This window comes from Paraburkholderia sediminicola (genome assembly GCF_046027825.1).
Classification (GTDB): domain Bacteria; phylum Pseudomonadota; class Gammaproteobacteria; order Burkholderiales; family Burkholderiaceae; genus Paraburkholderia; species Paraburkholderia sediminicola_D.
This window is the reverse complement of the sequence record NZ_JAQQDU010000008.1, coordinates 1-57671: the sequence shown is the minus strand read 5'-3', so window position 1 is coordinate 57671 and position 57671 is coordinate 1. Positions and strand designations below refer to the sequence as shown.

50 protein-coding genes and 1 pseudogene (1 of these 51 running past the window's edge) are annotated in these 57671 nt (G+C 61.8%); 34 read left to right on the top strand and 17 right to left on the bottom strand.

What is annotated here, in order from left to right:
- From PQQ96_RS06405 to PQQ96_RS06385, 5 genes are all read left to right on the top strand, one after another.
- A protein-coding gene (locus tag PQQ96_RS06405) for an NfrA family protein (protein WP_408290113.1) crosses the window boundary here: on the top strand, positions 1-2585 show its 3' portion. The gene continues 208 nt to the left of window position 1, outside the view; the window shows 2585 of its 2793 coding nt (coding positions 209-2793); its start codon lies off the left edge, out of view; it ends in the stop codon at positions 2583-2585.
- A gap of 222 nt (positions 2586-2807) precedes the next feature.
- A complete protein-coding gene (locus PQQ96_RS06400; protein WP_408290112.1) occupies positions 2808-3314 on the top strand; it encodes a DUF2844 domain-containing protein in 507 nt (168 codons plus the stop codon).
- A gap of 29 nt (positions 3315-3343) precedes the next feature.
- Complete coding sequence (locus PQQ96_RS06395; RefSeq protein ID WP_408290110.1) at positions 3344-4651, top strand: DUF3443 domain-containing protein; 1308 nt, start codon at positions 3344-3346, stop codon at positions 4649-4651.
- A gap of 228 nt (positions 4652-4879) precedes the next feature.
- A complete protein-coding gene (locus tag PQQ96_RS06390) occupies positions 4880-5437 on the top strand; it encodes a nucleotidyltransferase domain-containing protein (RefSeq protein WP_408290108.1) in 558 nt (185 codons plus the stop codon).
- A complete protein-coding gene (locus PQQ96_RS06385) occupies positions 5437-5874 on the top strand; it encodes a hypothetical protein (RefSeq protein ID WP_408290107.1) in 438 nt (145 codons plus the stop codon). Before PQQ96_RS06390 ends, PQQ96_RS06385 begins: the two co-directional genes overlap by 1 nt.
- 27 nt (positions 5875-5901) lie before the next feature.
- Here PQQ96_RS06385 and PQQ96_RS06380 read toward each other — a convergent pair whose 3' ends face one another.
- Positions 5902-6750 (bottom strand): IclR family transcriptional regulator, encoded by an 849-nt coding sequence (locus tag PQQ96_RS06380; RefSeq protein ID WP_408290105.1) that lies wholly within the window; start codon positions 6748-6750, stop codon positions 5902-5904.
- A 143-nt stretch (positions 6751-6893) separates the two neighbouring features.
- Between PQQ96_RS06380 and PQQ96_RS06375 the strand changes: the two genes are divergently transcribed.
- The 5 genes from PQQ96_RS06375 to PQQ96_RS06355 all read left to right on the top strand — a co-directional run bounded on the left by PQQ96_RS06375 (position 6894) and on the right by PQQ96_RS06355 (position 13618).
- Positions 6894-8102: an acyl-CoA dehydrogenase family protein gene (locus PQQ96_RS06375; RefSeq protein ID WP_408290103.1), complete on the top strand. Its 1209-nt coding sequence runs from the start codon at positions 6894-6896 to the stop codon at positions 8100-8102.
- 8 nt (positions 8103-8110) lie between these two features.
- Positions 8111-10360, top strand: a complete 2250-nt coding sequence (locus PQQ96_RS06370) for an acetate--CoA ligase family protein (protein WP_408290101.1) — start codon at positions 8111-8113, stop codon at positions 10358-10360.
- Between the two features lie 156 nt (positions 10361-10516).
- Positions 10517-11911 (top strand): MFS transporter, encoded by a 1395-nt coding sequence (locus tag PQQ96_RS06365; RefSeq protein ID WP_408290100.1) that lies wholly within the window; start codon positions 10517-10519, stop codon positions 11909-11911.
- Positions 11912-12174: 263 nt separating this feature from the next.
- A complete protein-coding gene (locus PQQ96_RS06360) occupies positions 12175-12981 on the top strand; it encodes an alpha/beta fold hydrolase (RefSeq protein ID WP_408290098.1) in 807 nt (268 codons plus the stop codon).
- Positions 12982-13390: 409 nt separating this feature from the next.
- Complete coding sequence (locus PQQ96_RS06355) at positions 13391-13618, top strand: hypothetical protein (protein WP_408290096.1); 228 nt, start codon at positions 13391-13393, stop codon at positions 13616-13618.
- Positions 13619-13764: 146 nt separating this feature from the next.
- Here the strand turns inward: PQQ96_RS06355 and PQQ96_RS06350 are convergent, their stop codons facing one another.
- On the bottom strand, positions 13765-15993 hold the full coding sequence (locus PQQ96_RS06350; protein ID WP_408290094.1) for an NADP-dependent isocitrate dehydrogenase: 2229 nt from the start codon (positions 15991-15993) through the stop codon (positions 13765-13767).
- A gap of 406 nt (positions 15994-16399) precedes the next feature.
- Here PQQ96_RS06350 and PQQ96_RS06345 point away from each other — a divergent pair, with 406 nt between their 5' ends.
- Positions 16400-18589, top strand: coding sequence for a TonB-dependent siderophore receptor (locus PQQ96_RS06345; protein ID WP_408290092.1), 2190 nt, complete (start codon positions 16400-16402; stop codon positions 18587-18589).
- A gap of 56 nt (positions 18590-18645) precedes the next feature.
- Here the strand turns inward: PQQ96_RS06345 and PQQ96_RS06340 are convergent, their stop codons facing one another.
- A complete protein-coding gene (locus PQQ96_RS06340) occupies positions 18646-19563 on the bottom strand; it encodes a LysR family transcriptional regulator (protein WP_408290090.1) in 918 nt (305 codons plus the stop codon).
- A gap of 127 nt (positions 19564-19690) precedes the next feature.
- Here PQQ96_RS06340 and PQQ96_RS06335 point away from each other — a divergent pair, with 127 nt between their 5' ends.
- Positions 19691-21397, top strand: coding sequence for an MFS transporter (locus PQQ96_RS06335; RefSeq protein WP_408290088.1), 1707 nt, complete (start codon positions 19691-19693; stop codon positions 21395-21397).
- Between the two features lie 36 nt (positions 21398-21433).
- On the opposite strand, the gene PQQ96_RS06330 is transcribed toward PQQ96_RS06335, so the two are convergent.
- A complete protein-coding gene (locus PQQ96_RS06330) occupies positions 21434-22060 on the bottom strand; it encodes an RNA polymerase factor sigma-70 (protein WP_408290086.1) in 627 nt (208 codons plus the stop codon).
- 534 nt (positions 22061-22594) lie between these two features.
- On the opposite strand from PQQ96_RS06330, the gene PQQ96_RS06325 reads away from it, so the two are divergent.
- From PQQ96_RS06325 to PQQ96_RS06285, 9 genes are all read left to right on the top strand, one after another.
- On the top strand, positions 22595-24058 hold the full coding sequence (locus PQQ96_RS06325) for an MFS transporter (RefSeq protein WP_408290084.1): 1464 nt from the start codon (positions 22595-22597) through the stop codon (positions 24056-24058).
- A complete protein-coding gene (locus PQQ96_RS06320) occupies positions 24055-25590 on the top strand; it encodes an FGGY family carbohydrate kinase (RefSeq protein WP_408290082.1) in 1536 nt (511 codons plus the stop codon). The genes PQQ96_RS06325 and PQQ96_RS06320 overlap by 4 nt, the downstream gene beginning before the upstream one ends.
- A gap of 5 nt (positions 25591-25595) precedes the next feature.
- Positions 25596-27275 carry a glycerol-3-phosphate dehydrogenase/oxidase gene (locus PQQ96_RS06315; protein WP_408290080.1) on the top strand — a complete coding sequence of 560 codons (1680 nt, stop codon included), beginning with the start codon at positions 25596-25598 and terminating at the stop codon, positions 27273-27275.
- Positions 27272-28825: an FAD-binding oxidoreductase gene (locus tag PQQ96_RS06310; protein WP_408290078.1), complete on the top strand. Its 1554-nt coding sequence runs from the start codon at positions 27272-27274 to the stop codon at positions 28823-28825. The genes PQQ96_RS06315 and PQQ96_RS06310 overlap by 4 nt, the downstream gene beginning before the upstream one ends.
- Before the next feature lie 4 nt (positions 28826-28829).
- Positions 28830-29405 carry a glycerol-3-phosphate responsive antiterminator gene (locus tag PQQ96_RS06305; protein ID WP_408290076.1) on the top strand — a complete coding sequence of 192 codons (576 nt, stop codon included), beginning with the start codon at positions 28830-28832 and terminating at the stop codon, positions 29403-29405.
- Between the two features lie 25 nt (positions 29406-29430).
- Positions 29431-29739, top strand: coding sequence for a putative quinol monooxygenase (locus tag PQQ96_RS06300; protein WP_408290074.1), 309 nt, complete (start codon positions 29431-29433; stop codon positions 29737-29739).
- Entirely contained in the window at positions 29739-30899 is a 1161-nt protein-coding gene (locus tag PQQ96_RS06295) for an iron-containing alcohol dehydrogenase (RefSeq protein WP_408290246.1), read from the top strand. The genes PQQ96_RS06300 and PQQ96_RS06295 overlap by 1 nt, the downstream gene beginning before the upstream one ends.
- A gap of 269 nt (positions 30900-31168) precedes the next feature.
- Positions 31169-32839, top strand: a complete 1671-nt coding sequence (locus tag PQQ96_RS06290; protein ID WP_408290072.1) for a collagen-like triple helix repeat-containing protein — start codon at positions 31169-31171, stop codon at positions 32837-32839.
- 78 nt (positions 32840-32917) lie between these two features.
- Entirely contained in the window at positions 32918-34186 is a 1269-nt protein-coding gene (locus PQQ96_RS06285) for an isoprenylcysteine carboxylmethyltransferase family protein (protein WP_408290070.1), read from the top strand.
- A 230-nt stretch (positions 34187-34416) separates the two neighbouring features.
- On the opposite strand, the gene PQQ96_RS06280 is transcribed toward PQQ96_RS06285, so the two are convergent.
- On the bottom strand, positions 34417-35298 hold the full coding sequence (locus PQQ96_RS06280) for an EAL domain-containing protein (RefSeq protein WP_408290069.1): 882 nt from the start codon (positions 35296-35298) through the stop codon (positions 34417-34419).
- Between the two features lie 437 nt (positions 35299-35735).
- Here PQQ96_RS06280 and PQQ96_RS06275 point away from each other — a divergent pair, with 437 nt between their 5' ends.
- Positions 35736-36014, top strand: coding sequence for a transposase (locus tag PQQ96_RS06275; protein ID WP_408290067.1), 279 nt, complete (start codon positions 35736-35738; stop codon positions 36012-36014).
- A 156-nt stretch (positions 36015-36170) separates the two neighbouring features.
- On the opposite strand, the gene PQQ96_RS06270 is transcribed toward PQQ96_RS06275, so the two are convergent.
- Entirely contained in the window at positions 36171-37565 is a 1395-nt protein-coding gene (locus PQQ96_RS06270) for a sensor histidine kinase (RefSeq protein ID WP_408290066.1), read from the bottom strand.
- Positions 37555-38232, bottom strand: a complete 678-nt coding sequence (locus PQQ96_RS06265) for a response regulator (protein WP_074286369.1) — start codon at positions 38230-38232, stop codon at positions 37555-37557. The genes PQQ96_RS06270 and PQQ96_RS06265 overlap by 11 nt, the downstream gene beginning before the upstream one ends.
- Before the next feature lie 293 nt (positions 38233-38525).
- Here PQQ96_RS06265 and PQQ96_RS06260 point away from each other — a divergent pair, with 293 nt between their 5' ends.
- The 4 genes from PQQ96_RS06260 (at position 38526) to PQQ96_RS06245 (ending at position 41803) form a co-directional block, all read left to right on the top strand.
- On the top strand, positions 38526-39545 hold the full coding sequence (locus PQQ96_RS06260) for an ABC transporter substrate-binding protein (protein WP_408290064.1): 1020 nt from the start codon (positions 38526-38528) through the stop codon (positions 39543-39545).
- 81 nt (positions 39546-39626) lie between these two features.
- Complete coding sequence (locus PQQ96_RS06255) at positions 39627-40421, top strand: ABC transporter ATP-binding protein (RefSeq protein ID WP_325043752.1); 795 nt, start codon at positions 39627-39629, stop codon at positions 40419-40421.
- A 16-nt stretch (positions 40422-40437) separates the two neighbouring features.
- Complete coding sequence (locus tag PQQ96_RS06250; protein WP_408290062.1) at positions 40438-41301, top strand: ABC transporter permease; 864 nt, start codon at positions 40438-40440, stop codon at positions 41299-41301.
- 184 nt (positions 41302-41485) lie between these two features.
- On the top strand, positions 41486-41803 hold the full coding sequence (locus PQQ96_RS06245; protein ID WP_408290060.1) for a DUF4148 domain-containing protein: 318 nt from the start codon (positions 41486-41488) through the stop codon (positions 41801-41803).
- 323 nt (positions 41804-42126) lie between these two features.
- On the opposite strand, the gene PQQ96_RS06240 is transcribed toward PQQ96_RS06245, so the two are convergent.
- From PQQ96_RS06240 to PQQ96_RS06220, 5 genes are all read right to left on the bottom strand, one after another.
- Positions 42127-42375, bottom strand: coding sequence for a hypothetical protein (locus tag PQQ96_RS06240; RefSeq protein WP_408290059.1), 249 nt, complete (start codon positions 42373-42375; stop codon positions 42127-42129).
- A 116-nt stretch (positions 42376-42491) separates the two neighbouring features.
- Positions 42492-43643 carry an acyltransferase family protein gene (locus PQQ96_RS06235; protein ID WP_408290057.1) on the bottom strand — a complete coding sequence of 384 codons (1152 nt, stop codon included), beginning with the start codon at positions 43641-43643 and terminating at the stop codon, positions 42492-42494.
- A 104-nt stretch (positions 43644-43747) separates the two neighbouring features.
- On the bottom strand, positions 43748-44566 hold the full coding sequence (locus PQQ96_RS06230) for a hypothetical protein (RefSeq protein WP_408290056.1): 819 nt from the start codon (positions 44564-44566) through the stop codon (positions 43748-43750).
- Positions 44567-44602: 36 nt separating this feature from the next.
- A complete protein-coding gene (locus PQQ96_RS06225; RefSeq protein ID WP_408290054.1) occupies positions 44603-45421 on the bottom strand; it encodes a hypothetical protein in 819 nt (272 codons plus the stop codon).
- A 226-nt stretch (positions 45422-45647) separates the two neighbouring features.
- Positions 45648-46694: a phytoene/squalene synthase family protein gene (locus PQQ96_RS06220; protein WP_408290052.1), complete on the bottom strand. Its 1047-nt coding sequence runs from the start codon at positions 46692-46694 to the stop codon at positions 45648-45650.
- Between the two features lie 345 nt (positions 46695-47039).
- On the opposite strand from PQQ96_RS06220, the gene PQQ96_RS06215 reads away from it, so the two are divergent.
- The 4 genes from PQQ96_RS06215 (at position 47040) to PQQ96_RS06200 (ending at position 50991) form a co-directional block, all read left to right on the top strand.
- Complete coding sequence (locus tag PQQ96_RS06215) at positions 47040-47390, top strand: response regulator (protein ID WP_408290051.1); 351 nt, start codon at positions 47040-47042, stop codon at positions 47388-47390.
- Between the two features lie 124 nt (positions 47391-47514).
- Positions 47515-48948, top strand: coding sequence for an MFS transporter (locus PQQ96_RS06210; RefSeq protein ID WP_408290049.1), 1434 nt, complete (start codon positions 47515-47517; stop codon positions 48946-48948).
- Positions 48949-48964: 16 nt separating this feature from the next.
- Positions 48965-50164, top strand: coding sequence for a CaiB/BaiF CoA transferase family protein (locus tag PQQ96_RS06205; protein ID WP_408290048.1), 1200 nt, complete (start codon positions 48965-48967; stop codon positions 50162-50164).
- 2 nt (positions 50165-50166) lie between these two features.
- Positions 50167-50991: a citryl-CoA lyase gene (locus PQQ96_RS06200; RefSeq protein ID WP_408290046.1), complete on the top strand. Its 825-nt coding sequence runs from the start codon at positions 50167-50169 to the stop codon at positions 50989-50991.
- Here PQQ96_RS06200 and PQQ96_RS06195 read toward each other — a convergent pair.
- From PQQ96_RS06195 to bla, 3 genes are all read right to left on the bottom strand, one after another.
- Positions 50979-51749 carry an IclR family transcriptional regulator gene (locus PQQ96_RS06195; RefSeq protein ID WP_408290045.1) on the bottom strand — a complete coding sequence of 257 codons (771 nt, stop codon included), beginning with the start codon at positions 51747-51749 and terminating at the stop codon, positions 50979-50981. The genes PQQ96_RS06200 and PQQ96_RS06195 overlap by 13 nt on opposite strands.
- A gap of 299 nt (positions 51750-52048) precedes the next feature.
- Positions 52049-52513: a DUF4126 family protein gene (locus PQQ96_RS06190; RefSeq protein ID WP_408290043.1), complete on the bottom strand. Its 465-nt coding sequence runs from the start codon at positions 52511-52513 to the stop codon at positions 52049-52051.
- A gap of 307 nt (positions 52514-52820) precedes the next feature.
- Entirely contained in the window at positions 52821-53726 is a 906-nt protein-coding gene (bla, locus tag PQQ96_RS06185; RefSeq protein ID WP_408290244.1) for a class A beta-lactamase, read from the bottom strand.
- Positions 53727-53855: 129 nt separating this feature from the next.
- Here bla and PQQ96_RS06180 point away from each other — a divergent pair, with 129 nt between their 5' ends.
- Positions 53856-54734 carry a LysR family transcriptional regulator gene (locus PQQ96_RS06180; RefSeq protein ID WP_408290041.1) on the top strand — a complete coding sequence of 293 codons (879 nt, stop codon included), beginning with the start codon at positions 53856-53858 and terminating at the stop codon, positions 54732-54734.
- On the opposite strand, the gene PQQ96_RS06175 is transcribed toward PQQ96_RS06180, so the two are convergent.
- Positions 54731-54985 carry a hypothetical protein gene (locus tag PQQ96_RS06175; RefSeq protein ID WP_408290040.1) on the bottom strand — a complete coding sequence of 85 codons (255 nt, stop codon included), beginning with the start codon at positions 54983-54985 and terminating at the stop codon, positions 54731-54733. The two genes, PQQ96_RS06180 and PQQ96_RS06175, sit on opposite strands and share 4 nt — an antisense overlap.
- A gap of 38 nt (positions 54986-55023) precedes the next feature.
- Entirely contained in the window at positions 55024-55527 is a 504-nt protein-coding gene (locus PQQ96_RS06170; RefSeq protein WP_408290038.1) for a lecithin retinol acyltransferase family protein, read from the bottom strand.
- Between the two features lie 460 nt (positions 55528-55987).
- On the opposite strand from PQQ96_RS06170, the gene PQQ96_RS06165 reads away from it, so the two are divergent.
- From PQQ96_RS06165 to PQQ96_RS06155, 3 genes and pseudogenes are all read left to right on the top strand, one after another.
- Positions 55988-56275: a hypothetical protein gene (locus PQQ96_RS06165; protein ID WP_408290036.1), complete on the top strand. Its 288-nt coding sequence runs from the start codon at positions 55988-55990 to the stop codon at positions 56273-56275.
- A gap of 5 nt (positions 56276-56280) precedes the next feature.
- Positions 56281-57051 carry a PP2C family protein-serine/threonine phosphatase gene (locus PQQ96_RS06160; protein WP_408290034.1) on the top strand — a complete coding sequence of 257 codons (771 nt, stop codon included), beginning with the start codon at positions 56281-56283 and terminating at the stop codon, positions 57049-57051.
- A gap of 121 nt (positions 57052-57172) precedes the next feature.
- Positions 57173-57671 (top strand): annotated as a pseudogene (locus PQQ96_RS06155) (hypothetical protein); the annotation flags it as partial.

Below are 57671 nucleotides of genomic sequence, written 5' to 3'. Positions count from 1 at the left end.
GCGTCGCGCAGCAGGGCTACCACGCGTATCTGCGCCACAACTATGCAGCCGCCGAAGCTCACGCGCGTGAGGCGATCCGTCAGCGGCCCGATCTCGCTTCGCTGCGCCTGCTGCTGGCGAATGCGCAGGCCGCGCAGCATCGCCTCGGCGACGCAAGCCGTACCCTGGCCGACGCGATTCGCGAGCTGGGCCCGGATGCATCGCTCGTTGCGCGGCAACGTGAGTTCGATGCGCAGGCCAGGACCAAGGCGGCCGCTACGCGCTCCGCTACGGCGAGTGGGACGCGTCCTGGCATCGCGAGCACCGCCTCATGCAAAGTCGGTGGCGCACGCGCCGCCGCGGCCGGCTCAGGACCGCCGGACTACCTGACAGGCCGCGCGTACAGCGCCGCGCAACGCGCCTACCAGGCTTATGCAGACAAAGACTATGGCAGCGCGTTGCAGGCCGCGAACGAGGCGATCGCATTACGCCCCGATGTATTGCGTCTGAGGCTGCTGGCAATCGATTCGGCTAACGCCGCACGAGACGACGACGCGGCCTGGCAAACTACCGTTGACGCGATGCGCCGCTTCGGCGACAACGAGGCGTTACGCGCACGACGTCTGTTGATCGGCGCGCGGCTCGCGCCGAAACGGGGCAACGCGGCGCTTGCCGCTCAGCAGCGCGGTGACTACGCCCAGGCAGCGACACTGGCGCGCGAGGCCATCGCTTATGCGCCGGACAAGCCCGGCTACCGGCTGCAGTTATTCAGCGCCCTGCTCGCGCAGAACGAGATGACTGGACTCGAACAAGCCGCCACCGATGCGATCCAGTCCGGCATGCAACCCGCGTCGACGATGCTCACGATGCGCGGCTATGCACGCGCCGCCCAAGGGCGCGCAGCGGACGCCGATGCGGACTTCGCGCAGGCGCTTCAGCAATCCGGTGATAACGGTAGCAATGGGGGCGGCGGTGCTGGTGCTGGTGCTGGTGCTGGTGCTGGTGCTGGTGCTGGTGCTGGTGCTGGTGCTGGCGGTGGTGCTGGCGGTGGTGCTGGCGGTGCTGGCGCTGGAGGCAGCAAAGCCAACGCCGCAAACCAGCGTGAGCAGCGCATCACCCGCTCGATCATCGCCGACGTCTGGACAGCCGAGGGCGAGCCACAGCGAGCGCTCGACCTGCTTGCACCACTCAAGCCCGCGGGTAACGACACCGATGCGCTGATCGACGCCCGCCGTTTCAACGCCCGGCAGTCAATACCACGCCAGACACTCCAAACACCCCAAGCATCGCCAGGGCAACCGCCGGCAAGCAGCGTCGAGCGCGTCGCCAACACCGCGCGCCCCATCCTCGATTGCATCGCCGACGAATACGGCTCGTCCTGCTACCTCTATCCGGCCGACCCGGGCTTCGCGGCACGGCGCGCGTCGATTCTTGCCGCGCAGCGCGGCGACAAGGCTGCGGCGCTTGCCCACGTACGCGAGGCGGTCGCCGCCGACCCGCGCAATCCGCAGCACCGCATCGAGCTGATCAACGCGCTCGACGACGCCGGCGACCACACCGGCGCGCAACGCGAAGTGCGTACGACGCTGCAGGACGGCTTGCTCGACGCGATGCCGCCGCGGCAGGCCGCGTATCTCGCGCAGCGCGCGGGCTACGACCGCCGCGCGTTCGACTACTTCGCGCAAGCCGATGCCGATGGACAACTGCCCACGCGTTCCGCTAGCGACGCCGGCTACAGCGCGTATCGCGCGCGATTCAACGAAGCCACCGCGCGCTACATGGAACGCGCGATCGACTACGGCACGTCGCCGCCGGACGGCGCCGCGTCGGCATCCGTGCAGCAGTTACAGGACATGCGCAACGTCCACGCGGACGCGACCCGCACGTGGGGCTTCGTCACCTCGCTGAACTATCGCGGTGCGGGCTTGCAGCCAGGCGTTGCAACCGGCTCCGCGCCCGGCACCTACAACAACTGGCAGGCTGGACTCGAAGGCTACTGGCGGCCATTCGGCGCCCTCGGCGACCGCATGTTCGAGGTCTACGCGCGCGCCTACGAAAATTTCGCTGCCCAGGGCGATGTGCCAAGCGGCATATCCACCGCGCTTGCCGCGGTCGGCGTGCGTGGCAAGCCATTCGAATCGGTCAATGCCATCATCGCGTTCGAGCGGCTGATTCCGCTGGGCTCGCACGCGCCGGCAGACTGGCTGCTGCGGCTCGCCTATTCCGGCGGCTTAGGCACCGGGCGGCGCCTCGACGTACCGTCGTGGTGGACCGTCCAGGACTATGCGGAAGCCGGTCACTACGTGAGCAACGGCTGGAACTATGGCACCGGATATATCGAAGCCGGCCGGAGTTACCGCCTCGACCGGATCAGTCCGAAGCTCACCGTGTTTCCGTATGGCGTGATCGGCGCGGACTACGATTCGAGTATCAATCACGGCATCCCGGTCGGCATCGGGGTGGGCGTGTCGACGCGCTACTGGTTCCGCGATAGCTTCTACGACTCGCCGCGTTCGTTCGTCGACGTGTCCGTGCAGTACCGCTGGCGGATCACGGGCGACAATCGTGCGGGCGGCGTGTTCTTCGGCGCGGTGCTGTCCTATTGAGAAATCGTGTATTGATGGACCGTGTGGATTCCCACTCGCGGCCCTTACTCCATTCGCATACCCACCATTTAGTTTCCAGCGGATAAGCTTTCAATTTCAAACAGAACCCGAATAACCACGCTATTCCTCAGTTTTAATCGCGCAGACTCACGTTAGTATTAACTTCGCGCGAGCGCGAGGAAAGCTCGCGCGCATTTTCCGAAAAACTTCGAAAAGCAAAAAATGATAATCAGCAAATTTCGAATGCTCGTGGTGGCCGCGGCCGCGGTCGCCACGGTCGCTCCGGCGTACGCAGGATTGGGCGGCGCACCGACCTACCCGGTGACGGCCAGCAGTACCAGCGCAGGGGCGGCCATCCAGAGCAGCGCCGCGGTGGCACGCTACGCGGCAAGCGCCAATGCGGCGGGGCCGGCTTACACCGTGAGCCAGACCACGCTGCCGTCGGGCACGGTGGTGAACGAATACATCACGGCGGGCAACACGGTGTTCGCGTTGAGCTGGGAAGGCCCGACCATGCCGCCGCTCAAGACGCTGCTCGCCACGTACTTCCCGTCTTATGTGCAGGGCCTCACCGACGCGCACGCGACGCAAGGCGGCGGCTACGGGACCGCCGTCGTGCATCAGTCGGCGCTGGTCGTGGAGACCGGCGGCCATATGGGCGCCTTTGTGGGTCGCGCCTATCTACCGCAAGCGTTGCCGCAGGGCGTGAGCGCTGCCGACATCAATTAAGCCTTTAAAAATTAATCGAGAGAATAAAAGTGCGCAAAATCGCATGGATCATTGCCGCGGCGCTCGGGCTGAGTCTGGCTGGCTGCGGTGGGGGCGGGGGTGGCGGGACGGGAACCAACAGCCCCACAACGCTAAACGCACCGGCCGGCGCAAGTTCGCCCGCGGCCGCACCCGCGAGCGGAGCCAGTAGTCCGACGCCCAACGTACTCGCGGCCGACGCGTCGGCGGTGCCTACCGCTGTCGGCCCCGGCAATACGATCGCGGTGACGGTTACCGGAACGGGCATCCACAACCAACCCATGGTCAGCGTCAGGATCTGCACCCCTGGGTCTAACGCCACCACGAACTGCGCGACGATCCCGAACGTGATCGTCGATACCGAGTCGTTCGGGTTGCGTCTGGTTCGCTCAGCAATTCCGACCACCACCTTCGGCGCACTCACAAACGAAACCGCGAGCGGCCTCCCGCTCGCCGAATGCGCGTTGTTCGGTAGTGGTTATGCGTGGGGTACCGTCCATTACGCGGACGTTGCACTTTCGGGCGAGACCGCCCAGAACGTACCGATTCAGGTGATCGGCGATTCCACACTGACCGCGCCTGCGCCGACCGAGTGTCAGGTTGGCCGTCCGCTGGTCACCACGGCCGATCTCGGCGCAAACGGTATTCTCGGTATCGGCGTAGCCCCGACCGACTGCGGCTCGGCGTGCGCGAATGGACCCGTGTCGACGTTCTACTACACCAACGCCGGTGTAGGCACCGCGGTGCCCATCAACGGCCAGATCACCAACCCCGTCTCACTGTTCGGGCAGGACAGCAACGGCGTGATTCTGGAGATGGCCCAGGTGTCCGATAGCGGCAGCGCGAGCGCTCAGGGTACGCTGGTCTTCGGCATCGACACGCAGCCTAACAACGTATTGTCGGGCACGACCGCCACGCTGATGATGACGAACGGGAACGGCGACTTCACGTCGACCTACAACGGGACCACGCAGACAAAAACGTTCTTCGATTCGGGCTCGACGGTGATGTTCTTCCCGGACCTGTCGATCCCGATTGACAGCAGCTCCGGATACTACATACCGACGACGACGGTGGGGCGGTCATCGTCGCTGGTGAACGCCATCCCGACGAGCGTGTCGCTCGGCTTCAATATTGCGAACGGCGCGACGCTGAACGCTTCGGGGAATAGCGCGTTCAATAACCTCGGTATCTATATGAACCGTCAGTTCGACTTCGGCATGCCGTTCTTCTATGGCCGGCACGTGTACTACGGCATTGCCGGCAAGGCGTCCACGGGTGGTGGCACAGGACCGTATGTCGCGTACGTTTCGAGCTAAGTGACGCTGCGTCCTGCGCGATGGATATCGGCGGTGGGGACCGATATCCATTTGCGCGGGGCGAGCAGACCGCGCGTGCCAGCAAGACTTTCAAACACTTTGAAAGAGGAGTTGATGCCCGGTGACTGTCTTGCATAATCCTCAAAACAGGGATAGATATCCCCATGTTGAGGATTCTCATGAGAATCCCTATAATGAGGACGATCGTCCCCGTACCAAGGATTGGCCATGAGTGTTGCCGACTTTCTCTTCACACCAGGCTTGCAACGCGTCCTCGGTGCCACGCTGCTGCAGCCTGACCGCAGTTTTACGCTACAGCAACTGCTGCGTCTGGCAGACAGTGGGCGCGGAAGCGCTCAAAAGCAGGTGGACCGACTAGTCGAGGTCGGCGTACTTCAGGAAGACGCCCGACGAGGCCGGCAACGGAGCATCCGGGCGAATACCGAATTCGTCCTCTATCCAGAGTTGCTTAGTATCGCGCGCAAGTCATTTGCTGTTGTGGAGCCGCTGAAAGATGCCCTCGCGCCTTTCGCCGAACAAATCACCTCGGCCTTCGTATTTGGCTCCGTGGCCAAGGGCACGGACAGCGGCCGAAGTGACATCGACTTGATTGTCGTCGGGAGTGCCCCTCTCCTCGAGCTATCTGAGGCCATGCAGATGGCCGAGCAAGGTCTGCTGCGCCCCGTCAACTTCTCTCTGTACGAGCCTGCTGAATGGGCTGCCCTGATAAAATCAGACCCTATTATGGGCCAGATTGCCCAAGGCCCCACCCTGAAGATACTGTGATGCCGCGCCCATCTGAATACGAAAACCTCATTAAGACAAAAGCCTTCGAGGCGGTCGCCCCAACGCCCGGAGCTATCGCGGGCTTCCTGCGTAACGCAGCTGACTATAAGGCCACCGCCGATGGGCTAGCCCCCAGCCGACATCTGCAGGTCTTTACCTTGGCCTACGAAGGCTATTTCCAAGTGGTCCAGGCCGTCCTGGAGTTCTACGAGGTCCGCACCAAAGATGCCGGCCGTAACCTGGCCATCCAGCGTGTATCCACTTCGCTGGGCGTGAGCTCCCAAGAATTTGCCTTTATCACGAAGGCCCACGAACGTCGCAACGGTACCTCTTACGTTTCACCGTTTCCCCCGGTGTCGAAGGCTGAGGCCGCCACCATGCTGGCCATCCTGGCTAAGTACCTACTCGTTGCGCATACGCTGACTGACACGCCGTGAGCCCCTGTCTTGCAGAAGCGCCCTCCCCTAATAAATCCCCATCGCCCCTTCAATACTGCGCACCATCGAAACCAGCCGCGGTCCGATATCCCCTTCCAGCTGATTCTCCTTCAGCAGATAAGAAGGCACGCCGCAGTTGAACACCAGAATCTCGCCGTCGGCCGAAGGTTTCATCGGCACGGCGACGGCGTGCACTTCCTGTCGCAAGTCGCCGTACGAAACGCAGAACCCACGTTCGTAGAAATAGTCGATACCGCTCATCACGCGCTCGCGAAACGTATTCCATTCGCTCGGCGCCTTCACCGCAATCTCATTGCAAAGCGCCTCGCGCCGCTCGGCCGGCAGCGCCGCGAGCAGCGCGCGGCCCATTGCGGTTCGCACAATCGGATAGCTCAGGCCGATATCTGCCGGTAACCCCAAAGGCGTCGTACTGCGGCTGCTTTCCAGGTACACGACGTTAAGCCGGTCCCGCATGCCGAGCGAGACCGAACCGCGAATCTGATCCGCCAGTTCCTTCATCGAAGGCCGCGCGATCTGCCGAACGCTCAAGCTCGCGAGCAACGGATAGCTCAACGACAGCACGGCCGAACCGAGCTGAAACTTGTTGTTCATACGATTGACGCGCAAGTAGCCGAGGCGCGTGAGCGTGTAGGTGAAACGCGAGATGGTGGCCTTGGTCATGCCTGTGCGCGCCGCCAGCTCCGCGTTGCCGAGTTGTGATTCGCGCGGCGTGAAGCAATGCAGGATGTCGAGGCCGCGCGCCAACGTGGTGGCGAACTGCCGGTCGCCGTCGAATTCGTCGGGCACATAGCGCGCCTTCGAATCCAGATAGTCGCCTGCCAGCGCCGCCGCGGAAATCTTGTTGTTGGCTGCCATGATCGTCTCCCTTCAGGTAGCCAATTTTGCGCCTCATGTTCAGCATATCCAAACTCTGTTCTGCAGAGTCGAACAAATCATGCCGACTGCCTGTAAATCTTCGATAGTGAAGTCATAAATCGACTCACACGACGGAGACAAGCATGACCATGAACCCCTCGCATTTCGACTCGATGCTCGCCGACGTCGCGCGGTTCGTTCGCGAAGAAGCGATTCCGCGCGAAAACGAGATCGAGAAGGCGGATGCCGTGCCGACGGATCTCGTCGAACGCATGCGCGAACTCGGCTATTTCGGCTGGAGCATTCCGCGCGATTTCGGTGGCGCCGGACTGTCGACGGAGCAACTCGTGCGCGGCGCATTCGAGCTCTCGCAAGCCTCGGTGGCATTCCGCGCGCGGGTCGGCACCAATACCGGCATCGGCTCGGAAGCGCTCGTCGCCGACGGCACCGACGCGCAGAAACAGCACTATCTGCCGCGTCTCGCCTCAGGTGAACTGACCGGCGCTTTCGCGCTGACCGAAGCGGACGCCGGCTCGGACGCCACCGCGTTGCGCACCACCGCGCGGCGAGTCGGCGATCACTACATCCTTGACGGCAGCAAGTGCTTCATCACCAATGCGCCGATCGCGGACCTGTTCACCGTGATGGCCCGCACCGATCCTGCCACGCCCGGCGCCGGTGGCATTTCCGCATTTCTCGTCGAACGCGGCATGCCGGGTCTGTCCACCAGCGCGCCCTACGACAAGATGGGCCAGGCTGGTTCACCGGTTGGCGACGTGGTGTTCAATGCGTGCCGCGTGCCCGCGGCCAATCTGATCGGTGGCGTCGAAGGTCAAGGCTTCCGTACCGCGATGAAAGTGCTGAACAAGCAGCGCATTCACCTGGCCGCGCTGTGCACCGGCCCTGCCATGCGGATGCTCGAAGAAGCCGTGGCGTACACCTCGAAACGCGAGCAGTTCGGCAAGCCTGTGGCTGAGTTCCAGCTCGTGCAGGCCCTGATCGCCGAATGCCAGACCGAAATCTACGCCGCGCGCTCAATGATTCTCGAAACCGCGCGCAAACGCGATGCGTGTGAGGACGTCGCGCTGGAAGCGTCGATGTGCAAGATGTTCGCCTCGGAAATGTGTGGACGCGTCGCGGATCGGGCGGTCCAGATGCTCGGCGGACGCGGTTACCTCGCGGGCAATGCGGTCGAGCGGTTCTATCGGGATGTGCGCGCGTTCCGCATTTACGAAGGCACCACGCAGATTCATCAGTTGAACATCGCGAAGATCACACTGCGGCGCGCGGCTGAGCGGGATCAGGCGGGACAGAAGGACAGCGTTCAGACCGACGCTGCGCGTGCAGCATGAGCACGGTCATGAACACCTCCACAAACACCGCCACGGACTGCGCCACCACACTCGACGTCGAACGGCTCGTCAATCCGCGCTCGATCGCGATCATCGGTGCCTCAAACGATCCGAAGTCGATCAGCGGCCAGCCCATGCGCTTTCTCATACAGCACGGGTATCAGGGCACGCTGTATCCGGTGAATCCGAAGTACGCGGAGATCGACGGCGTAGCGTGCCACGCCAGCATCGCCGCATTGCCCACTACGCCCGATCTCGCGTTGATCCTCGTTGCGGCGCGTCGCGTGCCCGACATGCTGCGCCAATGCGGCGAAAAAGGTATCGGCTTCGCGATCATCTACAGCTCCGGATTCGCCGAGGCGGGCGAAGCCGGCGCCGCGTTGCAGCGCGAATGCGCGGACATCGCGAAGGCGTTCGGCATCCGCGTGATCGGTCCGAACTGCCAGGGCTTCGTCAGCACGGGCGCCAACGTCTATGCAGGATTCGGCGCGCCGTTCGGCGTCGACTACCGGCGCGGCGGCCTGTCGCTGATTTCGCAAAGCGGCGGCTTCGGCTGCGCGCTGCTGCTGATGGCCGACGAACTCGGCATCGGCTTGCGGCATTTCATCACTACCGGCAATGAGGCCGACGTCAGCCTGCTCGATCTCGTCGACGCCTGTATCGCGGACCCGCAAACGTCGCTGATCGCTGCCTATATCGAAGGTCTGAAGGATGCGCGGCGTCTCGTCGACGTCGCCAACCGCGCGCTCGACGCGGGCAAACCGCTGCTCGCGTGGAAAGTCGGCAACACCGCCGACGGCGCCAAAGCAGCCGCATCGCACACGGCGAATCTGGGCGGTGCATCGGCGCTCTATCGCACCGCTTTCCGCCAGACCGGCGTGATCGAGGTCACCGATGTCGCGGACCTCGGCGACTACGCCAAGGCGTTCGAAGCCCAACGCCTGCCGCGCGGCAACCGGATCGCGGTCGTCACGCTCTCGGGTGGCGCCGGCATTCTGATTACCGATGCCTGTGCTGAACGTGGCATGTCTGTGCCCGCGCTGTCGGCAGCGACGCTCGAGCAGCTCAAACCGATCGTGCCCGCGTTCGCCTCGTTGAACAATCCGATCGATCTCACCGCGGGCATTCTCGCCGAGCCGAAGATTTTTGCGGATGCCTTGCAGATCATCGCCGACGATCCGAACATCGACGCCATCGCGATCATGGCAGCCGCGGCGAGCGGCGACGTGGCGCGCGCAATGGCCGAGGCGATCGTGCGCGTCTACGCAGCCACGACCAAGCCGATGATGCTCGCCTGGAACGCGCGCCGCGACATGGCCGCCGATGCCTACGCGCTGATCGAAACGCATGGCGTGCCGCTGTATGCGACGCCCGTGCGTTGCGGACGCGCATTCGCGGTGTTATCGGACTATGCGCAGGCGCGACGGACGCGTGCAGCGGCGCGCTGTGCCGAACCGCTTGCACATGTGCCATACGATGTCGAGCAAGCTCGCGCGTTGCTGACTGTCAGTCAGGGCGACCTGACCGAACACGCCTCGCAGGCGCTGCTGCGCGACTACGGCATCGAAACGCCCAGGAGCGAGCTCGCGCACACCAGCGGCGAAGCATGCGCCATCGCGCGAAAGATCGGCTTTCCGCTCGTGATCAAGGTGCAATCGCCCGACATTCCGCATAAAACGGAAGCCGGAGCCGTGCGGGTCGGCATCCGCGATGAAGCGACGCTCGCCGGCGCCTTCGACGAAATCGTCGCGAACGCGCGCCGCCATGTACCCCATGCGCGAATCGAAGGTGTGCTGGTACAGGAAGAGATCCGCGACGCGATCGAACTGATCGTCGGCATCGAGAACGATGCATCGTTCGGACCGGCGGTGATGTGCGGTCTCGGCGGGATCTATGCCGAAGTGCTGAAGGATGTGGCGTTCCGGCTCGCACCGGTCTCGCACGCCGACGCCCACGCGATGATCCGCGAACTGCGCGCCTTCGCGATGCTCGACGGTGCGCGCGGCAAACCGCCTGGCGATATCGAGGCGCTCGTCGAAACGATCGTCGCGCTCTCCACGATGGCGCTCGACCAGCAGGCGAATCTGAAGGAACTGGATATCAATCCGCTTTTCGTGCTGCCTGCGGGCAAGGGCGTGCGGGCCGGCGACGCGTTGGCGCGCTGCATGCCGCGCGCGGCCAACGCCGCGAATGGTGCCGGTACCGCCGACGACATGCACGAAAGCGAGCATTGCGCTCCGGCCGTCGTGGATGGATAGTGAAGCGGTGCCAGGCCGCTTTAAGACCGGATGTCGCTGATTTTCCGCGCCACATGCAGCGCTAAACATCGCGCTAAAACCGCACCACGCGCGGCAAAACGCATCGCAACATGCGCAGCGACATCCACCGCAGTTGGCATTCTTCGCGAGACCATCATGCACGGCTATTCGCATTCAGACACCTCGACCCCAGGCGACCTCACGCCCACCGAAGTCGAACGCACTTACCGCAAGATCTTTTTCCGGCTGATTCCGTTGCTGTTTCTCTGCTACGTGATCAGCTATATCGACCGCGTCAACATTGCCTTCGCCAAGCTGCAGTTCATGCACGACCTCGGCTTCTCGGAGTCGACTTACGGCTTGGGCGCAGGCCTTTTCTTCATCGGCTACGTACTGTTCGAAGTCCCGAGCAATCTGTGGATGCAGCGCGTCGGCGCACGCCGCACGCTGTTGCGCATCATGTTCGCGTGGGGGCTGGTGTCGAGTCTGATGATGTTCGTGCGCACGCCGACGCAGTTCTACGCGATGCGCTTCCTGCTCGGCGTGACCGAAGCGGGTTTCTTCCCCGGCATCATCTACTATCTGAGCTGCTGGTTTCCCGGCGCGCGGCGCGCTCGCGTCACGGCATTTCTGATGATGGCGACCGCAGTGGCGGGGATCATCGGCGGACCGATGTCCGGGTTCATCATGACGCGACTCGCGGGCGTCGGCGGTTTGCCGGGCTGGCAATGGCTGTTCCTTCTGGAAGGCGTGCCGGCCGTGACGCTCGGGATCATCGCGTTCCTCACGCTCGGCGACAAACCGGAAGACGTGAGCTGGCTCGACGAGCGCGAGAAAGCGCTGGTGTCGCGTGAACTCGCCGCCGATGAGAAGACCAAGCAAACCGGTCATCTCGACGGACTGCGTGGTGCGCTCGCCAACCCACGCGTGTATTTCGCGGCGCTGGTCTATTTCGCGGTGATGATGCCATTCAACGCGATCGGTTTCTGGGCGCCGACCATTATTCGCGACATGGGTGTCGCCAACGTGCTGGACATTGGGCTCCTGTCCGCGCTCGTCTTCATTGCGGCTGCGCTAGGCACCTATGTGGTGGGCGCCAGTTCCGACCGGACCATGGAGCGGCGCTGGCACGTCGCCGCAAGCGCTTGCGTGACCGCGCTGGCGTTCGCGCTGCTGCCGGCCGCCGGCCATAACGTTGCACTCGGCGTTGGGTTGCTGGCGCTGGCGGCGGCTGCGTCGTACGGCTCGTTTGTCGTGTTCTGGACGATTCCGCAGACCTTCCTGCCGCGCTCGTCGGCGGCGGGCGGCATCGCGATGATCACGAGTCTTGGCGGCACCGGGGGCTTCGTGAGTCCGGCGTTCGTCGGCTGGGTCAAGACGCAGACCGGCAGCGCGCAATATGGGCTGATTGGTTTGGCCGTGGTGTTGCTGGCCGGCGTCGTGTTGATGCTGGTGGTGTTTCCGGCACCGGGGAAAAGCGTGTCGAATGCCGCGGCCGGTGGCAATTCGAATGTGCCGGCGCAGCATGGGCTCGGGCAGACGAATCATTGAGAGGCGGCACCGAGGCCGAAACGCGCGTCCGGCCTCGGTATCGCCTTATCGGCGCAGATTCTGGCGGGTGCGGATCTCACCGTGAGAAGCAAGCTCGTTCGCGTGCTGCAGGACGAGACGCCACTTGCCCGTCCTTTACATGCGTTGATGCTGCCCACCCGCCGTCCGAGGGCGAAATTTCGTAGCTTTGTTGATTTTCTGGTGGCGGCACCGGCAACCTGGTGGATCCTTGAGTTACCGAACTCACCAGGAAGGCACCCCTCATGGAATTCCACGACGACGACCTCACCCATTTCGAAGCCCATGGCGCGGTCGCGTTGCCGGTCTCGAACGACGAAGGCTACGTCGAGCACGAAGGGGCGCAAATCTGGTACGCGTCATATGGGACTGGCGCGCCCGTGATTCTGCTGCATGGTGGTCTGGGGCACAGCGGCAATTGGGGCTTTCAAATCCCCGCGCTGGTCGGCTCAGGGCATCGCGTGGTGGTGATCGACAGCCGTGGCCATGGCCGCAGCACCCGCGATGCGCGCCCCTATATGTATGAGTTGATGGCGTCGGGCGTTCTGGCCGTGATGGACACGCTGCAACTTGACCGGGCCGCGATGGTGGGATGGAGCGACGGCGCCTGCGTCGCCCTGGTGCTGGGCCGCCAGTTCCCGGAGCGCGTTGCGGGGGTGTTTTTCTTCGGCTGCAATATGGACCCGAGCGGTACCAAGGCATTCGTGCCGACGCCGGTGATCGATCGCTGCTTCGCGAGGCACGCCAAAGACTACGCGCAACTCTCGGCGACGCCCGATGACTTCGACGCGTTTGTCGGCGCGGTCAGCGAAATGATGCGGACCCAGCCCAACTATTCCGCGCACGATCTGGCCGGGATCCGTGTACCGGTTGCAATCGTCCAAAGCGAGCACGACGAGTTCATCAAGCCGGAACACGCCGACTATCTCGCCCGCAGCATTCCCGGCGCGGTGTTGATTCTTCTGCCTGGCGTGAGCCACTTCGCCCCGCTGCAAAGGCCGAAGGAATTCAACCGTGTGTTGCTCGACTTTCTGAAACGGGTTCTTCCCTGAACGAAGCGCTCACGCGTGACGTTTTCGCTGCACCACGAATCCATGACACCCCACTATCTGGCCAGAACGCCAAAATTTCACGATGTGGAATGAGCCCCTGCTTCGTAAAAAATCGTGTTGCGTGGCACAAATCCGCCATTTCGCAATGCCGCCCCGCGTTGCACATCGTAAAATGAAAGCTATAACCACTTATTTTTAAACGATATTTTTTGCTCGAGTGAACCGTCTAACAACCCCTTGCACCATGACTCGCTGACGTAGACTCTTTTACAAGAGCCGACGGTTCATAGGGTGCAGCGAAAAGGGTGCAGTGAAAGACGGGACGAAAACGCAGTCGTAGTGAGTCCCCCGCCCCTACCTGAAGCCACCACGGCATCGCAGTTTTTAATTGGCAACTGGGAGACTAAAAATGGAAGGCTTTCGCTTTGGCTCAACGGAAGGAGCGTTCTACATCATGCCGGGTCAGGATGGTTGGGAAGCAACCTACGGCAACGAAACGCTCGGCGCATTTTCCAGCCCGCAACAGGCGGCTGACGACCTCGCGCGCGGCTTGACCTGCCCGCAGTTGTCCGAGATCGACACGTCGATGCTCGAAATTCCAGAAAAACTCAGCGAGTGGGAAATCGTTCACGTGTGAGGGTCAGTATGGCCGCTCACGTATGCGTAAAAACGACGATGGCGCTCCTGAGGAGCGCCATCGTCTTGCTTACTGCTTACTTCAGTGCCTGCTTCGGTAGCTTGAGCAACAGCCTCAGTACTTCATTCAGCACCTCATTCAAACCATTAAGCGATTGCGTCCACGATCTTGTTCAGCGTGGCGCTCGGGCGCATGGCCTTGCTCGTCAGTTCGACATTCGGACGGTAGTAACCGCCGATATCCACCGGCTTGCCTTGCACTGCACCCAGCTCTTCGATGATCTTCGCTTCGTTGTCGGCCATCGCTTTCGCCACGCCGGCGAACTGCGCCTGCAATGCAGCGTCGTCGGTTTGCGCGGCGAGTGCCTCGGCCCAGTACATCGCCAGGTAGAAGTGGCTGCCGCGGTTGTCGATACCGCCAACCTTGCGCGCCGGCGACTTGTCGTTGTCGAGGAACTTGCCCGTTGCCTGATCCAGCGTCTTCGCCAGAACCTGCGCCTTCGGGTTGTGATACGCGCCGCTCAGGTGTTCGAGCGAAGCCGCCAACGCCAGGAATTCGCCAAGCGAATCCCAACGCAGGAACCCTTCTTCAACCAGTTGCTGAACGTGTTTCGGTGCCGAACCGCCCGCGCCGGTTTCGAACATGCCGCCACCTGCCATCAGCGGGACGATCGACAGCATCTTCGCGCTGGTGCCCAGTTCCATGATCGGGAACAGGTCGGTCAGGTAGTCGCGCAGCACGTTGCCGGTGACCGAGATCGTGTCCTTGCCGGCGCGGATGCGCTCGATCGAGAACTTCGTCGCTTCGACCGGCGTCATGACGCGGATATCCAGACCGGTGGTGTCGTGGTCCTTCAGGTACTGCTCGACCTTCCTGATGATCTGCGCGTCGTGCGCGCGTGCCGCGTCCAGCCAGAAAATAGCCGGCGTGTTGGTAGCGCGTGCGCGGTTGACCGCGAGCTTGACCCAATCCTGAACCGGCGCGTCCTTGGTCTGGCACATGCGCCAGATGTCGCCGGCTTCAACCGCCTGCTCGATCAGCACCGTACCGGCTGCGTCGGTCACGCGAACCACGCCGTTTGCCGGGATCTGGAACGTCTTGTCGTGTGAACCGTATTCTTCCGCAGCTTGTGCCATCAGGCCGACGTTCGGCACCGTGCCCATCGTGACCGGATCGAATGCGCCGTTCTTCTTGCAATCTTCGATCACAGCCTGGTAGACATCGGCGTAGCAACGGTCCGGAATTACGGCCTTGGCGTCGTGCAGTGCGCCGTCCGCGCCCCACATCTTGCCCGACTCGCGAATCATGGCCGGCATGGAAGCGTCGACGATCACGTCGCTCGGCACGTGCAGGCTGGTGATGCCCTTGTCCGAGTTGACCATGGCCAGTTGCGGGCGTTGTGCGTATTGCGCCTTGATGTCGGCTTCGATCGCTTCACGCGTTTCAACCGGCAGGTCCTTCAGGCGCGCATACAGATCGCCGATACCGTTGTTCGGGTTGAAGCCGGCTTGCGCCAGCACGTCAGCGTGCCTGGTCAGCACGTCTTTGTAGAACACCGACACCACGTGACCGAAGATGATCGGATCCGACACCTTCATCATGGTGGCTTTCAGGTGCACCGAGAACAGCACGCCCTTGCTCTTCGCATCCGCGATTTCTGCCTCGATGAAGCTGCGCAGCGCGTTTTTGGAGAGCACCGACGCGTCGATGATCTCGCCCGCTTGCACGGCCGTCTTTTCTTTCAGGACCTTCGTCGAGCCGTCCGCGGCCGTCAGTTCGATCTTCACGCTGCCCGCTGCGGCGATCAGCGCGGATTTTTCGCTGCCGTAGAAATCGCCGCCGCTCATGTGCGCCACGTGCGACTTCGAGTCCGCGCTCCACGCGCCCATCTTGTGCGGGTGCTTGCGTGCGTAGTTCTTGACCGACAACGGCGCGCGGCGATCCGAATTGCCTTCGCGCAGCACCGGGTTCACCGCGCTGCCCTTGATCTTGTCGTAGCGTGCCTTGACGTCTTTCTCTTCGTCGGTCTTCGCTTCATCCGGATAGGACGGCAGCTTGAAGCCCTGATCGCGCAGTTCGCCGATCGCAGCCTTCAGTTGCGGCACCGAAGCGCTGATGTTCGGCAGCTTGACGATGTTCGCTTCCGGACGCGTGGTAAGCCCACCCAGTTCCGCCAGATCGTCGGAACCCTTCTGTTCCGCGGTCAGGTAATCCGGAAATGCAGCAATGATCCGGCCAGCAAGCGAGATATCGCGCGTTTCAACGATCACGTCGGACGAGCGCGTGAACGCCTTGACGATCGGCAGCAGCGAGTAAGTCGCCAGAGCAGGCGCTTCGTCGGTCAGGGTGTAGATGATCTTAGGCGATGTGGACATGTTTGATGCTTTGCTAAGTGAAGTGGTAGACAGAGCGTTCGTGGCGCTGAGCCCGCGGTTGCGACGAAGCAGCAAAAACGCAGCGCGACCCGCGGCACTACTTTTTACGGCCCGGACGTGAGTATATGCGTGTTTTCCTCTACTCGCTGCGAAACAAACATATCCCCGCCACGCCCCGAACAGGGTCAAGCCCCGCCAGATAAGGCTTAGAGCCCGATACCCTATACCTTAAGACAGATGTCTTATAGATGACCTACGATCCAAAATAGATTGTGAATACGAATCAGATGCATTAACATTCATGCGCTATACAAGTTTGCACTATCCGTTTAACAACCACGCTCGAACGATGCCATGCCGCACGTTTTTGGTGCGCGGGGGCGTCGCGCTACCTCATTCAAACAACATGCAGAATTCATTTGTCGCGGGACGCCTGGTGCGCCCAGCGTTGATGCGCGGCCAACGCCGTACGCCGTCGTTGCTCAGCGCGGGGCTCCTCGTCAGCGTCGGTTTATCGTTGTCTACGCTGTCATCCTCGGGATGGGCGCAGGCCACCGCAGGCGATACCACCGCCACGCTGCCCGCCGTGAGCGTGTCGGCAACGAAAGACACTTCGGTGGCGCAGGCCGATACCGTCAGCGCAGGGGCGTTGGGTTCGCGCAAGGCGGTGGACACACCGTTTTCGACGCACGTGGTGACGAGCGACGAGGCGCAGGACCTGATGGCGGCAACCGCCAACGATCTGTTCAAGTACGACCCGGCCGTATCGGCCAGCAGCGAGAGTTCGATCAGCGAAAACTCCATGTTCACGGTGCGCGGCATGCCGATCGACACGCTGAACAGCATTAAGGTCGACGGCCAGACCTTCCCCTCCTGGGACACCGATCTCTCGCTCGAACCCTTCGAGCAGGTCGAATTGCTCAAGGGCTTGTCCGGCTTCATGTACGGCTTCGGCTCGCCGGGCGGGATCGTCAACTATGTGCTGAAGCGCCCGACCGACGATCCGTATCGCAGCATCTCGATCGGCTACAAGTCGGCCGGCGTGTTCAGCGAGGCGGTCGATCTGGGTGGCCGCTTCGGTAACGACAACCGGTTCGGCTACCGCCTGAACCTCGTCAACGAAGACGGCAACACCGCTGAAGACCACGGTCATATCCGCCGCCAGGTGGCCTCGCTTGCGTTCGACTTCCGCATCACGCCGGACCTGACCTTTAGCGCCGACACGTTCTATCAGAAGCGCAAAACCAACGGCACGCTATTCGGCCTGATGTTCGGCAGCGGTCTCGGCATTCCCGATGCAAGCACCGTCACCCATGCGCTGACGCAACCGCAGAATTACTACCAGACCGAGATGGCCTCGTTTGGTGCGGGGCTTGATTACCGCCTCTCCGAGAACTGGCACGCGAACCTGAAATACCGCTTTGCGAAGGAGAATCGCACCAATTCGGACAGCTTGCTGTTTGTCACTGACAACGCCGGCAACTACTCGAACACGCTCTATGCGGCAATGACGCGTTACTTCTACCAGAACGTCGACGCGATGGTGCAGGGCAAATTCAACACCGGCAGCATCAAGCACGACGTCGTAATCGGCGCGGGTTTTGAGACGCAAACCAGCGAGTACAGCGACAGCTACGGCTGGAACAACGGCTACTTCCTCGGCACCGGCAATCTGTACAACAGTACGCTGCTGACCAACGACGAAGTCAGCATCGGCTCGCAGCTGTATCGTCAGCAGCGCATCACGCAGGCCGCCGTGTACGCGAGCGATACGGTGCAGTTCACCTCACGTCTGTCCGCGCTGGTCGGCTTGCGTTACACGCAATACCAGCAGCACGTGTACGACCCGACGGCCACCGTCACGTCGCAATACAGCGCCAATCCGGTCACGCCGACCTTTGCGCTGGTGTTCAAGACCGATCCGTACTCGACGGTGTACGCGAGCTATGTCGAGTCGTTGGAGCAGGGTGGCGCGGCATCGAACACCAACCTCAACTACCCGGACACGTTCGGGCCGCTGAAGAGCAAGCAATACGAAATCGGCTTCAAGACGGACCACAGCAAGTGGGGCGCCAATCTTGCGCTGTTCCGCGTCGATCAGGGCTACAACTATACGAACTCCGCCAACATCTTCGTGCAGGACGGTACGAAGCGCTACACCGGCGTCGATGCAAGCGGCTGGCTGGCGCTGACGAACGAATGGCGCGTGATGGGTGGCGTGATGTGGCTCGACACGAAGGCGGTCGATGTGGACGACCCGACCGTCGAGGGCAAGCGCGTGTATGGGGCGCCGCGGTTTACCGTCACCGGCCGTGTCGAATACAACCCGTCGTACCTGCGTCCGCTGACGCTGGCGTTCGGCGGCAAATATGTGGGCAACCAGGCGGTCGATGCGGCTAATTCGCAGTTCGTGCCGGCCTATGTCACTTACGATTTGAGCGGCAGGTATGAGACGAAAATTGCCGGTAAGGACGTGACGTTCCGGGCGGGGATCAACAATCTCTTCAACCGCCGATACTGGACGACGGCATGGGGCTACTATGTCGCCCCCTCGCCGACACGCACGGCCGTAGCTAGCGCTACTCTGCAATTCTAAGCAATCCGTTTGAAGGAAGAAGCGCCCGCGGCAACAGCGGGCGCTTCTCCGCCCAGTCAGCTCGCCGACTGCATCCCGACCATAGTGGGAATCTCTGCGACAAGCGCATCAATCGCATAGCGCGTCTTCAACGCAAGATACCGGCTCTTCGGCCACACAACGTGGATCTCCTGAGAAGGGCGAAAGCAATTCTCCATCACGCTCACCAACTGACCGGTTGCCACATAGCGCGCCAGCAGCCAACTGGGCAGCCACGCCAGCCCGAAGCCTGCAATCGCGGCATCCACAATCCCCTGCATGTCGTCAAAACCAAGCTGCGGCTCGACCTCCGCGCGCCGCATTTGACCGTCGACATCGAGCACATTCCAGGGCTCGATAAGCCCGTTGCGTGAGTAAGCAATGATCGTATGCCCGTGGAATTCATCCACGCGGCGCGGCGTGCCGTGCCGAGCCAGATACGCCGGCGCCGCGCCGATGCTTGCATACTGCACACCGAGCCGCCGCGCCGCGAGACTCACGCTGTCGACCAGTGGACCGATCCGCACCACGAGATCGAAGCCCTCTTCCACGACATCCACAAAGCGATCCGTAATCGAAATGTCGATCTTCAATTGCGGATGCTTGCGCGCAAGCCCAAGCAGCACCGGCGCCACGCAGTGATGGCCGAAGGCTTGCGGCACGCTCACCCGCAGACGTCCTTTAGGTTCGCGACGCCCTGAATCCAGGTCCGCTTCAGCGGCCTCGAGTTCCGCGAGCGCGCGCACGCAACGGTCGTAATACGCTTGCCCGTCCTCGGTAAGACTCTGACTGCGCGTTGTGCGATTGAGCAGACGCACGCCCAGGCGCTTTTCGAGCCGCACGATGACCTTGCCGACGGCCGAACGCGTCAGGTTCATTCGCTCCGCAGCCAACGCAAAACTGCCGGTTTCAACCACGCGCACAAACGTCGTCACGCCGTCGAGAATGTCGCTCATATCTTCGCCTTATTGGTTCCTCACAGGACGCATTTCCGGGATTTTACAGCGTCAATGGGGATATTGATTCTCTCTATAGTACACAGTTCATGGTGGCCAAGCCCATCGACTATTGAGGTGAATTCCCATGTCTAGGTATAGAAGCGCACAGCCGAGGCACGACGAACGGCCCGAGGCTGTTGCCGCGACAGAACATCCATCGACCGTGCGGGACGTGCGGGCGGCGCACGTCAATTCGAGCGCCGCTGCGCAAGCGACGACTCGCTTCTCCATCCGCAGGAACACCCTGGCGTTAGGCGCGGTGTGCCTCGCTTCGCTGATGTTCGGCCTTGAAATTTCCAGCGTGCCGGTGATCCTGCCTACGCTCGAGCGACTGCTTCACGGCGACTTCAAGGGCATGCAGTGGATCATGAACGCGTACACGCTTGGCGTGACGACGGTGCTCATGGCGACCGGCGCGCTTGCGGACCGATTCGGCCGCCGACGTATTTTCGTCATTGGGATCGCGCTGTTCGGCATCACCTCGTTAATCTGCGGTTTCGCGCAGAGCGTGCCGACGCTGATCGTCGCGCGCCTGTTGCAAGGCGCGAGTGGCGGCGCGATGCTGATATGCCAGGTCGCCGTGCTCTCACACCAATTTAACGAGGGACCTGAGCGCATGCGGGCCTTCAGCGCGTGGGGCATTATTCTCGGCATTGGGCTTGGCTTTGGACCGATCATCGGCGGAATGATCGTTGCCGTATCGGGCTGGCAATGGGTCTTCTGGATCCACGCGCTGCTTGCCGCTGTCACGTTGGCGCTCGTGTTCGGCGGTGTCCAGGAGTCGCGCGATCCGCATGCGCACACGCTTGATGTTGCCGGCATCGTCACGCTTTCGCTGGCGGTATTCGGCCTCACGTACTACATCACGCAGGGCTCGGACCTTGGCTTCACGAGTCTTCGCGCAATCCTGATTCTCGTGGCAACGGCTGTGGCTTTCGTGGCTTTTCTGTGTGCTGAGCGACTCAGTGCGCGTCCGATGTTCGACTTCTCCGTATTCAGGATCCGGAAATTTTCGGGTGCGCTAATGGGCTCGGCTGGGATGAACTTCAGCTTCTGGCCGTTCATGATCTATTTGCCGATCTATTTCCAGATCGGCCTCGGCTATGACAGCGTGAACGCCGGATTGGCGCTACTCGCCTACACATTGCCGACGCTCATCTTTCCCCCGCTCGGCGAACGGCTTGCGTTGCGTTACGGCTCGGGAATCGCGATACCTGCCGGCCTGTTTACGATCGGACTCGGCTTCATGTTGATGCGACATGGCAGCAGCGTCGCGCATCCGGGCGCGCTGACCATGCTGCCCGGTTGCCTGCTTGCCGGCGCCGGACTCGGCCTCACCAACACGCCGGTCACCAACACGACAACCGGTGCGGTTCCCGCGGAGCGAGCGGGCATGGCATCCGGAATCGATATGAGTGCGCGGATGATTACGCTTGCGATCAACATCGCGTTGATGGGGGCGATCCTGGTCGGCGGGATCCTGTTCAATCTGAAGGCGAGACTTCCGGCGACGCTCGACACCGCGTCACTCGCGCGACTGGCGGAGAAGATTGCAGCGGGAGATGTCGAAGCGGTCAGACAGGGCATCCCCGCGCTCGCCACACTCGACCCATCCGGAACCGCGGTTCACACCGCGCTAATAGAAGGGTTTGGATGGGTGATGCTCTATGGGGGTGCCGGTGTTTGGGTACTCGCCGCGCTGAGCTTTGTGATTTCGGGAAGCGCGTCGAGAACCCTGAGAAAAATAGAAACGATCCCAACGCAGCAGTCCGTTCGATGCGACTCCTGCTAAACGCCAACGATCAATTGACGTTAGCTGCACGCTTCTTCACCGTCGGCGAGCGCGACCGCTACAAAACGCGGGACCGGTCGCGCCGCGATTGCCGGCGTCGAGGCAAGCCGCGCAATGCTTCTCGGCATCGCGCACCATGAAATGCACGAGTGTTTGCGAAACGTCGAGCGCGCGTGCCGTGTTTTGCAGCGTTTCCTCGCGCAAGCGCACCATCTCGAACGCCGCACGGCTGCGTGGCGGCAGTTGCTCAAGCGCGTGGTAGACGTGCCGCAGCGTATCGCGCGCGAGCAGCGCCGCTTCGGGTGAAGGGTCCGGCGAAGGCATGTGGAGGCCGTCGCCTTCGTCGACGTGATACTCGTCTTCGAGGCTCTGGCGGCGGGACACGTCGATCGACGCATTACGCACCATGCGGGTCACATAGGCCACGGGTTGTCGCACGGCATCCTGACCCGGAAAGTCAACCAGTTTGATAAAGATGTCATGCACCACATCTTCCGCGAGACTCGCGCAACCCACGACGCCGCGCGCCAGATCAACGAGCATCGGCCGGTTGGCAATCAGCACGTCGAGCAGCGCGCCCTTCTCCCAATCGACGGGACGGGCGTGGCGGCGCCCCCGCCTCGGAACCGGCGGACAGGTGACATCGGCGCCGAAAACAGACATGGGTATCGCTGTTGAAGGCTCCCGCCGGACGAGCACCTCAGCCATAGATTCGCTCCGCTTTTCTCAAGGACAAAACATCAATCTATCGTAAATGCGAATAATTCTCAATCACGATTTGGAATGGCCCTGCGCTTCCGATAGCTTTGCCAGATGACCCAAGGCTCGCGCGGGTTGGCTGCCATCGATAGAAACTTAAAAGTCGGTGCTTGATGCGATGTGGTCTCGGTCATCATCCAGTTCGGACGAACTGCAATTATGTTAGGAATCCATATCGCTTCCCTTGCCACTGAAAGCCGAGAGCAGCAGCACAATAGTGGAAATCCCTGCCTCGCCTCAATCCCTCCCGCTCAATTCTCTTCGTCACAACGCTTGACACTTTCCACGACGCATCATAAAGTTTGCCTGCAGATCTAGATAAGAGACTATCTGTAAGATGGTCTCTTGCGCGTGAGCGGAACGTAACCGCAAAACGCACTCGCGATTTGCACCGCGAACAGCACCGGCCTCTTACAGAAAAACTAAAGGAGACCGATTGTGCAAACGATCGCGATTAAGATTCGTGGTATCGACGATGTCATTTCATTCATCGACTCATGTTCTGGCATTCCCGGTCGAGCCGGCGTTATCTGGTGGCTTGCACTCGGTGGCCTGTTTCTAGACGCATTCTCCAATTCTGCTTTGAGCGCGGGCCTCGGGCCCATGACGCGAGATCTCCATCTCGGCGCACCTCAAATTGCGCTCATGACGTCGTTTGCGTCGTGGGTTGCCATTGCCTTTAACCCGATTGGTGGCTGGATGGCCGATCGCTGGGGGCGCATCCGTCCTTTGGTGCTGGCCAAGTTTCTCGCCGTGATCGGTGCGGTGCTGGTGGTATTCGCGCCGGGCTTCGAAGTCATTCTGGTGGGCCGTTTCTTCGTCGGCATGGCCTACGGCATCGACTTCGCGATTGCGATGGCGATGCTTGCCGAGTTCACGCCGGTCAAGCTGAAGAGCCGCCTTAACGCGTGGCAGGGCATGTGGTACACCGCCGTCTGCTCCAATCTTCTGCTCGCCCTGCTCTTTCAATCGTGGCACGTAGGCGATTCGATCTGGCGTTATTCGGTGGCGGCGACAGCCCTGTTCGGCATCGTGATCCTCGTGCTGCAATTGGTGCTTCTGGTCGAAAGCCCGATCTGGCTGGCGCGCAAGGAACGTCTCGTGGAAGCCGCCACGGCGATGAGCCGCATCTACGGGCGCACCTTCGCCGCCGCGCCGGTCGAAGAACGCGTGCCGGTGCTGAATCAGGCCACGCGCGGACTCGCGAACGTCGCCCTGATCTTTCGCGGCATCTATCTGCCGCGCACCCTGCTCGCCGCCACCGTTCAGGTCGGCCAATCCATTCAGTACTTCGCGATCGGCTGGTATCTGCCATTGATCAGCGCGGCGTTGTTCGGCAAGGACTTCGTCTATGCGACGCTCGGCGCGCTGTTGTTCAACGTGTTCGGCATCTTCGGCGGCTTCATGTCGCCCGTGATCGGCAAACGATTCGGCTTGCGGCGCGCATCCGCATTCGGCTTCGCCGCAGTCTTCGTGATGCTGGTGGTGCTCGGCCTGTTCGGCTCGCAAATGCCGCTGTGGCTCGCGGTCATTGTGCCGTCGCTATTCATTCTGTTCCACTCGTCGGGGCCTGGCGCGAACGGCAAGAGCCTGTCTTCGCTGTCGTTTCGCAGTGAGATTCGCGCCGGCGCCAATGGCGTTATCGGCGCGCTGGGTTCGATCGGCGCGGCGCTGGGCTTGCTGGTGTTCCCACTGTTCCGTGAACACTACGGCCTCGACAAGACCTTCCTGATCCTGGCGATCGTTCCGTTGGTGGCGAGCGTGATCTGCTTCGTCATCAAGTGGGACCCGACGCGTACCACCATCACCCCCGATAACGAACCCGACGCTCCGCAATTCAAAAGCGATGCAGAGGAGGCATCCGTATTCATGACCCCGGCAATCGAGAAATCCCAACGATGACCCGTAATCAAAACGTTATTCTCGCGATCGACGAGGGGACGTCCGGCACGCGCGCGGCAGTCGTCGGCGCTGACGGACAGGTCTCCTGTCTGGAGTACCTGCCGCTCAGTGTCGACAGCCCGCGGCCGGGCGTCGTCGAGCAGGACGCGAACAGCATCCTTGAGAAAACCATCGCCGTGTGCCGCGCAACGCTGGCGCGCGCGGCCAGCGAGAAGCTCAACGTCGTCGCGCTAGCCATCGCGACACAACGCGCCACCGCCGTGCTGTGGGATACGCACACCGGCCGCGCGCTGGTACCCGCGATGGTCTGGCAGGACACGCGCCACGCAAGCGAACTGGACCGGCTAGCCGCAACGTGGGACAGCACACTGATAGAACGCGTGGGACGCCCGGCCGGGGTTCGCTCGCCTTACCTGTGGGCAGCGCATCACCTGCAAACGACGCCCTCCGTCATCCTCGCGCGGCGCGAGCGTCGGCTCGCGTTCGGCACCATCGACACGTGGCTGCTCTGGCATCTGTCCAACGAGCGCGTTTGCATGACGACGCCGACCAACGCGACCTCGGCGAGCGCCTATCTGCTGGCCGACCACCAGTATTGCCTCGACTGGATCGATGCGCTCGGTTTCCCGCAGGCACTCTTGCCCGAGCTTCGTCAGGATGCCGATAAGTTCGGCCGCACTCGCCCTGAGGTGCTCGGCATCGATGTACCGATTCTCGCCTGTGCGGGCGATCAACTGGCAGGCGCGGTGGGACTAGGCTGCCTCGATCGCGGCCAGTCGATGTGCGTGCACGGCACGGGCAGCTTCGTCGATCTGCTGGTGGGCACGCGGGTCCCGCCCACCACGGAGACCTCGCACGACGGCACGCTGACCATGACCGCGCGCCGCCAACACAACGTCTCACACTACTCGCTCGAAACCTTCGTCGCGACCACCGGCTCGGCGCTGAACTGGATCTGCGAGAAATTGCACTGGTTCGACAATCCCGCGCAGATCAGCGCCCTCGCCGCGACGGTGAACTCGGCGCGCGGCGTGACGTTCCTGCCCGCCTTGACCGGTTTGCGCGTGCCGCAATTGCAACCGAACGCACGCGCTTCGCTCTGCGGCATTTCCATCGCCACGACGCAAGCCGAGATCGCCTACGCGATTCTTGAAGGCATCGCCCACTCGGTCGCGTTGTGCATCGACGCGAATCAGGCGATCGCGGACGTCGAAGCCTCCGAACTGGTGGTCGGCGGGGGCCTGTCGGGCAGCGACACCCTGTTGCAGATTCAGGCCGATCTAAGTGGCATGCCGGTGCGGCGCATGCATGAAAGCGATCGCGCGAGTCTGCGTGGCGCCGCGTTTCTCGCGGGTTCGTCGGGCTTGCTGTGGGATTCGTTGCAAGACGCGCGCACCACCACGGTCACCGACGCGGTCTTCGAACCGTCGGCGGGGTCCGCCGCGCGCACGAAGCGGCGCGCCGCGTGGCATGCAAGGGTCGACGCGGAGCTCGCTCACGCAAGTGCATTCGATAATGGTTGTGGGGACTGATACACATGTTGTTTATTCCATCCAGAAAGGCCTCGAAAGAACGCGCTGAGATGACCGGCACCGAGCCCTTGCGCATGGTGCGCAACGAGCAGATCGATCGCCTCGGCAGCGAAACATTCGACATCGTGATCGTGGGCGGCGGCGTAACCGGTGCATACGCGGCACTCGATGCGAGCTTGCGCGGCTATCGCGTGGCGCTGCTGGAAAAGAGCGATTTCGCCTCGGGCACCTCGTCGAAATCATCGAAGATGGTGCACGGCGGCTTGCGTTATATCGAGCAGGGCAATCTCGGGCTGGTGCGTCACTCGTTGCTCGAACGGCAACGTCTGCGCAGAAACGCACGGCACCTGGTGCAACGCTTGCCGTTTCTGTTTCCCGTCATGGAGAAGGACGGCGTGTTCGACAAGCGCCTCGCCAAAGCCTTCGAAAGTCTCCTGTGGACCTATGACATCGCCGGCGGCTGGCGCGAAGGCATCCTGCATCAGAAGCTGAGCAAGGCGGAAGTGCTGTCGCACTGCCCAACCTTCAACGAAGAGAACCTCACCGGCGGCTTCATGTATTTCGACGCCCGCGTCGACGATGCACGCCTCACGTTGAATCTCGCCCGCACGGCGGCGTTTCATGGCGCGGCCGTCGTCAATCACGCGGAGGTTGTCGAGATCACGCGCGACGGCCATGGCAGTGTCGACGGCGTGATCGTGCATGCCGACGAGCGCGAGATTCGCGTGCGCGGCGGCGTGGTGGTGATGGCCACCGGCGTCTGGTTGCGCGATTGGAACGGCCGCAAGAAAGACGATCCGGTGGCCTTGCAAATCCGCCCCGCGAAGGGCGTGCACGTCGCGATTCCGTGGCTCAAGATTCGCAACGACTGCACGGTGACGATTCCCGTGCCGGGCCGCAGCCGCCGCGCAACGATCACGCGCTGGGGCAACGTGTCCTATCTCGGCACCACCGACGAGGATTATCGCGGCAATCTCGACGACGTCTGCTGCACGCGCCAGGAACTCGACTTCCTGATCGAAGGCGCGCGCTCCGCATTGAAGACCGATCTGCAGGCAGAAGACGTGGTGGGCAGCATCGCCGGTTGCCGGCCACTGGTCGGGCCGCCTGGCGGACAGACGCTGGAAATGAAGCGCAATCATGAGATTCATACCGCGCCGGATGGACTCGTCACGATTGTTGGCGGAAAGCTCACGACCTCGCGGCACATGGCCGAACAGACCATCGACGCCGCGCAGAAGGTAATTGGCAAACGCGCGAAATGCCGGACGAAGTCCGCGTATCTGCTCGGCGCGGCGGGTTACGACTCGCAGGCGATCGTCGCGTCGGGCGGCTTGTCCGCGCAACTGGGCGAACGCTACGGCACCGAAGCGCGTTTCGTCACCGACATCCTCGACAGCGATTCAAGTCTGCTGAAGCCGATTGTCGAAGGCCTGCCCTACACCGAAGCGGAAGTGCTTTACGCCGTCAGACATGAACTCGCGGGCAGCGTGGATGACGTGCTGTCGCGCCGCATCCGCGCACGCCTGATGGCGCGCGACGCATCGGCACGCGCCGCCGCGCGGGTGGGCGAAATTTTACAGACGGAGCTCGGCTTGTCCGAAGCGGCCGTCGCACAGCAGGTGAGCGACTACGTCGCCGCCGTCGAACATGAAAAGTCTGTTCTTATGGGAGAAACCGAATGATCAGCAAGGAAGCACTCAAGCGTGGCTATAACCGCGGCAACTATATCGTCGGCGCGCATACTCCGCCGGCTTACGCGGCAACGATCAAGGACACGACGGGTGAAGCCGGTCTGCAACGCGATCCGGTCAAGGTCAGCACGCAGCACGTCGACGCACTGCGCGCGGTCGCCGATCAGGTACTCACGCTCGCACCCGACGTCGTCGCATGGACGCGCGACTGGTGGGCCGCCTCGATGGTGACGGAAACCGCCGGCAAGCCGGCGACGCCGCATGCCGTCATCGTGCGCGTCTCGAAGGTCGAGCAGATTCAGGTGGTCATGCGTATCGCCCACGCGGCGTCGATTCCGGTGACCGTCTCCGCAGGACGCAGCAACGTGACCGGCGCGGCGCTGCCCGTGCGCGGCGGCATCGTGCTGGACGTGTGTGAGCTCAATGGTCTGGTCGGCTTCGACCGCGAAAGCCAGATCGTCGAAGTCGAAGCCGGCATGTTCGGCGACGTCTTCGAAGAAACCATCCAGCGCGACTACGGCATGACGATGGGCCACTGGCCCTCTTCGTATGCGATCAGCACGGTCGGCGGATGGGTCGCATGCCGCGGCGCGGGTCAGCTCTCGACGCGCTACGGCAAGATCGAAGATATGGTGTTCGGCATGGACGTGGTGCTCGCCGACGGCAGCCTCATCAGCGTAGGCGGTTATTCGCGCGCAGCGGTTGGCCCGGATCTGCAGCAGCTTTTTATCGGTTCAGAAGGCACCCTCGGTGTGATCGTACGCGTGCGTCTGAAGCTCCACCGTCTGCCGGACTACGGCCGGGCGATTGCCTATGGCTTCAAGACCTTCGCGATCGGCCTCGAAGCCTGCCGCCAGATCATGCAGCAAGGCGCGAATCCGGCAGCTCTGCGTCTCTATGACGAACTCGAAAGCGGCGTGCAATTCGGCCTGCCGCAATCGAACGTGCTACTGATCGCCGACGAAGGTCCGCGCGAAATGGTCGAGGCCGTACTGACGATTAGCGAACGCGTCTGCAAGGAACTGGGCGAGCAACTGGACGACAAGGTCATCTTCGAGAAGTGGCTCGACACGCGTTACCTCACGGGCAAGAGCGCGGAGGGTTTCAAACGCAGCCCCGGGTTTGTCGCCGATACGCTGGAAATGGTCGGCCCATGGAAAGACCTGCCTGGGATCTATACCGACGTGGTGGCCGCCATCAATGCGGTGCCCGGCACGTTGGCCGGCTCTGCGCACCAGTCGCATGCGTACGTGGACGGCGCGTGCCTCTACTTCTCGTTGCGCGGCGAAGTCGAGGTCGAGCATCGCGCGACGTGGTATCGCGCGGCATGGGATGCCGCCAACGCCGTGCTCATCAAATACAATGCAGCGCTGAGCCACCATCACGGCGTCGGCTTATTGCGCGCGCCGTATATGAGCGAATCGCTCGGTAGTGCATTCCCGGTTCTGCAGGCCGTCAAGCACACGCTCGACCCGAAGAACATTCTCAATCCCGGCAAGCTTGGCCTGACTGACGAGCAAGCTCACGACGCGAAGCTGTAATCACATGGATAAGTCACTTGGGGCGCGCCTCACGCGCCACCCGGTCATTGCGACGCTCTACGGCATCGAGCAGATCGACATCTTTCTGAAAAGCGCCGCCGAAATCTCGATCGTCGCGAATGTCGATTTACGCAAACTGCACCCGGTGGTGGCGGCGCTGACGAAAGCCGGCAAGTATGTCATCGTCAATATCGACAGTTGCGACGGCCTTTCGCAGGACAAAGGCGGCGTCGAGTATCTGGTGGACATCGGCGTCACCAGTCTCGTCTCGACCCGGGTGGCGACGATCCAGCGCGGCAATCGGGCCGGTCTCGTCACGATGCAGAAAGTGTTCGTGACGGACCGCTCGACCTGGCCGCGCAGCGTGAAGGCACTGGAGCAAAGCGATCCGAATCTGGTACAACTGATGCCTGCGCCGATGCTCTCGCATCTGTCCGCGCAAGACCGCAAGGCTTTGCCGCCGATCGTCACTTCGGGCTTCGTCTGCAACGAGGGCGACGTGTTCGATGCGCTGAAGAACGGCGCCGTCGCGGTATCCACCAGCGACAGCGAATTGTGGAATCTGGATCCTGAACGTTGAAGGTCCCATCTTGTTGGAGTCATCGATGGCTAATGCTTACCTGCAGGTGATCGCGCATTATTTCGCCAAGCCCGGCAACGGCGACGCGATTGTGAAGCCGCTCACGGAACTCGCGGCGGCGACCCGCACGGAGCCCAAAAATCTCTACTACGAATTCTTCCGTTCGCCGGTCGATCCCGATCACTTCGTGATTCTGGAAAAGTACAGCGACGCCGATGGTCTTGCGGTGCACCGCGATACGCCGCACTTCCAAAGCCTCGGCTTCGGCACCATCATTCCGCTTCTGGACCGGCGTGAAGTCACGAGCCACATGGTGTCTGGGGACGCAGCATGATGAACGCATTCCGGTTTCAAACCGTGCCGACGATGGTCGTCGAATACGGTGCCGCGCGCCGCCTCGGCGCTTTGCTGCGCGCGCAATTTCCGTCGCTCACGCGCCTGTGCGTGGTGACGGATGGCTTTCTTCACAAGAGTGGGCTGCTGGATCCCGCGCTCGCCGATCTCGCGGCGCATGGCTGGAATGCCACCGTGATCGACGACGTGATTGCCGATCCGCCCGAACACATCGTCCTCGACGCCACGTCGCGCGCGCGTCAAGCCGGCGCGGAAATCGTGCTGGGACTCGGCGGCGGTTCGTCGATGGACGTGGCCAAGCTGATCGCCGTGCTGGCGCCGCAGGACCAGCAAGCGCTCAGCGAGATGTACGGTGTGAACAAGGTCACGGTGTCGCGTTTGCCGCTCGTGCAGATGCCGACCACCGCCGGCACGGGCTCCGAAGTCACTGCCGTGTCGATCGTGACGGTGGGCGAGGCGAAGAAGATGGGGGTGGTCGCGCCGCAACTGGTCGCCGATCTGGCTATTCTCGACGCTGAACTCACGCTCGGGCTGCCGACTGCCGCGACCGCGGCCACCGGCGTCGACGCGATGGTTCACGCGATCGAGGCGTACACCTCCGCGCATCTGAAGAACCCCGTGTCCGACATGCTGGCGGTGAAGGCGCTCGAACTCCTGTCGCGCAATCTGTTGCCCGCGTGCGAGAACGGCCAGAACCGCGAGGCGCGCGAAGCGATGCTGCTCGGCGCGGCATTCGCCGGTCAGGCGTTCGCCAATTCGCCGGTGGCCGCGGTGCATGCGCTCGCCTATCCGATCGGTGGCATTTATCACGTCCCGCACGGCCTTTCAAACGCGCTCGTGCTGCCGCACGTGTTGCGGTTCAACGCTGAGGCAGCGGCGCATCTGTACGCAGAACTCGCCGACGTGGTCGTGCCGGGTATAACGGGCAGTGCCGAAAGCAAGACGCTGGCGTTGATCGAACGGCTCGAGCAGATGATTGCCGCGACCGCGATTCCGGCCCGGTTGCGCGATGTCGGCATCGAACGTAGCGGGCTCGAGCGGATGGCGAGCGACGCGATGTTGCAGACGCGGCTGCTGGTGAACAACCCTCGGCCTGTTAACGAGGCCGATGCGTTGGCAATCTATACCGCGGCGTTTTAATCGGCGCGAGACGTAAGCGGGGCGCGGGAGTGGCTGTGATGTTTGGCAGCCGCTCCCGCGCCGTTACGACCCGCGAACGCGTTACGTAGCACGCAGATGGAACATAGCCTGGCTAGCGCAGGCGGAATCGCGTTTTTGACGCGATAAATTCCACACGCTCTAAATTTATCAATCAAATATATTATAAATTATTGATTTCAAGCTACAAATAGCACTTGGCGCATAACTTGCGGCGTAAACCCCGCCAATAGTCGTTCAACGGGGACATCATGCACAAATTCGCCGGTCGCACAGCCATAGCTGTTGCGACATCAGTTTTACTCGCACTCTACGGTTGTGGATCCACTATCACTCAGCCCGGCAGCGGACTTGGTGGGGGCGGACTAGGCGGGACTTCGGGTTCCGGCACGTCCGGTGCCGGGGGTACTTCGGGTAGTTCGGGTAGTTCGGGTAGTTCGGGTAGTTCGGGTAGTTCGGGTAGTTCGGGTACTTCGGGTACTTCGGGTACTTCGGGTAGTTCGGGTACTTCGGGTACTTCGGGTACTTCGGGTAGTTCGGGTAGCTCGGGTACCAGCAGCTCAGGCACTTCCAGCTCCAGCAGCTCAGGCACCTCCAGCTCCAGCAGCTCGGGTACCTCCAGTTCCAGCAGCTCCGGCACCTCCGGCGCCTCCTCCACGCCGCTCGGCAACGTCGTCACCCAAGGCGGCAACCTGCTCACGGCCGTGGGCACGACCGTCGCTGATACGGGCTCCAAGATTACCGGCACCTCGATCCCCGGCGTCAACAGCGCAACGACGTCGAATCTCGGCGCTGCAATCACCGATCTCGGCAACGGCGTCAGCGTACTCGGCAACGCCACCGCCGCGGGTCTGGGCACGCTGGGCAGTTCGACCAACCCGCTTGGCCCGACCCTGACCTCCACGTCGGGTCTCGTGACCAACGCCGGCGCGGCCGTTACTGCCGTCGGCGGTGTGGTGACAAGTCTCGGAACCGGGCCTCTTGCGCCGCTCGCCCCCGTCACCTCGACCTTGGGTACGGTTGTCGCCGGTGTGGGTGACGGCGTCGTCAAGCTTGGTTCGGGATTGAACTCGGCGCTGACCAGCGCGCCGGTTCAACAGGTCGAGACCCAACTGAGCACGGCCATCAACCCGATCACGCTCCTGGTCTCGAATACGACGCAGACCATCGGCAACACCACGGGCCTCGGCGCGCCGCTCAATGGCTTGCTGAGCACCATCGGCAACGGACTCGATTCGGCCGGCCAGAAAGTGTCGGGCGCGACCGGCGACCAGGTGGGTAAAGATGTCGGCGGCATTGTGAGCCAGTTGGGCAAGACGGTCACGAGCACGGGCGGACTGCTGACGGGCGCGACGACCAACCCGTTGGCGCCGATCGCCGGCCTGCTGGGCCCGCTTGGCGGACTGGGCGGACTGGGCGGATCGGGCAGCGGCCTCGGCATCCCGCCGCTGACCGGCCTGATCGGCAACCTCGGTTCGCTCGGTGGAACCGGTAGCACGGGTGGTAGCCCGCTCGCGCCGATCACCGGACTCCTCGGTAGCCTGGGTTCGCTCGGCGGCACCTCCGGCGCCAGCGGTCCGCTCGCACCGGTCACCGGACTTCTCGGCAGCCTGGGTTCGCTTGGCGGCACCTCCAGCGCCGGCGGTCCGCTCGCACCGGTCACGGGCCTCGTCACCACGCTGACCTCGACGCTGAGCGGCGCCGCGGGCCAAAGCTCACCGCTCGCACCCGTCACAAGCCTCGTCACCACGTTGACGTCGAGCGCCGGCGGCGCGACTGGCAAGACCTCGCCGCTCGCACCGGTCACCGGCCTCGTGACGGGCTTGACCGGCAGTACGGGTAGCGGCTCGACCAGCACGAACCCGCTTGCGCCGGTGACGAACCTTGTCACCGGATTGCTGGGTGGCGTCGCGGGTAAATAAGCGGTAATTCGGCACAGCGGCCGGGACTTAAAAAATCAAAAGCCCGGCCGCTATCTATGTCATGAATACGAGGATGACATGAACTCCACTCTGGATAACGTAGCGCACGTGCAGGAACAGCGGCCGCGTTCGGCGACGCCGTTTTCGGTAGGCCTGCTTGGCATCGTCGTCGGGCTTCTGACGCTCTGGCTGCTACGCGACAGTACCGCGGTGGACGGCGCGGGCCGCAGCACCGCTGCGTGTCTCGCGATCATCGCGACGATCGCCATCTACGAACTGTTTGTCGCGCGCGTATATCTACGCCCAAGCGCCGGACTGGCCGGCCAGACGGTTCGGCCGCTCAGTATTGCGCGTGTGGGTTTGCGCCTTGCCGCACTGGCTTCCGTGTATGTCGGCATCGGTCTGCTCTACTGGCTGTTGCCCGAGTATCACGGCACGTTCTACAAGCCGTTCTGGTCTCTGATCCGTACGCTCGCACCGTATCTGATGGTGGCCGCGCCGTTTTACTTTGCGTGGATGGACCGGCGTCAGCGTGAAACCGACGATGCCTATATCTTGTGGGGCCGCCTGGTGTTTGGCGGGCAGCGCCCAGCCAACTGGAAGCCGGTGCGTGAAATGCTGGCCGGATGGATGGTGAAAGCATTCTTCCTGCCGCTGATGATCACCTATCTTTCCACCGATGCGGACCATATCGGCGCATCGCTGGCGAGCGCCATGAACGCGCCATTCTCGCTTGCGACGTTCAGGTTCATGTACGACCTGTCCTTCACGATGGACCTGATGTTCGGCACAGTAGGTTATCTGTGCACACTGCGCATTCTCGATACCCACGTGCGCAGCGCGGAGCCGACCACGCTCGGCTGGCTGGTTGCGCTTGTCTGTTACCAGCCGTTCTGGTCACTGATCTCTAACCAGTACATCCACTACGAGGGTTCGCTCTTCTGGGACAACTGGCTGACATCCGTACCCATTATCCGAATCATCTGGGGCACCGTGATTATCACGCTGGTCTTCTGCTACGCGCTTTCCACCATCGCGTTCGGATTGCGGTTCTCGAACCTGACCAATCGCGGCATCATCACCTCGGGCCCGTATCGCTTCACGAAGCATCCCGCCTACATCACGAAGAATCTTTCGTTCTGGATGGTCTCGGTACCGTTCATCGAACCGCTGGGCTGGCAACACGCGCTCCCCCACTGCTTCGCGCTGGCAACCGTGAATCTGCTGTATTTCACGCGCGCCAAGACCGAGGAACGGCATCTGATGAACGATCCCGACTATCGTGCTTACGCTGATTGGATCGCGAAGAATGGCTTGTTCGCCAGGATCGCACGCGCGTTTCAATGAGGTGTTTATGCTACGAACGCGGCGGCATGCGTTTTATTGCACTGCACCATTTTCAATAACACGAGGATTGCGACCGGTATTTTTTACCACTAACAATCTCGATTATCGGTCGAGGTAGATGAGCGCGCCCGCTGGGTGAAAGGCACGACCACGCGCAATGCTTAGCGAGGAACGGGTGCTCGTCTCAACAGCATGGCACCCAGGACGTTACGTAACGTCCTGGGACGTGGTCACGATTCGCGACCCGGCGCCAACACATTGGCCAGCCCAACCTTCGGGCGTGAGAACAGGAAGCCTTGTACCAGCACTTCTGGCCATGATGCGCCCAACCATTGCAACTGTGCCTTGGTCTCGACGCCGTTCACCACGACCCGGACGTCAAGCGCATGAAGCAGGTTCAGTAACGCCGAGGTCACCACGCAAGCACGAGGATCACGCGGGACCGTGGCCATCAGCTCAGGTGCGATCGTGACGGTGTCCACGTCGAGTGCGCCGAGCAGTGCGAGCGAAGACGTACCGTTGCCCCACTTGCCGAGCGAGATGCCGACGCCCGCAGACCGAAGACCGGCAGTCAAGGTCCGCAAAGACAGGAGACGTGCGGCGTCAACGCTATCGGACACTTCGATTTCAAGCAGGTTAGCCGGCACGCCATACGAGCGCGCGATGCGCGTGAGGTCGCCGGCAAACGATTCGAGCATCGCCACTTGCGCCGGCAACGTGATCGCGACCGGCAGCAGCGTCATCTTCGAAGAGAGGCAGTCGCGCAGTTCGCGGCACACGCCGTCGACGACGAACAAGGCCATCTCCAGCGCGACCTGCGGGTGCTCGAGCGGCATCATGAAAATCCCGGGCAGGAGCAGTCCATAGTCTGGGTGAGTCCATCGGACCTGTGCTTCAAGGCGCGCCAGCGCACCGCTTGCCGCGCGATAAGTGCCTTGAAACACGAGATGAAATTCACCCGCGCGCAGACCTTCGCGGACGCGGTTTTCGAGTTCGCTCAACGCCATGGCATCGTCGTGCGAGTCGTCCCAATCGGTCTGCTCAGCGCAAGCGGTGCGTGTGCCGAACGTCGTTGCGAGCGATACAGGCTTTTCATAGTCGAGCGTGAGCATGGCGTAAGCGTGTTTTTTTAACCCCGCTAACGTACGCACATGTCGTGCCAAGTAACGCGTTCGCCGCGCGACCAAACAACGAAAGTCGCGGATAAGCCCTGCTGGACAGCGGGTTTCGGCGAGACAGCCAAATATTTCCAAATATTACTTTCATCGCCAGGCCTGTGTTTTGAACGCGAACGTTACGTGGTGTTCCGCGCCGGCGTTACGGTACGTCACACAGCGAGTTGAACGCGATGATTTCCACAAGCCTGTCCTATCATTTACCGGGCAACTGTGTCATGCAATGCGAATAAGATTCGTAATACAACAAGCGATGAAATAAGGTACCGCGCTGCAACAAGAACGATTGACCGAGTAAAAAATATTTACTAGTATCGGCATCAACGCAGCATGCAACGACTGCGCATTCCTCACACAGTCATTCAAGGCGGCCGATGCTTCAGATCCCTCTTACCGACACCGATTGGGCGCGCGTTCAGAGTCTTTTCCCCGTGGCGCCATCTGGTCGCGGGCGCCCTCGTCGCAGCGATCGCGAGATCCTCAACGCGATACTCTGGGTGCAACAAACAAAAGAAAAGTGGCACAGGCTCCCGGCAACCTTTCCGCCGCAACAGACTTGTTATCTTCGGTATATGACCTGGAAAAAAACGGGCGTTCTAGATCAGGTGAATGAGCGCCTGCCACTGTGCGACCAGGAACTGTCGACCTGTTGAATCCAGCATAAGCATTGCTTCGCATACCGTATCGATTCAAATGTGAACTGCTGTTTCGCGGATGATCACTGTGATGGCTCGCTCCCGGAAGCGCGACAGCTTGCTGAGCTTCGAGGTCTTAACAGATTCCGCTGCCTCGGCCGGCGAAAGGCCAATTTAAACGGCCTGAGGTCCATCCGCCTCCGCACGCGGAAACACGACGGTTATGTGTACGCCTTTGCCCCCCTCGCCGGGTTTAAGCGTGATCTCTCCGTGATGCGCGTCCGCGATTTCGCGCACGATGGCGAGGCCCAGTCCCGTTCCTTCGGTGTCCGCCGAGGCCCGGAAAAACGGTTCGAACACGCGGCTGCGCGACTCGGCCGGAATGCCCGGGCCGTCGTCCAGCACCGACACGGCGACCGAATCGGCGTCGGTGCTGACTGCGACCGTGACGTGGCCGCCACTGCCGGTATAGCGGATCGCGTTCTCTACAAGGTTGGCGATCAGCGCCTGAAGCAGGCCACGGTGCCCTGCCACCGGCGCGGGGCCGCTCAGTTCCGCGCCGAGGTCGATGTCCCGTGCCTGCGCGAGCAGCGCCAGATCCTCCACCACTTCCATTGCCAGCGGTACCAGATCGACTGCTTCCATCGCGAGTTGTTTGTTGTCGGCTGCTTCAGCCTGCGCGAGCAACAGTAGCTTGTTGGTCAGTCCGACCATCGAACGGTTACTGCGATGCATCGCGGCGAGCGCTTCGTCGAGTGCGGGATTCAGGCCGTCCTGTTGGCGCGCGAACTGCAACTGCGTGCCGAGCAGCGTGAGCGGTGTACGCAACTGGTGCGCGGCATCGGCGATAAAGCGCCGTTGTGCGGCCACCTGCACGCCAAGCCGCGCGATGCATTGATTGATCGCTTCGACGATGGGCCGCAACTCGGTATGCAGGCGCTCGACGCGAATCGGCTCGAGCTGCATGGGGTCGCGGTCCGCGACCTCTTCCTTCACTTTCATGAGGGGCCGCAACTCGAAGGTCAGGCCGATACACCCCAGCGCGACAGCCAGCACGATCATTTCGATCTGCCGCACGAGTTGCGGCTGCCACAGTTGCTGCGCCATCGCGTCGCGCGAGCGCACCGTCTTGCCGACTGTCACCCGTACGCGGCGCGTCGCGCCATTGTCGTACATCAGCCGCACGAGGCCGACCGCCCGTACGGGCTGGCCATGGAGTTCGGTGTCGTAGTGATCGGGCGTGTCGGGTGAAAGCGCCGCGCGCTGCGGAAAATCCGGCCGGCCCGCCAGCAACCGGCCGTCGTCGACCCGCACGCTGTAGAACACCTGATCGCGATACGGCGACACGAACACTTCAAGCGCGGCAGGCGGCACGTCCACGCGCAGAAAGCCATCCACCCATTCCACTTCACCGGCGATCATTCGCGCCGACGAGATCAGTTGGTTGTCCTGCACCAGATCCGCCGTGCGCCGCGCGTTGTCGTACTCGGCTTTGCCGGTGACGAACACGTACAACGCAAGTGGCACCAGCAGCCACAACAGCAGACGCATGCGCAGGCTATTGGTCATCTTCTTTCTTGCGCAGCAGATAGCCCAGTCCGCGCAGTGTGACGATCGCGGCCGAACTTCCGTCGAGCTTCTTGCGCAGGCGCGAAATGTAGATTTCGACCGCGTCTTCGCTCGGTTCGTCCGCGAGCGTGAAAATCGCATCGACCAATGCCGGCTTCGTCACAGTCTTGCCCAAACGCAGGATCAGCGTTTCGAGCACCGAGCGCTCGCGCGGCGTGACGTTCAACGGCGCGCCCTTCAGCATGAACTGGCGCGTGTCGATGTCGAACGCAAGATCGCCGCATACCACCTCGCTGGATTTCGACGGTGACTGACGCCGGATCGCCACCTTGATTCGCGCAATCAGCTCGCGCACTTCGAAGGGCTTGACCAGGTAGTCGTCCGCGCCGGCACCGAGCAGTTCCACTTTTTCGTCGATCGAACCACTCGCCGTCAGGATCAGCACCGGCGTGGCGTCGCCGCGCTGGCGCAGACGGCGCAGCACGTTCTTGCCTGACAGCTTCGGCAGATTCAGATCGAGCAGGATCACGTCGTAGTGATTGGTGCGCAGCAAGCGGTCGGCGGCGTCACCGTCCTGCACGGCGTCGAGCGCGAACGCCTCCTGCTCCAGCATCTTCGCAAGCCAGTGTGCCAGCGTGGGGTTGTCTTCGATGAGCAGCAGCTTCATGGCATGGACGGCAAATGAGCGGCAAATGAGCGGCAAAAAGTCAGGACGCCGATTGTGCCGCAAAACCGCCGTAAAACAAGGGCTTTGCGCGTGGCGTGCGTGCTTTGTGGCACACGTTGTGGGGTTTGCCTGGGGGTGACGGTACGGATGTGGTGAATTTTCGGGTTAACACCCATGATCTGCCCACAGCGCAGAAAGCTGCCAGAAGGTTTCCGATTTCTATAATCCCCGTCATTCATTCAAAAAGCGCCGCATCCGCACATAGCGGCGACCCAACCCAAGGAGACTGCCTCATGCGTAGCTTGCGCCAGATTGCCGCTGTGTCCGGTGTTGCGTTCACCCTTGCCGCCGCTTCGGCCGCGGCTCACGCCGAGAAGCTGACGATCATGGTCGGCGGCGCCACCAAGATCATCTATCTGCCCGCCAAGCTCACGGAGCAGCTCGGCTACTTCAAGGACGAAGGGCTCGACGTCGAAATCCTCTCGCAACCGGCCGGCGTGGATGCGGAAAACGAACTGCTCGCGGGCGCGGTGCAAGGCGTGGTGGGCTTCTACGATCACACGATCGACCTGCAGAGCAAAGGCAAGGAAGTCCAGGCGCTGGTGATTTTCGGCCAGGTGCCGGGTGAAGTGGAAATGGTCTCCACCAAGTCCGCGGAGACGTTCAAGAGCATGGCGGATTCGAAGGGCAAGACGCTGGGCGTGACCGGCCTCGGCTCGTCGACCAGCTTCCTCACGCAATACCTCGCGCAACGCGCGGGCGTGCCGTCGACGCAATACACGCTGCTGCCGGTCGGGGCGGACAACAGCTTTATCGCCGCCATCAAGCAGAACCGTATCGATGCCGGCATGACCACCGAGCCGACCGTCTCGCAACTGCTGAAAACCGGCGACGCCAAGGTGCTGGTCGATATGCGCACGCTGGAAGGCACGCGCGCCGCGCTCGGCGGCACGTATCCGGCTTCGAGCTTCTACGTGCAGCGCACATGGGCTGAGTCGCACAAGGACGAGGCCGCGAAACTCGCGCACGCCTTCGCGAAGACGCTGAACTTCATTGCGACGCATAGCGCGGAAGAGATCGCCGCGAAGATGCCGAAGGACTACTACGGCAACAACAAGGACCTGTACGTCGGCGCGCTGAAGGCGTCGCTGCCGATGTTCACGAAGGACGGCAAGATGCCCGCTGACGGCCCGGACACGGTCCTGAAGGTGCTGTCGGCGTTCAATCCTTCGGTGAAGGGTAAGCATATCGACCTCGCCAAGACCTACACCAACGACTACGTGTCGGCACCGGTCAAGACCGCGGCGAAGTAACGCTCCAGAAGCAACGCTCCAGAAGCGACGCCCTCGAAATCACGCCCTTTCAACATCAAGAGAACCGCAAGGCATCCGCCGATGAATCAACCTATGTCACGCGATACGCCCGCCATCGAGCTGCGCAACGTATCGTGCCGTTTCATTTCTCCGGATGGCAAAGCGACGATCGCATTGCGCGACTTCAGCATGTCGGTGGCGCGCGGCGAGTTCGTCGCGGTTGTCGGCCCGACGGGTTGCGGCAAGTCGACCACGCTCAGCATGATCACCGGCTTGCTGAAACCCACCACCGGCGAAGTGCGCGTGATGGGCGCGCCGGTAGACGGCATCGATCCGCGTATCGGCTTCGTGTTTCAGGCCGACGCCGTGTTTCCGTGGCGCTCGGTGCTGGACAACGTGGCGGCCGGCCCGCTGTATCGCGGCCGTTCGAAATCCGCCGCGTATGACGAAGCCAACGAATGGCTGCGCCGCGTCGGCCTCGACAAATTCGGCAAGCACTATCCGCATCAACTGTCCGGCGGCATGAGAAAGCGCGTGGCGCTCGCGCAAACCTTCATCAACAAGCCGGAAATCCTGCTGATGGACGAGCCCTTCTCCGCGCTCGACATGCAAACCCGCACGCTGATGCAGGACGAATTGCTGCAACTGTGGGGCGGCGCCGGCTCGGTCGTGTTCGTCACGCACGATCTCGAAGAAGCGATTGCGCTTGCGGATCGTGTGTTCGTGCTGACCGCGCGCCCGGCCACGTTGAAGAAAGTGTACGAAATCGATCTGCCGCGTCCGCGCGTCACGTCGGAGGTTCGCTACGACCCGCGTTTTATCGAAATCTCGCGCGACATCTGGCACGACCTGCGCGAAGAAGTGCAGATCGGTTAATCAAGGAACAACAAACATGTCTACGACCCCTCAACAGATGATGCCTTCGGGTATCGATGCCTCGTCGCTCGCACAAGTCGAACGCGTCGCGCAAAAACGCATCCGGCAACGCCATGCGCTGGTGATCACGCTGCGCATTGTGGTGCTGGTGGTGGTGCTCGGCGGGTGGGAATTGTCCGCGCGCCTGAAGTGGATCGATCCGTTCTTCTTCTCGATGCCGAGTGCGATCTTCGATCAGATCGTCGACTGGTTTGTGAACGGTACGTCGCAAGGACCGCTCCTGACGCAGGTGTGGGTCACGCTTGAAGAGACCGGGCTCGGCTTCATCATCGGTTCGGTAGCGGGTGTGTTCTGCGGCATCGTGCTCGGCCGCAACAAGCTGCTCTCCGACGTGTTCAGCCTCTACATCAAGATCGCCAATTCGATTCCACGCGTGGTACTCGGCTCGGTGTTCGTGATTGCACTGGGCCTCGGGATGGCTTCGAAGGTGGCGCTGGCGGTGGTGATGGTGTTCTTCGTCGTGTTTGCCAATGCGTTCCAGGGCGTGCGCGAAGCGGACCGCTACATGATCGCCAATGCACAGATTCTCGGTGCGTCGCGCCGTCAGGTGACGACCTCGGTGGTGATTCCGTCGGCGTTGAGCTGGATTCTTGCCAGCTTGCACGTGAGCTTCGGCTTTGCGCTGGTCGGTGCGGTGGTGGGCGAGTTTCTCGGCTCGAAGCAAGGTATCGGCCTGCTGATCTCCACGGCGCAAGGTGCGTTTAATGCGGCCGGTGTGTTCGCGGCAATGATCGTGCTGGCTGTGGTCGCACTGGCTGCGGACTATCTGCTGACTGCGGTCGAACAGCGCTTGTTAAAGTGGCGGCCGGCGGCGGTTTGAGTTGACCGCCAGGCCGTATGGGGAAAAGGGGCGCCATCGGCGCCCCTTTTTTATTTCAAATTTCGCAACAAACCTTACCTGAATCGACGATTACTCCAGCCGGATCGCAAAACTACAATGCAATCACTGGCTACGAACAACACCGCTCGTAGCACGATAAAGACCGAACTGGAGGTAGTTCATCATGAAATCGCTTATTCAAGCTGTTGTTATCGCCACCGTGCTGGCCGCTCCTGTTGCTTCGTTTGCGCAGTCCAACCAGCCCGTGACCCGCGCCCAGGTGCGCGCAGAACTGGTTCAACTCGAAAAGGCCGGCTACCAGCCGGGCCTCGCGGACCCGTACTACCCGGCTAACATTCAGGCTGCACAAGCCCGTGTCGACGCACAAAATGGCACCGCACAAGCAGCGGAAAGCGGTTACGGTGGTGTGGTGAGCGGCACGTCGCAATCAGCCCATCCGGTCCCCGTGAATGGTCCGAAGTCGGTTTATTTCGGCAATTAAGCGGATAACTGAGCGGATAACTGAGCGGATAACTGAGCGGGCAACAGGCTAGTAGCAAGCTGAAAAACCCGCTGTGCAGCGGAACGAAGCGCAGAGGCCACGCCGTTTGTGCTGATCGACCGCCAGGTGCGCAAAACAGCCGCGCACTCAGATTCAAACGAACTGGCCCGCGACCGGGTATCCCCGATCGTGGGCCAGTTCTGTATTCGATACCTCCGTCATCGGGCTCCCGATGACTTCGCCTGGACCTTTGCGGTCTGGGCGCTTTTTCTTGATGTACTGCTACGCCTCGCCGGAATCTCAGCGGCGACAGGCTGCTTGCGTCATTCGCGGGCGATCAGATCGCCTACCTGGCCACGCCCCGTGACGAGACAGCTCGACAGGAAATTTTCACCCTGGCTGCTGGCCCCAGCATCACCGAAGCCCTTTTTCAACGCGTTCGACTTGACCATCTGCGCGCCCTGGTGGCACGTAATTGTTCCCATTTCTCCGGCTTGCGCGCGCATCAGCGCCCTATCCGCCATCAAATAGCCAAGCAACAACACCACTGCAATATTGAACGCTTGTCTCATGGATCGTCTCCTCTTTTGAAGAGACTAACGCGAACCATCGATGCAGGATGCTAGGGGTTTCCCGATTGGTGCCTATTCAATGATGCAGATTAAGTTACGTGGTACTCCCACGTAACTCAGCTATGCGGCGTGGCTGGACCGGGCTTGGCCCGCAGAAAGCGGAACTGCCGGATACCACGTTGCACGCGTTTCGTATTCTGCTCGAACAGCAGGTAAACCGCGAACGCGTATACGTAGCAGATCACCAGCATGGTCGCGAACACCAGCGCACCCCGGCCATCGAACTGGATGCGCTGCCCGACCACGACTGCTGCGACAAACAGGATGAATGAGAAGTGCGTGAGATAGAGCGAATACGAGAATCCGGAAAAGAGAACTGCGATACGCGACAGGGGCGCAGGACGCAAGCGAACGTTCTCCCACAGTATGCAGCGCAGGAACACGAAACACGGCACGCCGACGATCCAGTCGTTACTCAATTGGAATATGCGCGATGACACTAGCGCCGCCAGAAAAACGACCCCGCTCGTGAGCGTGAACCACGGCAAACCTGTCCGCGTGCTGCGCGCCGGGAAGCGCTTTTCAAGCAGCACGAGTACAACGCCAAGCATCCACAATCCGAACCCGCTCAGGAGTGAAGGAAACGCGATCATCGTCCCCAGCGCGAGCCCCGCTACAGCAATTGCGCCGAATCCGCGGCGCTGGCGCAGCAGTACATAACAGGCGGGAAACCACATGTAGTACCAGAACTCGTTAGCGAGGCTCCACAACGGGCCGTTGGACCCATATGTGCCGCACGCAAGCGTCTGCAGGAACGCGAGATTGCACAGCAGCGTCGCCTGCCCAAGGTGCGAGGCAACGTTGATCTGCTGATCGAACGTGCCCTCGGTCCCGAGATAAAAGGGCCCGCCTGCCAGCGCGATCCCCATGCGGTCCCAGAACAACGTCAGCAGCAAGGCCGGAATCAACACGATCCAGAGCCGCGACATGCGCTCGGTCAGATAGCGCTGCCAACTCCATGTTCCCGTCTCGATCTGTCGCAGCACCGAGCCGCCGACAAAATAGCCGCTCAGCAGGAAGAAAACGATCACCGCGGTATGGCCGTAGTTACTGATGAAATAGAACGCCTTGCCCGCAAGTCCGATACCGGTACTCGAGCCGTAGTCGACGAACATCAGATTGCGCAAATGACTGATGCAGACCGCGCCTGCCGCCAGCGCGCGGATCAGGTCTAACGTGTCGCAATGTTGTTTGCCGGTGGGTGCCATGAGCGTCTGGAATCGGACAAATAGGTTTGTCCGTCAAACTACGGCTCATGGCGTTTTTATTCAGTACGCTTGCCCACACTGCACGTGCGCCGCACGCAAACGCACTATCCGTTGGGATACTGCTGGGCGATGAGATTCGCTCGCAAGGTAGCGAACTGGTTCATCATGTCGTTCAACAGATAGAGATCGCGACGACGATTCGCAGGCTGTGACGCCTGTGCGTCGTAGTCGACCGGCAACGTCACGCCTTGAGCCGCATAAGCGTTCATGCCGTGTGCGCGCGACGTCTGAATCGCGCGCTTCGCCTGATCGCGGTGCGTGACGACCGCCACCGTGCCGAGTGCCGCAGCCGTGCCTTGAAGCGCGACGATCGCAGCCGCTACATCGTCGAGCGCCGGATAGCTTATCGTGCCATTGCTCGCGACGGTAGGCGGCGTGACCGATTGAAGGTTCGCACTGCTCATCTGGTATTTCGACGTGAGCACGCTGGCCACTTCCCATTGCGCGTACACCATCACCGGCTTCGACTGAACCAACTGATGCACGGCATCCGCGATCTCTTCATTAATCGGACCGGGCTGCGGCAGTTGCGATTGACCGGTTCCGCCAGTAGAACTAGCACCGCCTGCAGCAGCCGGCCGGTCGCCGAAGCTGTACGCGACAATAGCGCCGATCTGAGCGACAGGAATCGCGGGAAGATCCCAGCTAAAGAAGATGTCCTGGAGATACGGTGCTTCGGTGTTCGCGGTCGTGGAATCGTTCAGCTCTACATTGAGCTTACCGAGCATTTGACGTTGGAGTTCGGCGTCGGAAATGAGCGCGTCGCTAGCCCAGGCTTTGCTGCTCACGGCGAGCACGGCGGCAGCGGCCGGCAACGCGGCGGCGGCCGATGTCGAGATCAGAAATTTACGGCGGGATGACATGAGTTGCCTTGCTGTTCTGTGATGACGTTACGTGTTTTAGCCTTGCGGATAGGCTTGGGCGATTGCGGTTAGGGCCTTGCCCGCCCATTGCGCATACATGTCATGCACCAGATAGAGCCCGCGATTGCGAGTCCACGGCTGCCCCGACAAAGGATCGTAATTGACCGGCAGCGTCACTTCCTTCACCGCATAGGCTTTCATGCCACGGCCCACGGACGTCAGAATGCAGCGCTTCGCATGGTCGCGATGGCCGACCACCGCCACGTTCCCCATCGCCGCGGCACCTCCTTCGAGCGCGACGATAGCGGCCGCCACACCGTCGGTACTGAGGTAGGTAATCGAACCGTCACTGGCGACGACCGGTTCGATGGAATGCAGATTCGTGCTGTTCATCTGATACTTGGACACGAGAAAACGCGCGATTTCCCACTGCGCGAAGACCTTCACCGGATTCAACTGATAGATCTGGTGGACCGCATCGGCGAGCTCTTCATTGATCGGCCCGGGATCAGGAAGCGCGGCCTGATTGGCGCCGTTGCTCGCCGTGTTGCCACTCGCCGCGTTCGGCCGGTTGCCAAAGCTATAGGCAACGATGGTGTTGACCTGTGCGGCGGGAATCAGCGGAAGGTCCCACGTGAAGCCCACATCCATCATATACGGCTCGATGGTATTGCCCGTGGTGGTGTCGTTGAGTTGCGCGTTCAGCTTGCCGATCATCTGCGCCTGAAGTTCGGCATCAGCGATGGGTGTATTGGCGGAAAGGCTATTGCCGCCGCACGCGCCAAGCGCGGATGCCAGAAGTGGCAGCGTCGCCGCTTTGGATGCGGAGGCAAGGAAGGTCCGTCGGGTTTGCATGGCGTGCTGATAACCTGGAGCTGATCGGATTGATTGGTATCGCGTGAGCGAATTGATAAGACCGGTGATTCACGTAAGGCGCGAATTTTTCCGGTCTTGTTCCGAGCAGCACTTTAATTACCGAATATGACAGCGCCATTAATTTGCAATCGGCTTTCTATGCAACATGCATTGCATACCGCGCATTAAAACGGATAACTAACTATAGTTAAATCTGAATAAATGCTCAGAACCGGGCTTCAATCTGCTTGATCCGCGTTTCAACCGACTTGCGCACCAGGCCATTCGAAGGCACCAGCAGCAATGACGACGCGATGATCTGATACACCTGATTGCGCCGGACCTTGGAGACCTTGGCCGGGTCGAGCCAGGCATCGTTATCCACCAGCAACAGCAGCGTGTCGAGGCCGATCAGGATCGGCCACAAACAGGCGAGACGCAAACGCACCGACAACGCGGGAATCGCCAGCGTGTAGTCCAGGGCCTCCCGGAAGTGATCCAGCGTCTTGCGCACGAGTTCGATCATCAGCGGCCGGGCGCGAACAGAATTCGCCGGCTGCAAGAGGTCTTGCGCGCTCAGCGCATGTTGATCGAGCATCGTCTGCGGAAGGTAACACCGGCCGATACGCAGGTCCTTGCCGCAATCGCGCAGCACGTTGGTCATCTGCAGCGCTTTGCCGAAACGCACGCCGCGGCGCGCCATGATCTCGGGCCGCTCTTTCAGCGTGCCGGGCATGTGCGCATACGTCATCGTGGTCCAGAATTCGCCGACGCAGCCCGCCACCAGGTAGGTATAGCGGTCGAGTTCCTCATACTCGCGCAGTGCGGCGATCTCGCCGGAACGTTCGTCGGGGAACGTGCGAAGGTCGAATTCCATGCCTTCGGTCAGCGTCGACACAATCTCGCGTACCGCTTTGCGGTCGGACTCGCTGAGTTGCGACAGCACTTCGAGCGCGGGACCCAGCGATTCCAGCAAGACTTTTTCATCGGACTGGACCTGCTGGCCCGCCACTTCGGCAGCCATGCGCTGGAACAGCGCACCGTCGTCCGGGGCGCCGTTGACCTGATCGCGCAGCGACAGCAGCAACGCAAGGCGTTGCTCGGGCGAGATCAGCGAGGTGTCCGCAATCGTATCGGCCGCGCGCGCCAGCAGATACGCGAGGCCGATCGGATCGCGCATCCCGACGGGCAGCACGCGCAGGGTGAGATAGAAGGAGCGTGAAACGCCTTTCAGGAGCGGGCCGAGAAGAAAGGCCCGGGTCGGATTCGGCATGGATAGGATCAGGTCAGTATTGGGCAAAAATCAGGTGGTGCCGAATTGTATACGGCGAGTTGAAAAGCTTGCCCGCCCGCGGCGTCGCCTCAACGAGCGGGAACGCGGATTGCTCGCACGGTTAGGTTGAGCGATACCCCCTCTGGTTGCGCGCTGTCGCTCCTGCGCACCTTGAATGACATATCGACCATGACGATTCACGAATCTCAAATGTCCTCCCTGCCCGGCGTGGAAGCCGGCGCCTCCGGTCCCGACGGGATCGACAGCCCGGTCAGCCCCGCCAGCGTGTACCTGGCGCAAGACCTGCCGGTCACATTGGCGCCGCGACGAAGTACGTAGCCGCCCATGAAAACCATCCTGGTCGTGGACGACGAGTTCGACATCCTCACCGTCTGGCGATTCTTGCTGGAGCGGCAGGGCTATACCGTGCTGACGGCGTCAAATGGGGCCGCCGCGCTTGAACAGGTCGACAGGACGCGGCCCGACGTCATCGTGTCGGACTGCATGATGCCGGTCATGTCGGGGCCGCAACTGTGCGCGGCACTTTACGACGCCCCCGGTCTGCGGACCATTCCGATCGTCCTGTGCAGCGCGGCCGCGGATATCCCCACGCAGCCGAATCCCACCATCGAATACGTGCGCAAGCCGCTTTCATTCGACACCCTTCTCAGGATGCTGGAGCGAATGGCGGTTTGACGGCTAGGTAAAACCCCGAATTCCTGACAGATGCCACACGGGCTACTCTCGCCACACCGATTAAACAGAACGTCGTTCTATTAGACAGAACGACAAGAGCGAGAGACACTCGAAGGAGCATTCCATGGCAAGTCTGCCGATCGACACGCCCGGCGCGTCGCCCGATTCAAGCGCCGGAGCGCAGGGGCTCACGCCCGGCGTCAATGCGCGCATCGACCGTTTACCCGCGACGCGCACGGTATGGACGCTGGTGTTCCTGCTATCGATCGGCGGCTGGTTCGAGTTCTACGATCTGTTTTTTACGGCCTATGTCGGCCCCGGTCTCGTCAAAAGCGGGCTCTACGCAACAACGACCGCGTCGTTCTTCGGGGTGTCCGGGTTGGGCGCCTTCGTGGCGGCATCGTTTGCCGGACTCTTCATCGGTACGTTCTTTTTCGCGGGCATGGCGGATCGCTATGGCCGCAAAACCGTGTTTACGGTCTCGCTGCTCTGGTACTCCGCCGCGACGCTGATCATGGCGCTGCAAACCAGCGCGCCGGCCATCAATTTGTGGCGCCTGATCGCGGGTATCGGCGTGGGCGTCGAACTGGTGACGATCGACACCTACGTCAGCGAACTCGTGCCGAAACACCTGCGCGGCCGCGCCTTCGCTTTCGTTCATCTGGTGCAGTACACCGCCGTGCCGTCGGTCGCCTTGCTCGCGTGGTGGCTGGTGCCGCAAACGCCGTTCGGCATCGACGGCTGGCGCTGGGTCGTGATCATCGGCGCGCTCGGCGCGGTGGTGGTGTGGGCCATTCGCCGGCGTGTACCGGAAAGCCCGCGTTGGCTCGCGCAGCAAGGTCGCGCCGCCGAAGCGGAACAGGTCCTGCAAGCACTCGAGGCGAAAATCGCGAGGCAATACGGCAAGCCATTGCCCACCCCTGTACCGGCTGTCGAACCGGCCACCACCAAAGCGGCCTTCCGCGAAATCTGGCAGCCGCCATATCGCAAACGCGCGATCACGATGCTCGTGTTCAACCTGTTCCAGGCGATCGGCTTCTACGGTTTCGCGTCATGGGTGCCGACGCTGCTGGTCTCCAAAGGCGTGACGATCACGCACAGCCTGTTGTACTCGTTCGTCATCGCGATCTCAAATCCGTTCGGACCGCTGATCGGTATGGCGATCGCGGATCGTATCGAACGTAAGACGTTGATTGTATTGTCGGCACTCGGCATCGCCGTGTTCGGCAGCCTGTTCGCAACGCAAACCTCGCCCGCAATGCTGATGACGCTCGGTGTGCTGATCACGCTATCCGGCACGCTGCTGTCGGTCGGCTATCACGCGTACCAGACCGAACTGTTCCCCACGCGTTTGCGGGCGCGCGCCGTCGGTTTCGTTTACTCGATGTCGCGTTTATCCGCGATGTTTTCCGGCTTCATGATTGCCTTCGCGCTGCGCCACTTCCAGGTGCCGGGCGTGTTCGCGTTGATCACTGTGTCGATGGTGATGGTGATGGGTGCGATCGGCATCTTCGGGCCACGCACCAACAATCGCAATCTCGACGAAATTTCGCATTGAACAAGAGGCTTCAAAAATGACGCTGCCGTTGGCTGGAGTACGGGTACTGGATCTGTCGAATGTGCTGGCTGGGCCGTTTTGCGCGTATCAACTGGCGCTGCTCGGCGCCGACGTGATCAAGGTCGAGCATCCCGAGGGGGGCGATCTTGCCCGGCGTTTGGGCGCCGACAAGAACGCGTCGATGCGCAACATGGGGGCCTCGTTCGTCGCGGTGAACGCGGGCAAGCAGTCCATCACGCTCAATCTGAAAGACCCGCGCGGCAAGGCTATTTTGCGCGAGCTCGTCAAAACCGCGGACGTGCTCGTCGAAAACTTCCGGCCTGGTGTGATGACGCGGCTCGGCCTCGATTTCGACGCGCTGCGCGAGGTGAATCCGAAGCTCGTGTACTGCGCGATCTCAGGCTTCGGCATGGACGGCGAGTTTTCGAAACGCCCTGCCTACGATCAGATCATTCAGGGTATCTCGGGTGTGATGAGCGTGACCGGCGATGCCGACAGCGCACCATTGCGCGTCGGCTATCCGGTGTCGGACACCGTGGGGGGTCTCACCGCGGCGTTCGGCATCTGCGCTGCGCTGGTCGATGCCCGCACGACCGGACACGGCCGCATGCTCGACGTCTCGATGCTGGAGGCCACGCTGGCGACAATGGGCTGGGTCGTGTCGAACTACCTGAACGCCGGTGTCACACCCGAGCCGATGGGCAACGAGAACTTCACCGCCGCGCCTTCGGGCACCTTCAAAACGGGCGACGGGCCGCTCAATATCGCCGCAAACGAGAACAAGCAGTTCGCTAGCCTGTGTCATCTGATCGGGCGCGCCGATCTGCTCGACGACGCGCGCTTTTCCGAGCGAAACGCACGAAAAGTAAATCGCGGCGCATTGAAGGCCGAAATCGAAGCAGCACTGGCAAGCGACAGCGCGACAAACTGGGAAGCGAAATTCTTCGAAGCGGGCGTGCCGGCCGGGCGCGTGATGTCGGTGCCGGAAATCCTCGCGCATCCGCATCTGGAATCGCGCGAGTTCATCCGCGAATTCGCCGGCGACGGCACAGTTGAGCGGCAACGCGTCACCCGTGCAGGCTTTCGTCTGTCCGATGCCGACACGGCGCCGACCACACCCGCACCGGTTCTATCGGCTCACACGCGTGAGCATCTCGCCTCGCTCGGTTACGACGATGCGCAAATCGACCACCTACGCTCCGAAGGAGTGATCTGAATATGACGCAAGCATTCGACGCCGCCAGGCTCGCCGCCGAGTACTGGAGCACCTCGATCATCGATATCCATCCCGGCTCGATCAAGGTGCGCGGTTACCCGATTCAGGAGTTGATCGGCAATGTCAGCTTCCCGCAGATGATCTGGCTGATGCTGCGCGGCGAACTGCCTGACGCCGCGCAGGCGCGTCTGTTCGAGGCGGCGCTGGTGGCATCGGTGGATCATGGACCGCATGCCCCCTCGATTGCGATCTCGCGGATGGCGACCAGTTGCGGTTTGCCGTTGAACGGCGCGATGGCTTCAGCGATCAATGCGCTCGATGACGTGCATGGCGGCGCCGGTCAACAGGCGGTCGAACTGTACGATTCCATCGCCGAACGCATGGAAAAGGGCGCTGCTTTGGAAGAAGCCGTCGAGCAAGGTGTCGATGCTTTTACCGACGAACATGGCAAGTATTTGCCCGGCTTCGGGCACCGCTTTCATCCGGTCGATCCGCGGGCCATCCGGCTTCTTTCGCTCGTGGACGAGAGCGTCGAACAGAAAAGTATCGACGGACGATACGCCGCCATCGCGCGCGGTATTGAAGCTTTGCTCAAGCAGCGCAAGAACAAACCCGTGCCGATGAATATCGACGGTGCAACCGCCGTGATCTACGCGGAGCTCGGCTTCGCGCCGGAGCTGGCTCGCGGGGTATTCTGCCTGTCACGCGCGGTCGGCATTCTCTCGCATGCATGGGAGCAGCGCGGACGCCACGAGCGCAACAAAGGCCCCATGCCGCGACAGATGAGTTACACCTACACGGGTAAGCCCGAGCGTCACCTGCCCTGAACTTCGGCCGCGCGCCGCTGCGCGTTGCGCATCGCGCGCGAGTCGCCGCCTAACGCATCCGTGGCACGTGTGGCGCAATCGAACAGTGCACCGAGATTGCGTTCGAGGAACGCCTGATCGATACGCGAGCTCGGGCCCGCGAGCGTCAGCACGCCACGTAGACTCTGGCGCACGCCGAATACCGGCATGGAGATCCCAGCCGTCTCCCGATCGCGCTCGCCGATCGACACACAGTAGAAGTCCTCGCGAATCTTCTCGTACGGCGCGCCCGGCATGCCGCCGAACGCCAGCAACGCATGGCCGCCCGAACCGCTTTCCAACGGCAGCACGTCACCTTCGCGCACGTGAAAACGCACCGCATGCGTCGAGTCCACGCGATGCAGACACACACGCACCGCCTCGTCGCGTACATAGAAGGACACGCTTTCGCCGCTGGTTTCCGCGAGTTCGCGCATCAGCGGCACCAGAATATCGCCGACGTTCAGGCTGCGCTGGTATAGCGCGCCGAGCATGAAGGTCGCGGAGCCGAGTTGATAGCGGCCGTCGTCCAGACGCAGTAGCAGGCGGTGCTGGATCAGCGAGCCCGCGAGCCGCAACAACGTGCTCTTGTAAAGCCCCGTGCGTGCTGCGAGTTCGGCGAGCGTGAGCGCGGCGTCTTCCGGGCGAAAGGCGAACAGGATCGCGCAGGCACGATCGATGACGGCAACGCCCTCGCTTTCCTTTGAGTTTGAGTTTGATTTGTCCGCAGGCGTTGGCATGAGTGAGCGTCAATAACGTTGCTTCATATCGAAGCTGAAATTTTACGCTATGACGGGAGGCTGTCATACTCGCCGAAGGCCCTTCGAGGGCGAAAGGGTCAGGAATCGGGGATCCAGCAGCAAAACGCGCGCAGCGAAAGCATCGCGCCGATTCACGTATCGCACGCGCCTGGAAACGAAAACGCCCAAGTCCACGGATAGCCGACCGTCTGCTGCTAGTCAGGTATTTATCGTGGCCCTTGGGCAAAACAAATCGTACGCGAGGACGCATCGTTTGCCAAATGCGCAGTTCACGCGACTCAACGCAGCGTCATCACGATCAACACAGCACCGACGATCGCCACCGCATCCTCGATCAATGCGGCTGGTAAATCCCGCCCGAACGTACTCGCCAATGCCCCTCTCACTTTCGCGCCGCCCAAGGTACCGATCACCGCGCCAACGACCCCGGCAAGCAGACCACCCAGCAACCCGCCATGTGCCGCGCCGATCGCCGCACCGCACAATCCACCCAGCACGATACGCGTGCCGAATTGCATCGGCACGGTACGGCTAGGCGTTGTCGGCAGTTGATCGGTAATCAGTTCGACGATCGCCAGCACGGTGAAGATGTACGGCGTGACAGTAGCGCCGAGAAACGCCAGTGGCGTGTCCTGCAGCGGCAACCATCCCAGATGCGCGGCCCAGCTGACAGCCGCGGGCGCGGTCATCGCGCGAAGGCCGGCCACTACGCCGATGAGCAATGCGAGGACATAGACAGACATAGGGGACTCCGAACCAGGGCCAATACTGCGCGGTTGGACAGGCCGACGGCTTACTCGAAAAAACGTCGGTGGAAGGTGTCAAGCATTCACTTGGACAGTCAACTTCTCACCACGTAAGTCGAGGCCGATTCCGCAGTTGCCGGCCCGGTTTCAGCCGTAAACTCCCGGTTCGTCGCCCCTTTTTGGTGTGGCCCTAGTGTCGCACGATTTGACTTTCAACCATAAGCGAAGAGCGTGAGCCGCTTCTTCCCGATGCCCGGCGCATTTGCGCGGCTACCGGTTTATCTACGGACCGCACTCGCGATCATCAGACCGACGCCACCACCAGCGCCCCGACACTGGCAATCGCCGCATTGCAGCGCGCCGCATCGCCGCTCGTCTCCGTGAGGTAGACGGTCACAAGAATCGGCCCGCGTCCAGGCGGCCAAAGAATCGCGATGTCATTTGCCGTGCCGTGATCGCCGGTGCCGGTTTTGTCGCCGACACCCCAATCCTTCGGCAGCTTCGCGCGAATCCGTTCGCCGCCGGTCTGATTGGCGGCGAGCCAGGCCAGTAGTTGCGCACGCGACGACGACGACAAACGCTCGCCCAGCAGAAGCTCGCGCAGATTGCCGAGCATCGCGTTGGGTGTGGTGGTGTCGCGCGGATCACCGGGCGTCGCTTCGTTCAGCGTCGGCTCGTTGCGGTCCAGGCGCGTGATGCCATCGCCGATACTGCGCGCGAACGCGGTCAAAGCGGCGGGGCCGCCGAAGCTCGCCAGCAGCAGATTGGCCGCGGTGTTGTCGCTAAGCGTAAGGGCCGCCTTGCACAGGTCGGCGACGCTCATCCCCGCGTCGCCGGTGCGCTCGCGGGTGTGCTGGCTGGTGGCCGGTGAGTACGGCACAAGATCGCTTTTGGAAAACACGATGCGTCGTTCCAGATCCTCTTGTCCGTGATCCACGCGCGTCAACACAAAGCCCGCCGCCAGCAGTTTGAACGTGCTGCACATCGGAAACCGCTCGTCGGTCCGCAAACCGGCATGCAATCCGGACGTCGTGTCGACGATCGACACGCCGAGCCGTCCGCCGCTTTCCGCTTCGATCTGCGCGAGTCGTTGACGGATCGCGTCCGCCCTCGCCAGGTCGCGCCCCTGCTTGGTAGCGCCCGCCTTCACCACTTTCCCAAACGCACTGCCACTACCAACCGCAACCCCAGCTATCGAAACGCCAAGCATCGTGCCCGCGAACTTTCGTCTTGTGATCATCGCCACTCCTTATGTGAAGCCGCAACTATCGGTTTTTCAACGCCCGCTGGCAAACGATGATAAGTTAGTCGATCCCCTAGAAAATCTTGTGCCTTCGCCATGAGACCGTATTTGCCGTTGAATGCGCTGCGCGCCTTCGAATCGTCCGCGCGACATCTGAGCTTCACGCGCGCCGCGCTCGAATTGAATGTCACCCAGGCGGCCGTGAGCCAGCAGGTGAGAACCCTGGAGGAGCGGCTGGGCACCGCGCTCTTCAAACGTCTGCCCCGCGGGCTGGCCATGACGGACGAAGGCCTGGCGCTACGCCCGGTCCTCACGGAGGCGTTCGATCGCATCGAGGCCGTGCTCAAGCAGTTCGACGGCGGTCACTTTCACGAGGTGTTGACGGTCGGCGTGGTGGGGACTTTCGCGGTGGGCTGGTTGATGCCGCGGCTCAAGTCGTTCCGGGACGCGCATCCATTTGTCGAGCTACAGTTGCTGACGAACAATAATCTGGTCGATCTCGCCACAGAAGGCCTCGACTTCGCGATTCGCTTCGGCGACGGCACCTGGCCAGGGTCGCTCGCCACCCGGCTGCTCGACGCGCCGCTCGCGATTCTGTGTGCGCCTGAGATCGCGAGGCGTCTGTCGGACCCGAGCGATCTCGCCAACGAAACCTTGCTGCGTTCCTATCGTGTCGACGACTGGACGAGCTGGTTCGCGGCCGCCGGCGTTGCGCCCCGGACGATTCGTGGACCGGTGTTCGATTCGTCGCGGCTCATGGTGGAAGCCGCCATGCAGGGCGCGGGTATCGCGCTGGCGCCGACGCTGATGTTCGATCACGAGATCAACACGGGCCGGCTGGTGCGCCCGTTCGACGTGCAAGTTCAAGCCGGCAGCTACTGGTTGACGTGGTTGAAGGGCAAACCGATGACGTCGGCGATGCTGCTGTTCAGTCAGTGGATCGCCAGGGAGGCGGCCTCGCACACGCCGGGCTAGCAAACCGCGGTGCGGCGATGGCCGTTCATCGCGGGGCGCTCGGCTTGCGGCGGGAAGACGTTCCACGAGCCGTCGTCATGACGGAAGAAGAAGATCGACAGCAAGCCGCCCGGCCGTAGTGCTTCCACGCAGACGTAGCGCTGATGCTGCGACGCACTATGGCAAAACCGCACGACACGCGCGGGCATGGACGGTGTCGGCGCGAGCCATTTATCGACGGCCCAGTGCAAGGTCTTTTCTGCGGCAACCATGATGCGCTCCTTGAATCCCTGAATTTCTTCCTGTGGGCTCACGCGAGTTGGGCAGCAACCCGACCATCCTTCGCGGCGCTTTCGACAAACGCCTTCACCAGACATACCAGTGCGTGCATGCCGGTACGGGGATGCCTTAAGCAGCAATGCACCTGTTCGCTACGGCTTTCGCCCAGCAGGCACCATGCACAGAAGTGCTCGCAGTTATTCGTCAGCAGGCGGTAGTGGTTTTCGCCAAGCCGGGAGCGTGCACGGCGCACAGCTTCATCGCCAACGTAGCGGGCACTCGGCGTCGGGCGGATCGTCAATGGATGACCGGCGGCGAAGCGGGTTAACTCCACCTCCTCCACTGGGCCGCGATGCGCCGAGCCCGCAAAACCCGAGTAATGGATCACGCGGCCATTGCCGACGTAGATGCCGTGATGTTCGTAGCCGCTCCGCTGCGTGACGAGATGCGCGCCGATCGGCAAGTCGATGGTCGACGTTTCATTGCAGCCTGCGTCGCGGCTTTCGCTGCTCGTCGGAAGAGGGTTCGTGTTCATGGCTGGCCTCGCTTCGATATCCAACACTGTTGCGAGATCTTTTGCATCATCCGGGCCATGTGCTGAAAAGCCTTTATCTAAAGGACTTGCGGGCATTGCCGAGGGTTTTGAGTGCAGCAGGTGTGCGTTGCGAGCCGACACAATTCAAGCCGGTGTGTTGGCATGCGCCGATCATTCAGAAGCGCGGGTTGAGCCGCAGCGTGGGGAATTGTCAGGGTCCGGAAGTCTGCCCAATGTGTTGGGTCCCGCACCAGTGCGTGCGCCCGGATGTTGGCTGCATCCCGACCTCTGCGCCTCCGCACGAACGGGCGTTGCCTGCGCCCGCCCGCGGATTCGCCGTCCAATCAACGCGTTACGAGAAAGCTTGCGGGTGAGCCGCAAATTGGCATAGCACTTGCACCATCACGTTCAATTCCTTTTCAACCGCGCGCCCGACGCACGCGGCCAACCGGAGAACGACATGGCTTCCATCACAGTGAACGACCTCTCACTGAATCTCGCGCTCGACCGCAAGGCGATGGCGGCGATCCGCGGCGGCGGCGGTGCGCCGTGGGTGTATGGCTGGATTCAGCCCTATGTGCGGGAAACGCCGAGCATTGGTCCGGTCGTCAACCTGTACGACGTCTCGAACAACTTCTATGCTAACCAGATGATCAACACGTTCCAGTCGGTCGACGTACGCAACACCGGCGCGAACTCGAATATCAACGTCTCCCCGGGCGCATTCAGCAGAAACGATACGGTGTAACCCTTGTGACCTGTCCGAGCCAATTTCGATGGACGTCGTCCGCGCGTTCCGACGTCGGACGCGTCCGTGAAATCAATGAAGATGCCTGCCTCGACCAGCCCGAACCCGGACGCTGGGCCGTCGCCGATGGCATGGGCGGGCACGCGGTGGGCGATCTGGCGAGCCGGCTGGTGATCGATGCGCTGAGCGGGCTCGCGCCGCCGCGCGCCATGAAAACCTGCATCGCCGACGCGCGGGCACGACTGCAAACCGCCAATCGCCAACTGAGGGACGAAGCGGCACGCCGCCAGGTGCAACGGATCGGCAGTACGGTCATCGTGCTGCTCGCGTGCGACCGCTTCTGCGGCTATTTGTGGGCCGGCGACAGTCGTCTGTATCTATACCGCGAAGGAACATTACGGCAACTCACCCGCGATCATAGTCAGGTGGAAGCACTCAAGTCGCTTGGCGTGATTACCGAAGAAGAGGCGCGGCATCATCCGGCGCAGCACATGATCACGCGCGCCGTCGGCGCAACGGATGTGCTCGAACTCGATGACGATGCAATCGAAGTCGCCGACGGCGACATCTTCCTGTTATGCAGCGACGGTCTGAGCAACGAGGTTAGCGATGCGGAAATACTGGCCGTGCTGACCACGGTGGCGTGTGAGCGCGCATCCGACGAACTGGTCGAGTTGGCCATCGCGCACGGCGGGCGTGACAATGTCACCGCGGTGGTAGTGCAAGCTGAAGATCCGTATGCCTCCGACAAGACTCTGCTGAACCCAGCCCCTTGAAAATTCAGGCCCTGGTCGCTAGCGAGCAGAGGTCGAGCGGTGCCCGGATCGCCGATGCGGGGAGTATCAACGGGACTGCGAATGAACGTCTCTGCTCGCCCCCTTTCTGCCCCTCGCGTCTATGGACGGCGTGTTTGCTGGCTTCCCTGAACCGGCCACCCAAATCGCGCTCGAAGAAAAGCGGCGCGACGAAAAGCGCAAACTACACTTCGCCGACAAACCTTCCCGCCTAAACTATGGCCATCGCCTAACGGTCGGCTCATTCTCCCCACCTGAGATGCGTCTTGCCGAAGATGCCCATATTCTTGTCTTGCCGGCGCCAGATCGCCTCCTAGCCATGAAAAAATTCAGCCCCGTCGCCAGAGTCGTCGATTCACATCTTCACTTCTACGATCACAAACGGAACCGGCACACCTTTCTGGATGAGGTCGACCGCAATTACGAAGCGTTTGTCGGCAATTACGACGCCCTGCCCCGGCGTTACCTGCTGGACGACTATCTTGCCGACAGCGATGGCTATAACGTCGAGGCCGTCGTGTGGCACGAATTCCTTTCGTCCGACCCCTTTAAAGAAGCGGCTTGGGCGCAACAGGCGGCAACCCGAAGCGAGATGCGTCATG

Excerpts from the sequence above, each read along its gene's own strand:
- PQQ96_RS06400 (WP_408290112.1), top strand. The coding sequence starts at position 2,808 with ATGATAATCAGCAAATTTCGAATGCTCGTGGTGGCCGCGGCCGCGGTC.
- PQQ96_RS06390 (WP_408290108.1), top strand. The coding sequence starts at position 4,880 with ATGAGTGTTGCCGACTTTCTCTTCACACCAGGCTTGCAACGCGTCCTC.
- PQQ96_RS06385 (WP_408290107.1), top strand. The coding sequence starts at position 5,437 with ATGCCGCGCCCATCTGAATACGAAAACCTCATTAAGACAAAAGCCTTC.
- PQQ96_RS06380 (WP_408290105.1), bottom strand. The coding sequence starts at position 6,750 with ATGGCAGCCAACAACAAGATTTCCGCGGCGGCGCTGGCAGGCGACTAT.
- PQQ96_RS06375 (WP_408290103.1), top strand. The coding sequence starts at position 6,894 with ATGACCATGAACCCCTCGCATTTCGACTCGATGCTCGCCGACGTCGCG.
- PQQ96_RS06370 (WP_408290101.1), top strand. The coding sequence starts at position 8,111 with ATGAACACCTCCACAAACACCGCCACGGACTGCGCCACCACACTCGAC.
- PQQ96_RS06365 (WP_408290100.1), top strand. The coding sequence starts at position 10,517 with ATGCACGGCTATTCGCATTCAGACACCTCGACCCCAGGCGACCTCACG.
- PQQ96_RS06360 (WP_408290098.1), top strand. The coding sequence starts at position 12,175 with ATGGAATTCCACGACGACGACCTCACCCATTTCGAAGCCCATGGCGCG.
- PQQ96_RS06355 (WP_408290096.1), top strand. The coding sequence starts at position 13,391 with ATGGAAGGCTTTCGCTTTGGCTCAACGGAAGGAGCGTTCTACATCATG.
- PQQ96_RS06350 (WP_408290094.1), bottom strand. The coding sequence starts at position 15,993 with ATGTCCACATCGCCTAAGATCATCTACACCCTGACCGACGAAGCGCCT.
- PQQ96_RS06345 (WP_408290092.1), top strand. The coding sequence starts at position 16,400 with ATGCAGAATTCATTTGTCGCGGGACGCCTGGTGCGCCCAGCGTTGATG.
- PQQ96_RS06340 (WP_408290090.1), bottom strand. The coding sequence starts at position 19,563 with ATGAGCGACATTCTCGACGGCGTGACGACGTTTGTGCGCGTGGTTGAA.
- PQQ96_RS06335 (WP_408290088.1), top strand. The coding sequence starts at position 19,691 with ATGTCTAGGTATAGAAGCGCACAGCCGAGGCACGACGAACGGCCCGAG.
- PQQ96_RS06330 (WP_408290086.1), bottom strand. The coding sequence starts at position 22,060 with ATGTCTGTTTTCGGCGCCGATGTCACCTGTCCGCCGGTTCCGAGGCGG.
- PQQ96_RS06320 (WP_408290082.1), top strand. The coding sequence starts at position 24,055 with ATGACCCGTAATCAAAACGTTATTCTCGCGATCGACGAGGGGACGTCC.
- PQQ96_RS06315 (WP_408290080.1), top strand. The coding sequence starts at position 25,596 with ATGTTGTTTATTCCATCCAGAAAGGCCTCGAAAGAACGCGCTGAGATG.
- PQQ96_RS06310 (WP_408290078.1), top strand. The coding sequence starts at position 27,272 with ATGATCAGCAAGGAAGCACTCAAGCGTGGCTATAACCGCGGCAACTAT.
- PQQ96_RS06305 (WP_408290076.1), top strand. The coding sequence starts at position 28,830 with ATGGATAAGTCACTTGGGGCGCGCCTCACGCGCCACCCGGTCATTGCG.
- PQQ96_RS06300 (WP_408290074.1), top strand. The coding sequence starts at position 29,431 with ATGGCTAATGCTTACCTGCAGGTGATCGCGCATTATTTCGCCAAGCCC.
- PQQ96_RS06295 (WP_408290246.1), top strand. The coding sequence starts at position 29,739 with ATGAACGCATTCCGGTTTCAAACCGTGCCGACGATGGTCGTCGAATAC.
- PQQ96_RS06290 (WP_408290072.1), top strand. The coding sequence starts at position 31,169 with ATGCACAAATTCGCCGGTCGCACAGCCATAGCTGTTGCGACATCAGTT.
- PQQ96_RS06285 (WP_408290070.1), top strand. The coding sequence starts at position 32,918 with ATGAACTCCACTCTGGATAACGTAGCGCACGTGCAGGAACAGCGGCCG.
- PQQ96_RS06280 (WP_408290069.1), bottom strand. The coding sequence starts at position 35,298 with ATGCTCACGCTCGACTATGAAAAGCCTGTATCGCTCGCAACGACGTTC.
- PQQ96_RS06275 (WP_408290067.1), top strand. The coding sequence starts at position 35,736 with ATGCTTCAGATCCCTCTTACCGACACCGATTGGGCGCGCGTTCAGAGT.
- PQQ96_RS06270 (WP_408290066.1), bottom strand. The coding sequence starts at position 37,565 with ATGACCAATAGCCTGCGCATGCGTCTGCTGTTGTGGCTGCTGGTGCCA.
- PQQ96_RS06265 (WP_074286369.1), bottom strand. The coding sequence starts at position 38,232 with ATGAAGCTGCTGCTCATCGAAGACAACCCCACGCTGGCACACTGGCTT.
- PQQ96_RS06260 (WP_408290064.1), top strand. The coding sequence starts at position 38,526 with ATGCGTAGCTTGCGCCAGATTGCCGCTGTGTCCGGTGTTGCGTTCACC.
- PQQ96_RS06255 (WP_325043752.1), top strand. The coding sequence starts at position 39,627 with ATGAATCAACCTATGTCACGCGATACGCCCGCCATCGAGCTGCGCAAC.
- PQQ96_RS06250 (WP_408290062.1), top strand. The coding sequence starts at position 40,438 with ATGTCTACGACCCCTCAACAGATGATGCCTTCGGGTATCGATGCCTCG.
- PQQ96_RS06245 (WP_408290060.1), top strand. The coding sequence starts at position 41,486 with ATGAAATCGCTTATTCAAGCTGTTGTTATCGCCACCGTGCTGGCCGCT.
- PQQ96_RS06240 (WP_408290059.1), bottom strand. The coding sequence starts at position 42,375 with ATGAGACAAGCGTTCAATATTGCAGTGGTGTTGTTGCTTGGCTATTTG.
- PQQ96_RS06235 (WP_408290057.1), bottom strand. The coding sequence starts at position 43,643 with ATGGCACCCACCGGCAAACAACATTGCGACACGTTAGACCTGATCCGC.
- PQQ96_RS06230 (WP_408290056.1), bottom strand. The coding sequence starts at position 44,566 with ATGTCATCCCGCCGTAAATTTCTGATCTCGACATCGGCCGCCGCCGCG.
- PQQ96_RS06225 (WP_408290054.1), bottom strand. The coding sequence starts at position 45,421 with ATGCAAACCCGACGGACCTTCCTTGCCTCCGCATCCAAAGCGGCGACG.
- PQQ96_RS06220 (WP_408290052.1), bottom strand. The coding sequence starts at position 46,694 with ATGCCGAATCCGACCCGGGCCTTTCTTCTCGGCCCGCTCCTGAAAGGC.
- PQQ96_RS06215 (WP_408290051.1), top strand. The coding sequence starts at position 47,040 with ATGAAAACCATCCTGGTCGTGGACGACGAGTTCGACATCCTCACCGTC.
- PQQ96_RS06210 (WP_408290049.1), top strand. The coding sequence starts at position 47,515 with ATGGCAAGTCTGCCGATCGACACGCCCGGCGCGTCGCCCGATTCAAGC.
- PQQ96_RS06205 (WP_408290048.1), top strand. The coding sequence starts at position 48,965 with ATGACGCTGCCGTTGGCTGGAGTACGGGTACTGGATCTGTCGAATGTG.
- PQQ96_RS06200 (WP_408290046.1), top strand. The coding sequence starts at position 50,167 with ATGACGCAAGCATTCGACGCCGCCAGGCTCGCCGCCGAGTACTGGAGC.
- PQQ96_RS06195 (WP_408290045.1), bottom strand. The coding sequence starts at position 51,749 with ATGCCAACGCCTGCGGACAAATCAAACTCAAACTCAAAGGAAAGCGAG.
- PQQ96_RS06190 (WP_408290043.1), bottom strand. The coding sequence starts at position 52,513 with ATGTCTGTCTATGTCCTCGCATTGCTCATCGGCGTAGTGGCCGGCCTT.
- bla (WP_408290244.1), bottom strand. The coding sequence starts at position 53,726 with ATGCTTGGCGTTTCGATAGCTGGGGTTGCGGTTGGTAGTGGCAGTGCG.
- PQQ96_RS06180 (WP_408290041.1), top strand. The coding sequence starts at position 53,856 with ATGAGACCGTATTTGCCGTTGAATGCGCTGCGCGCCTTCGAATCGTCC.
- PQQ96_RS06175 (WP_408290040.1), bottom strand. The coding sequence starts at position 54,985 with ATGGTTGCCGCAGAAAAGACCTTGCACTGGGCCGTCGATAAATGGCTC.
- PQQ96_RS06170 (WP_408290038.1), bottom strand. The coding sequence starts at position 55,527 with ATGAACACGAACCCTCTTCCGACGAGCAGCGAAAGCCGCGACGCAGGC.
- PQQ96_RS06165 (WP_408290036.1), top strand. The coding sequence starts at position 55,988 with ATGGCTTCCATCACAGTGAACGACCTCTCACTGAATCTCGCGCTCGAC.